Source organism: Microbispora sp. H10670 (assembly GCF_014161385.1).
Classification (GTDB): Bacteria; Actinomycetota; Actinomycetes; order Streptosporangiales; family Streptosporangiaceae; genus Microbispora; species Microbispora triticiradicis.
In genome coordinates this window covers 171,806-228,432 of sequence record NZ_JABBWW010000007.1, presented here as the reverse complement: position 1 = coordinate 228,432, position 56,627 = coordinate 171,806, and the positions used below count along the sequence as shown (strand labels likewise).

The following is a 56,627-nucleotide window of genomic DNA, read 5'->3' as shown; positions in this document are numbered from 1 at the left end:
CCTCCACCCACTGCTCGACCGGCCCCCGCAGGAAGCCCTGCCGGGTCTCGGTGACCTCGCCGCCGATGTTCAGCAGGCGGCGCACCCGCGCCGGGTCGCGCCCGGCCTCTTCGGCGGCCTCGTCGATGATCTCGTTGCCGCGCCGCAGGTCGCCGTCCTTGAGGTAGGCGAGCGAGGGCAGCCATCCGTCGGCCTTCCGCGCGACCAGGCGCAGCATCCGCGGCTTGTAGGCGCCGACCCAGATCGGGATGTCGTGTGCGGGCGCCGGGCCGCGCTTGGCCCCCGCGACGCGGTGGTGTTCGCCGTCGACGCGCAGGATGCGGCGCTCGCGCACGTCCCAGATGCCGCGGATGATCTCGATGCCCTCCTCCAGCGCGGTCACGGACTCGGCGGGTGTCAGGCGGGTGCCGCCCATCGACTCGATCGCGTCCCAGAAGCCGCCCGCGCCGATGCCGAGTGCGAACCGGCCGCCGGAGAGCAGGTCGAGCGACGCCGCGGCGCGGGCCAGCACCGCCGGCGGCCGCAGCGGCAGGTTGAGCACGTTGCCCGAGACCGTGATCCGCTCGGTCCGCGCGGCCACCCAGGACAGCAACGTCCAGGTGTCCAGGAACCCCGGCTGGTACGGGTGGTCCTGGAACGTCACGAGATCCAGCCCGGCGGCCTCGGAGATCCGCGCCAGCCGGACCGGCCCCTGCGGGTCGTGGTTCTGCGGGGTGAGGAACGCGCCGAAGGCCGGCTCGTGGCCGTAGTCCGTCATCGCCGGGACCTCTCTGTGTCACAAATAATCTGTAGGACAGACGATATGTGACGCAACTTATCGAGACGGCGGTGTATTCCAGGTCGGGGTGGACCTCACCGTGCCACATGGTCCAGGCGAGCTTCGGGTACGGGAGTACGCCGCCTGATGACGGCTTCGACCACGACGAGGTTGACGATCCAGCCCAGGGTCTGCCCGACGGGGATCATCGAGGTCGCGAGTTCTCCCACCGCCCCGGCCCCGCGGAAGGGGATCTGGGTCACCAGGAGCAGGGGAACGAGGACGCGCGACGTCACCGCGAGGAACGTCAGCGCGTAGTTGCGCGTCATCCAGTTCCGATGGCTCACGAAGTCGCGCCGGCGGGCCGCCCGGTACGCGAGGCCGCCGGTGACCAGCCACAGGACGGCCGCGGTGGTGAGGCCGATCTGCGTCACGACGCGGCCCGACCACAGCGCGACCGGGATCGTGGCCGCCGCGGACGGCAGCACCCCGGCGAGGAGATAGGCCCGGCCGATCGTCCGGTGGATCCGCCGGCGGGCCCGCACCCGCGGCATGAACTGCGGGGGGCCGAGCACGAGCGCGACGGCGGCGGTCGCGATGTGCCCCACCAGGACGTAGTAGCGCAGGCTGTCGCCCACGTCGAGGCGGCTGTCGTCGATGTCGAGACCCAGGTACGGGTAGACGAGCACCGAGGCGGCGACAACCGCGACGATCAACATCAGCCATGCCGTTCGTCTCCGCATGGCCGCAGCCTCGCAGGCGCGTCCCGCTCCGGCATCCGCCCGCGGATGGCCTCGCGCGTACGCAGATCGGCGTACGGGAACTGGGCGTCAGGCGGCTTTCCATGCCCGAGGAAGCGCGGAAGGGTCCCGGAGAGCCGCCCGACGTTGCCGGCTTACGCGTCGACGCCCTCGCTCTTGGCGATCACACGGGCGAGTTTGTCGGAGAACTCCTCCCGCCACGCCTTCTGGAGCCGGATCTCGTCCATGACGAAGGCGAACAGGCCGCGGAAATCCTCCAGCGTCTCGCGGATCGCGGCAGTGTCGCCGCGCAGTTCCTCCTGTCCCTTGCGGAGCTCGTCCTGACCGGTCCGGAGATCGTCCGTGATGGCACGCAACTCCTCCTGCCCGGCGCGTAGCTCGGCCGTGGTGGCACGGAGCTCCTCCTGCCCCTTCTGTAGCTCATGCTGACCCATGCGCAGGTCGCTCAACTGCTCACCGCACTTGGTCAGCATGGCGTTCTGCAGCCGGACGTGGTTCTTGAAATCGGTGACGTCGCGTTCTATGACGTCGATGCGCTCCTCGACTTGTGGCATGCGCGACAGAATAGAGATGCCAGGGCGATCACGCACGGTGAAGCCGCGATCTCGCAGCGTCGTGTTCTCGTCGCCCGGCCCTGCATCTCGGCGCGGCGCGCCGGAAGTGGAGCAGTGTGCGTGACGCGCGGTCAGTCCTGCGGCCAGTTCTCCGGCGAGGACACGTAGGTCCCGCGATGCGGGACGGTGAAGACGTAGCCCTGGTCCCGGAGGAGTCCGACGGCCAGGCGTACTGTCGCCTTGGCCACGCCGTAGTCCTTCATGAGCGCCTTCTCGCTCGGGATCGCGCGGTTCGGCCTGAACTCCTGTTGCCGGATGCGTTGGGCGACCTCTTCGGCGATCTCCTGGTAGAGGCGCTTCTTTCGCTGGACGCGCGGTGCCTTCTGGTCGCCGACGAACGTGCCTTCGCCCTGCACGGTGTAGACGAGGCCCTGCTCGCGTAGTTCGCGCGCCACGCGGCGGGCGGTCGTCCTCGCTATTCCGTACTCGGCCTCGAGGTCCGCTTCGCTCGGCACCGGATTGCCCGGCGCCAGATCGCCGCTGTCGATGCGGTCGCGGAGGATGTCGGCGATCTGCTTGTAGACAGGTACGGGTCCGTCTCGGTCGAGCACAGGCAAACCATAGACCGGAACAGACATCGCCATACAAAATGCAACATCTCAAAGCCTGGGCAGATACGGGCTGTGGACCGGTGGTAACGGATGGACTTATAGTGACGTCGGCGCTACTCGTCGTGAGGCACGCGGCGCCAGGCGGTGTCGGTGACGATCACGTGGTCGAGGAAGCGGAGGCCGACGGTGTCGGCGGCCTCGTGGAGGCGGGCGGTGACCTCGACGTCTGCAGGGCTGGGATCGAGCGATCCGCTCGGGTGGTTGTGGGCGAGGCCGAAGGCGACCCCGCCGGAGAGGAGGACGGTGGTGACGATGTCCCGGACCGGTGCCGGTGTGTGGTCGCTGCCGCCCTCGCTGAGCACCGCGCGCCGCAGCACCGCGCCGCGGCCGTCGCAGACGATCACGACGAGCCGCTCGCGCGGGTGCCCCTGCAGCAGGGGAGCGGCGGCCGAGGCGATGTCGGCCGAGCAGGTGATCCTGCTCCGCTCCGGCTCCGCCTGGGCCCGCCGTACGAGGTGGAAGGCGGCGGCCACCCGGGCCGCCTTGGCCGGGCCCACTCCCGGTACGGCGAGCAGCCGGTGGGCCTCGGAGCGGGCCAGCTCGCCGAGGTCGCCGCAGTGGGCGATGACCTGGGAGGCGAGTTCCACGGCGCTCACGCCCCTGCTGCCCGAGCCGAGCAGCAGGGCGAGCAGCTCCCTGTCGGCGAGCGCCGCCGCTCCGGACGCCAGCAACCTCTCACGGGGCTGGTCGGCCAGGGGCAGGTCCTTGACACGCATCGGCACCTCCGGACGGGGGATCCGGATCGGTTGTACCAGCGGGCACCGACAGTCAGAGGGGGCTGGGAATGCCGTAGACCAGGCGGAAGCGATCACCGGGCACCACGGCGTCGCTGGTCTCGACCGGCCGGTCTCCCGACCAGTACGTGCGCTCGATCTGGAGCACCTGCACGCCGGCGGGCAGCTCCAGCAGATCGCTCTCGGTCGGCTGGGGCACGCGGACGTGCACGGCCTCGCTGATCTCGGTGATCGGCGTGCCGCTCGCCGCGAGGCGGAAGGCCGCGCTCCTGCGTTCGTAGGTGCCCTCCTCCGCGCCCTGGCCCTGCCCCGGCTCGATCGGCTCGTACGTGGTGAGCAGCTGGAGGGGCCTGCCGTCGCCGCGGAAGATGTGGCGGGTCCGCATCACCGGGCCGGATTCGCCCAGGCGCAGCCGGTGGACGATGTCGGGCGGGGCGTCCGCGAGCTCGCTGCGCCAGCTCCAGCTCGGATGCCGCCCGCCCGCGTGCATGTCGCTGGCGAAGGCGGTGTGGGGTTCGGGGGAACGGCCGCGGTGCAGCGGGAGCAGGATCGGTTTCTCCCGCACCCGGTGCCCGGAGCCCACCCGGCTGATGATGAGGCCCTCCTGGGCGAGCACGCGCAGCGCGTGGCGCGCGGCCGTCTCTCCGACGCTGTACTTCCGGGTTATCTGGTGCCGCGAGGGGATCGGTGCGCCCGGTGGGAGCGTGCCGTCGATGATCTGGCGGCGGATGTCTTCGACTACTCGCAGGTAGACCGGATCAGAGTTTGCCATCAATCCATCCCTGAGGGGGTGACGGGTCCTCCAAATCTTGACGTATCCGCCGGGCGACACAGAGTGACGGATGTGTCCTGTGACCCCAACTTTGCCTGGTGAAAGGTCCGCCAATGGGCGATTGTGCCGCTAAGGGGTCGGGTGTTGATATTCCGCTCCCGCCCCCTTATCACGGCATCCATGTGGGTCCCGCCTGGGACGGGCACGAGTGCATCACATGGCTGGTACCGACTCCCCGCAGCGACCGTGTCCGGGTGCGTCGTCACACCTGCGAGTGCAGGCCCACGATCTACGAGCTGTGCCAGGCGGGCGGGTTGCTGTTCGTCCGCCGCACCGAACGGGAGGGCGAGGTGAAGGTCCACGAGACCGAGCGTCTCGTCTCCGCCAGGATCGAGCCCCTGTGGACCAAGCTGCTGACGGGGGAGGCCCGCTGAGCACGCTCGGAGCCTGAACTCCCTGAACCACGACGTTCCTGGTCGTAGGGGGTATGACACACCGTTCGCGGCCTCCGGGAAAAAAACCGCGCGATGGTGTGTAACGTCCGCGTAAGGAACGCCGATTCTCCGGTAGAGGTCGCCGATGTGTGTACCCCCGAGCACATATCGGCGGCCTCTTTCTCCGTCCCCGGCCCTGTCTCGGCTCTGTCCCCGGCAGGCGTCACGGGACGGGACATATCGGGGTGGCGACGTCCATGACCCGCGCGGATCCGGGTACCGTTCGGTCTATGGCATCGCCAACTGGAACCTCCGACGCCCCCTTCGGCCGCGCACTGACCGCGATGGTGACACCGTTCACCTCTGACGGCGCCGTCGACTACGAGGGCGTCCAGCGGATCGCCGCCTATCTCGTCGACGATCAGCGCAACGACGGCCTGATCGTGAGCGGCACCACCGGTGAGTCCCCCACCACCTCGGACGAGGAGAAAGACCGGATCCTCCGGGCGGTGGTCGAGGCCGTGGGCGACCGGGCCACGATCGTCGCGGGCGCGGGCACCAACGACACCCGGCACAGCGTCGAACTGGCCCGGGCCGCCGAGCGCGCGGGGGCGCACGGACTGCTGGTGGTGACTCCGTACTACAGCAGGCCGCCGCAGGAGGGCCTCGTCCGCCATTTCACCGCCGTCGCCGACGCGACCGGCCTTCCAGTGATGCTCTACGACATTCCCGGGCGTGCGGCCACGCCCATCACGACGGAGAGCCTGTTCCGGCTCGCCGAGCACCCGCGCATCACGGCGGTGAAGGACGCCAAGGGCGACCTGTTCGCCGGCTCGCAGGTGATGGCGGGCACCGACCTCGTCTTCTACTCCGGTGACGACCTGCTGAACCTGCCCTGGCTGTCGGTGGGGGCGGTCGGCTACGTCAGCGTGGTGGGCCACGTCGTGGGCCCCGACCTCGTCGCCATGTGCGACATGTACCGCACCGGTGACGTGGCGGGCGCTCTGGAGACCCATCGGCGGCTTCTGCCGGTGGTGTCGGCGATCATGACGCGGACCCAGGGCGCGATCATGGTGAAGGCGGCGCTGACGCTGCTGGGCCAGGACGGCGGTCACGTCCGGCCTCCGCTGGTGGACGCCACCCGGGAGCAGATCGCGGCGCTGCGGGAGGACCTCATCACAGGAGGTCTCAAGCTTGTGGATTAGATCAACAGATGGAGCCGAATGAGCGACTTGACCAGGAAAAGAGAGAACGGAAGAACCGGGGGTGGCGGCGTGACCGAACGGCGCCGGGCTGAGGGGGTGGCATGAGTCATCCGCATCCCGAACTCGGGCCGCCGCCCCCGCCGCCGGAGAACGGCCTGCGCATCGTCGCGCTGGGCGGACTCGGCGAGATCGGCCGGAACATGGCGGTGTTCGAGTACGACGGCCGCCTGCTCGTGGTGGACTGCGGGGTGCTGTTCCCCGAGCCGGACCAGCCGGGCGTCGACCTCATCCTTCCGGACTTCGACTACATCCGGGGGCGTCTCGACGACATCGAGGCGCTCGTGCTGACGCACGCCCACGAGGACCACATCGGGGCGGTGCCGTACCTGCTGCGGGAGCGGCGCGACATCCCGATCGTCGGCTCGCGGCTGACGCTCGGGCTCATCGAGAGCAAGCTGGCCGAGCACCGCATACAGCCGGTGAAGGTCGAGGTGATCGAGGGCGAGCGGCGCTCGTTCGGGCCGTTCGAGTGCGAGTTCGTCGCGGTCAACCACTCGATCCCCGACGCGCTCGCGGTGGCGGTCAGGACGCCCGCGGGCCTCGTCCTGCACACGGGCGACTTCAAGATGGACCAGCTTCCGCTGGACGGGCGGCTGACCGACCTCGGGGCGTTCGCGCGGCTCGGGGCCGAGGGCGTCGACCTGCTGATGTCCGACTCCACCAACTCGGAGGTGCCGGGCTTCGTCACCAGCGAGCGGGACATCGCGCCGGTCATCGACGACGTCTTCCGCACCGCCGCGAAGCGGATCATCGTGGCCAGCTTCGCCTCGCACATCCACCGCGTGCAGCAGATCATGGACGCCGCCGAGAAGCACGGCCGCAAGGTCGCGCTCATCGGCAGGTCGATGGTCCGCAACATGGGCGTGGCGCGCGAGCTCGGCTACCTGAAGGTGCCGGCGGGCCTGCTCGTGGACTCACGGGAGATCGAGGAGTGGCCGCCGGAGGACGTGGTGCTGATCTGCACCGGCTCCCAGGGCGAGCCGATGGCGGCGCTGTCGCGCATGGCCAACCGCGACCACCCGATCAGGATCGCCGAGGGCGACACGGTCCTGCTGGCCTCGTCGCTGGTGCCCGGCAACGAGACGGCGGTCAGCAAGGTCATCAACGGCCTCAACCGCTGGGGCGCCCGGGTGGTCCACAAGGGCAACGCGCGGGTGCACGTCTCGGGTCACGCGGCGGCGGGTGAGCTGCTGTACGTGCTCAACCTCACCAAGCCGTCGAACTTCATGCCGGTGCACGGGGAGTGGCGGCACCTGCGGGCGCACGCCCGGCTGGCCGAGCTGACCGGCGTTCCCCGCGAGAACATCGTGATCGCCGAGGACGGCGTGGTCGTGGACCTGGTCGACGGCCGGGCGAGGATCGCCGGCGCGGTCCCGTGCGGGTACGTGTTCGTGGACGGCACCTCCGTGGGCGACATCACCGACGTGGCGCTCAAGGACCGGCGCATCCTGGGCGACGAGGGGTTCATCTCCATCGTCGTCGTCGTGGACTCCACCACCGGCAAGCTCACCGGCGGGCCGGAGATCACCGCCCGCGGCTCGGGCATCGACCCCGACGCCTTCGACGCGGTCGTGCCGCAGATCGAGTCCGCGCTGCAGGAGGTCGCCGCGGCGGGCGTCGCCGACGAGATGCAGATCCGGCGCACGATCCGCCGTACGGTGGGGCGCTGGGTGAGCGACACCTACCGCCGCCGGCCGATGATCATCCCGGTCGTCGTCGAGGTGTAATCCCGTTGAACTCGGAGACGGGCGTGGCGTAACGTCCCGCCCGTGTCCGAGGTGAGGATCGTCTACCGCAAGTACGGCGGAGCGCTGCACTGGCACCACTTCGCCCGGCTGCTCGGCGAGGACGAGCACGGCGTCTGGGCGGGCTTTCCCGCCAGGACCGTCGCCCAGCGGGGACACGAGCCCGAGACGGTCTTCGAGATCCCGTCCGTCATGCTGTTCCCGCGCGACTCGTGGTGGACGGCGTCGTTCAACGCCCCGCCGCACAAGGCGGAGATCTACTGCGACATCACCACGGTGCCGGTGCGGCGTGACGGCCGGATCACCATGGCCGACCTCGACCTCGACGTCCTGCGGATGCGCGACGGCCGGGTGCTGCTGGACGACGAGGACGAGTTCGCCGAGCACCAGGTGCGGTACGCGTACCCGCAGGAGATCATCCGCCAGGCGGAGCGGTCGGCCGCCTGGCTGATGGAGGCGGTGACCGAACGGACCGGTCCGTTCGACGGCGCCCACGACCGCTGGCTGTCCCTCGTGACATGAGCGAACCTCTAGTCGCCGAACTCGTTCGGTACGTCGGACGGGGTCACGGCGGAGATGTAGTGCTGCGGCAGGTGGTCCTCGAAGGAGTACACCATCGGCAGCGAGCGGGTCAGCGTGAACTTGTTCCCCAAGAAGGCCAAGTTGGCGAGTACAAGCCCCAGGAGGCCGGGCATCTGCGTCGTGGGCAGCGGCGCATACTTCGGGTCGCCGCTACGCGGATGGTAGGCGCAGCCGCCGCGGTCGAGTAGCCCGAACAGGCTGCTCGAATCGCGCTGCACCGAAGAGCGGTACTCCTTCCCGAAATGCTGGTAACGACCGGAAGAAGCCGGGGGGAGATGGGGCACCGGATCTTTGTCGTAGACGTATCGGATCACCTTCTCGCGCAGGAAGTCGTCCCGCTCCGCGGCGGCGGCGAACTGCGGTGTGCCGACCATGGGCTGGCCGAAGGTGTAGATCGCCTTCAGCCGGCCGGTCAACTCCCGGAACTTGTCCTCGTGCCGGAGCATGACGCCCATCAACGCGGCCATCGCCCCGCCGAGGCTGTGGCCGGTGATGTACAGCGCATCGAGTCCCCCGTCCATCACGCGGTCACCGCCGTCGGCCTGCGAGCCGTCGTGCGGCGACACGCGGACCGGGCCGGGGCGGCAGGCTCGCATCAGCGCCCCCAGCACCTCGTATCGGCTGGCCCGCACGTTCCGGTAGAAGCCGGCGTGGACGGCGGAGCAGGGATCGCCGTACCCGTAGTTCATCTGTTCCGGCTCGACTTCGAGGTTCAGCAGCCAGTCGATGCCGTTCAACGGCGGGGTGCCGCGGTAGGCCAGGATCGCCACCCGCCCGCTCCGGCTCCGCACGAGATGGGCCGTGGAGTCGATGAGCATGCCGTCGACGGACATCGAGATCGTGCGGCAGTGGTTGTCCTCGAGGCCCAGCCTGGCCATGATCATCGCAACCGTCTCGGCATCCGAATAGGCATAGCCGGCGCAGGTGGCCATGACGTGTGCGACGACCGGGTCGGGATGCTCGTGGGTCGTCAGCAGGTGCTCTTCGAGATCTTTGTAGACCGGAAACCTGCCGGCGTCGCCTGCGGAACGACCATAGGGCCGGAGCACCTCGTAGCTGGGTGCCTCGGCGTCGCTCACATGCAGGCCGTCGGCCTTCGGCACGTCCGTCGCGCGTCCAGCCTGCTGCCGCCGCTCCGTGGTCTCCGCCACGCCGTCCACCTTCCGGTCACCCGACACGAGCGATCCCGGTCCGGGGTGGTCGCCGCGGGACCGGAACGTGGGGACGATTTCCGATACGGCCGGAGAGAAAACTCCCGGCTGAGCAAACATCCCGCGCCGTCGAGCAGGCCGCCCTTTCCGCTTCGCGCCGGCCGGCAGCAAGGGCACCACCTCACCGAGGAGTTGGTGCCCTTGCACTGTCGTGGAGGTTGTCGCGTCTTCCGAAGCTACAGATCAGGAAGCCTCGGCCGTCGGGCCACTCCCGTCCCGTCGCGGATGCTGTCCGATCGCCTCGGCGATGGCCTCGAGGCGGGCCGTGGAGGCGAGGCCGCCGTGGTACCAGTGGATCTCGGAGGCGCCGGCCGCGGTGTACGCCTCGGCGAGGAATGTCAGCGCCCCGCCGTCGGCCGGGCGCGGCGGCAGGGCCAGCACGTACGCCCCCACCCGCGGCCCGAGCCGGCCGAGGGCCCGAAGCCCGGCCTCGTCCGCCTCGGGGGAGTTCCAGCAGTTGCCGACGAGCAGGTCGGCGTCCACGCCCTCGGGGACGGTCGCGAACGGGCCGGTCGCCCACGGGTCGGCGCTGGCGTGCAGGGCGACCTCCAGGCCGGGCCGTGCCGCCCTGGCCTCCGCCAGCAGCAGCGCGCGCAGTTCTCCCGCGAGCCCGGTGCGCAGCCCGCGCAGAGGGTCCGCCAGGTCGCCCAGCGCCTCCTCGACCGTGCCGGGCCGGCCGTCCACGCCCGCGCGCGCCCGTGCCCGCACCTCGGCCACGTCCAGCCCCGCCGCCTCGTACCGCAGGACGCAGTTCGCGCAGAAGCACAGGGACAGCAGGGCGACCTGCGCGGGCGACCAGTCGGCGCCGTCGGTCTTCTCGTGGTGGCCGCCGTGCCGGAAGCCGAGCGGGCCGCACGCCTCCAGGATCAGCGCGTCCGGGTCGCCGGCCTCGACGATCTCGCGGACCAGTGTGCGGCAGTAGTCGCGCACGTCGGCCGCCGCCGGGCACAGCGCGTACGGATAGCTCTCCCCGAACGCGTTGGTGACGACCAGGTCGGGGTTGGCCGAGCCGAGCAGCGTGTTGTGGGTCAGCACGGTCCACGCCCGCACCGGCAGGCCCGCCGCGCGCAGGGCGTCCCTGGCCTCCCCGAACGGGTCGGCCGAGTCCATCCACGACGGCGTGCCCGGCACCAGGCGGGCGCCCTTCCACGCCTCCTCGCGTACGGGCACGTAGCAGGCGGAGTGCCGGGCGTCGACCAGCCGGTGGGCCGGGTGGTGGGGGGTCGCGGCGCGGGTGGTGTGGTAGGACGCGGCGAGCGCGACGGCGTCGACGCCGAGGCCCGCCAGGCGGGCGGCGGCCCCGGGGTCGCCGACGATGTCCCAGGGGTAGGCGTAGATGACGTTCACCAGCGTGGCCTCCGGGCCGAGAAGGACGGGTCGACGGACCTCATGTACGTCGTGTCGTCACGGGAGCGGACCCCGCACTTCTCATACTGCTCGTTCATGATTGCGAGGGCGTCGCGGTCGAGTTCCACCCCGAGTCCCGGGCCGTCCGGCACCGGGACCGCGCCGTCCACGAACCGCAGCGCGCCCGGGGCGACCACGTCCTGCCCGTCCTGCCAGGGGGTGTGGGTGTCGCAGGCGTGGGTGACCGCCGGGGTGGCGGCGGCGAGATGCGTCATGGCGGCCAGGCTGATGCCGAGATGCGAGTTGGAGTGCATGGACAGCGCGATGCCGAAGGTCGCGCACAGCGTGGCGATGTGCGCCGAACGCACCAGGCCGCCCCAGTAGTGGTGGTCGGTCAGCAGCACCCCGATGGCACCGGCGCGCAGCGCCGGAGGCAGGTGCTCGGGGGTGACGACGCACATGTTGGTCGCGAGCGGCATCGGCACCTCGGCGGCGACCCGCGCCATGCCCTCGATGCCCTCGGTGGGGTCCTCCAGGTATTCCAGCAGGCCGTCGAGTTCGCGCCCCACCCGGATCGAGGTCTCCACGCTCCATACGGCGTTGGGGTCGAGGCGCAGCGGATGCCCGGGGAACGCCTCCCGCAGCGCCCGGATCGCCTCGACCTCCTGCTCGGGCGGGAACACCCCGCCCTTGAGTTTGATCGAGCCGAAGCCGTACCGGCCGATCAGGAGGCGGGCCTGCTCGACCACCCCCTCCGGGTCCAGAGCGGCGCCGAAGCCGTCCTCCGGCGCGCCGGGATGGCCGCCCCACTTGTAGAAGAGGTACGCGCTGTAGGGCACGGCGTCGCGCACCCGGCCGCCGAGCAGGTCCACGACGGGCCGGCCCGCCGCCTTGCCGCGGATGTCCAGGCAGGCGACCTCGAAGGGGGAGAAGATCCGGTCGACGGTCTTGGCCCGGGAGGACGTGCCGGTCAGGCCGTGCAGGTCGGTGACCACGTCGGCGCCGACGAGGCCGGCCACCGTGGCGTACATGGCGTTGTCGCCGTAGACGTCGTGACCGCGCAGCGCCTCGGCCGCGGCCCGCACCCGTACGAGGTGGTCGAGGTCGCCGTAGGTCTCCCCGAGGCCGGTCAGCCCCTCGTCGGTGACGACCTCGACGACCGTGCGCAGCGCCCAGGGTTCGTGGACGCCGGCGGCGTTGAGCAGCGGCGGGTCGCGGAAGGCGACCGGCGTGACGTGGATCTCCCGGATCCTCATCCGGCCGCTCATCCGACGACGTCCAGCCCGGTCGCGATCAGCTTCTCCAGCCGGGCGACGTGCTCGGGGGCCGCGTCCACGAGCGGCGGCCGCACCCCGCCCGCGTCGAGCCCGCGCAGGGCGACGCCCGCCTTGATCAGCGAGACGGCGTAACCGGGCACGAGGTCGCGCAACTCGACCAGCGGCCGGTAGAAACGGCTCAGCAGGCGGTTCACCAGGTCGTCGTCTCCGGCGTTCACGGCCTTGTGGAAGGCCAGGGCGACCTCGGGGAGGAAGCAGAACACGGCGGAGGAGTACAGGTTCACGCCGATCCCCCGGTAGGCCGGCACGGTCATCTCGGCCGTCGGCAGCCCGTTGAAGAACGTGAAATCCCGGCCGCCGGCCTCCCGTACGGCGAGCACGATGCGCTGCATGAGGTCGACGTCGCCGAGGCCGTCCTTGAACCCGACGACGTTCGCGATCCCGGTCAGCGCCACCGCGGCGGCCGGCGTGAAACGGGCGTTGGCCCGCTGGTAGACGATGATCGGCAGATCGGTGGCCGCCGCGACCTCGCGGACGTAGCGCACCAGGCCCTCGGCGGGGGCGCTCACCAGGTAGGGCGGCAGCAGCAGCAGGCCGTCCGCGCCGGCCGCCGCGGCCCTGCGCGCGCACTCGCGGGCGTAGGGGAGCGGCCCGCCCGCGCCGGACAGGACGGGGACCCGCCCGCCCGCCGACTCGGCGGAGATCCGCACCACCCGCTCGTACTCGTCGATGCCCAGCGCGTTGAACTCGCCGGTGCCGCAGGCCGCGAACACCCCGCCCGCGCCGTCCGCGACTCCGCGCGCGACGTGCCGGGCCAGTACGTCCCCGGCCAGTTCGCCGCCGGAGTCGAACGGTGTCACGGGAAAGAAGAGAACGCCGTCGAGACGCATCCGCCAACCCTCCCGTCCACATACGTGGACAGTGTCCTTGATCCTGTTCTTGACGCTAGTCGGGCTCCATTTGTGAAGTCAACGCAGGACGGAGACAGCATGCGAGAGGAATCGTCGATCATATATGTGAACAACACCCGTTGTTGTGAACACGCTGGCGTTGCTGCGAAACTGCGAAGCGATCAGGGCCAGAACCAGGACAGATTCCGACAGGAGGGCACATGCGTATTCTCATCACCGGCGCGGCGGGCGGCGTCGGCACGCTGCTGCGACCCCGGCTGGCCAAGGAGGGACGCGTGTTGCGTCTGCTCGACGTCGCGCCCCTGAAGGCGGGGCCCGGCGAGGAGGGAGTGGCCGCCAGCATCACCGACGAGGAGGCCGTGGCGGCGGCCATGGACGGCGTGGACGCCGTGCTCCACCTGGGCGGGCACAGCCTCGAACGCCCCTGGGAGCAGATCCTGGACGTCAACGTCAACGGCACCTACGTGGTGCTGGAGGCCGCGCGGCGGGCCGGGGTCCGCCACGTCGTGCTGGCCAGCAGCAACCACGCCGTCGGGTTCGCCCCGCGCGGCGAGGGCGAGGCCCCCGACTACCTGTTCCCGCGCCCGGACACCTTCTACGGCGTCAGCAAGGTCGCCAAGGAGGCGCTCGGCTCCCTCTACCACGACCGTTACGGCCTCGCGGTGACGTGCCTGCGCATCGGCTCCTGCTTCGAGCGGCCGAGGGACGTGCGCATGCTGTCGACGTGGCTGTCGCCCGACGACTGCGCGCGGCTGGTCGAGGCCGCGCTGGCGGCCGACGGCTTCCACGTGGTCTGGGGCGTGTCGGCCAACACACGCCGCTGGTGGTCGCTGGAGGAGGGCAGGGCCATCGGCTATGAGCCGAAGGACGACGCCGAGGTCTTCGCCGATACGCTCGTCGGCGAGTACGGCGAGCCGGACCTCGGCGAACTGCCGCACTCCGTGGTCGGCGGGGCGTTCTGCGGTCCCCGTTACGACGTCGACAATCTCACGGCGGAGGGATGAGATGACCGGCCCCGCAACTGGAACGACGAACGAAGCGACGAACGAGGCGGTGGACGAGGCGGTCGCGCGGGCCGCGGCGGCGGGCGAGGCCTGGCGTGCGACCTCCGCGGCCGAGCGCGCCGCCGTGCTCGAAGCCGTCGCCGACGCCCTGCTCAAGCACGCCGAGGAGCTGTGGCCGGTCGCCGCGGAGGAGACACGCCTGCCCGAGGCGCGGCTGCGCGGGGAGGTCGCCCGTACGGCCGCGCAGTTCCGGCTGTTCGCGGACGTCCTGCGCGACGGCGGGTGGGCCGAGGCGGTCATCGACCACCCCGACCCCGGCGCCACGCCGCCGCGTCCCGACGTGCGCCGGATGAACCATCCGCTCGGCGTCGTCGCCGTCTTCGCGGCCAGCAACTTCCCCTTCGCGTTCTCCGTGGCGGGCGGCGACACGGTGTCGGCCCTCGCGGCCGGCTGCCCGGTCGTGGTCAAGGCGCACGAAGGTCACCCGCGCACCTCCGACCTCACCGCGTCCGTCGTACGGCGGGCATTGCCCGATCCGGACCTGCTCGGGCTCGTGCACGGGTTCGAGGCGGGGGCACCGCTGGTGCGGCATCCGCTCGTCACGGCGGCCGGCTTCACCGGCTCGCTCGCGGGCGGGAAGGCGATCCAGAAGCTGATCGACGAGCGGCCCGACCCCATCCCGTTCTACGGCGAGCTGGGCAGCGTCAACCCGGTCGTCGTGCTGCCCTCGGCCGATCCCGCCGCCGTGGCCTCCGGGTTCGCGGCCTCGCTGACTCTCGGGGTGGGCCAGTTCTGCACCAACCCCGGCCTGGTGTTCGTCCCGGCGGAGGGAGGGTTCGAGGGGGCGATCGCCGAGGCGGTGGCCGGGACCAGCGGCGGGCCCATGCTGACCGCCAAGATCCGTGAGGGCTACCTGCGGGCGTCCGGCAGGCTCGCCGAGCGGCTCACCGTGCTGGCCGGCGGAGGCGAGGTGGACGGCATCACCCCGCGGGTGTTCGCCGCCGGTCTGGAGGCCTTCGCGGACGGGCTGCCCGAGCTGGGGGAGGAGTGCTTCGGCCCTTCGGCGATCGTGGTCCGCTACCGCGACCCCGCCGACCTGCCCGCCGTGCTGCGGCGGCTGCCGGGGTCGCTGACCGCGACCGTGCACGCCGCCGGGCCCGAGGATGCCCGCGACCTGCTGCCGGTGCTGCGCCGGCTGGCCGGGCGGCTCATCTGGAACGGCTGGCCCACGGGGGTCGCCGTCTCCTGGGCGATGCACCACGGCGGCCCCTGGCCCGCCTCCACCACCCCGGCGCACACCTCCGTCGGCGCGGCCGCCATCAGGCGCTGGACGACCCCGGTGGCCTACCAGGACTGGCCGGAGGACCTGCTCCCGCCGGAGTTGCGCGACGGCAACCCCCTCGGCGTGCCCCAGCGGGTGGACGGCCGCCCGCGCCTCTCCTGACGGCCGTACGCCCGCGTAACCTGGACTCCGGATGTGCGGGAAACGGGGGTCTCGCCGTGCTCCACGTGGTTGAGCGGTATTTCAGCGCCTACAACGCCCACGACCTCGGGGAGGTCATGGCCTGTTACGGCCGGGAGCCCAGGGCGGTGGGGCCCGGCGGGCCCGCGGAGGGCCGCTCGGAGGTCGCGTCGTACCACACCCTGGTCTGGCAGGCGTTCCCCGACGTGCGCGTCACGGTGTGGCAGAAGATCGTCACAGACGCGGCCGTGGCCGCGGCCGCCGTGGGCACCGGTACGCACGCCGGCCCGTTCCCGCTCACCACGGGGGAGGTGGTCGAGGCCACCGGGCGGCGGGTCAGCGTGCGTTCCTGCTGGATGTTCGACATCGACGTCGTGTGCGGCCTGATCGGCTGCAGCGAGGTCTTCTACGACCAGCTTGAACTGTGCGTCCAGCTCGGGCTCCGCATGCCCGCCTGAGGCCTGCCGGCCTGAGGCGGGCCAGGGGAGACCGCGCGGACGTCAGCGGATCTTCCCGGCTCCCGCGTGCCGGGAGACCCCCCTGGGCACCGCCGCGGCGGGGTCGATCGCGGTGTGCAGGGCCGGGGTCCAGCCCGCGTCCGCGCCGAGATCGGGGTCGTGCTTCGCGTTGTACGCCCCGACCAGGTCGATCGGCCGTTCGGTGCCGCCGACGCGCAGCAGGTTGCCCCTGGCGGTGAGGGCGGTGCCGCCCCAGTCGTACAGCAGTGCGGCCGGGTCCACAGCCCGGCTGAGCCGGAAGTAGTTGTTCTCCGCGTAGATCTGGGACTCCACGCCCACGCCCAGCGCGTACACGAAGGTCGCGGCGTCGGGCGCCTGGTAGTAGTTGTTGTAGACGTGCACCTTGCCGAACCGCACCCGCGGCAGGCGCTGCAGGTTGTCGTAGAACTCGTTGTGGTGCACGGTGACGCTGAGCCTGCCCCGGTCGTTGGCGGGGTTGTTGGTCGAGCCGATCAGCATCGTCTTGTCGTGGTCGCGGAAGCTGTTCCAGGAGACGGTCACGAGGTCGGACGCGCTGGTGATGTCCGCCTGGCCGTCGTGCACCTGGTACGGCCGGCCGAAGTAGACCGGCTGGTCCGCGTCCGGGTTGTCCCCGTCGGTGAACGTGTTGTGGTCGATCCACACGTGGGTCGAACCGGTCACGGAGATGTTGTCGTAGAGGGAGTTCCAGTTGCCCTCGTCGCCGTCCGTGGGGTCCCACTGGGGGAAGCAGTCGGCCGCGTCCTCGAAGCGGATGTTGCGGATGATGACATTGTCGGCCTTGTCCACGTGCAGGTTGATGTGCCGGATGGTCGCTCCGGGCAGGCCGACGATCGTGGTGTCCGACGGCACCTTGAGCTTGACGTACTTCGTCTGCGCCGCCGCAGAGGCGGCCCGGGCGTCCTCCAGCGGCCCGGACGGCTCGGTGTCGCGGCCCCACACGGCCGGGTCGTACGCCGCGAGGTAACCGGCGAGGGTGTATCCGCCGGTGGCGAAGTCCGCGCAGGTCCTGTCGACGTCGACGACGCCCTTCACGTAGACGACCCGGGGGCCGGGGGAGGCGAGGGCCGCGACCAGGCCCGCGCGGTCGGTGACCACCCGGACGTTGGCGGCGGGCGCCGCCGCGCCGCCGGTGGTGCCGGCGCCGGCCGAGGCCCAGCCGTCCCCCGCCGGCAGCGTCTGCCGCCCGAGCTCCAGTCCGGCGGGATCACTTCCGGCGGGATCATTTCCGGCGGCGCTCGCCGCCGGAACCGGGACGGCCGCCGTGAGCGCCGCGAGCGCCAGGACGGCGGGCACGAGCAGGGATCGTGCGGGCATGACTGTCTCCGTTCCTCGGTCGTGCCGTCATCCTTCTGAACTCGATTCATATTCATGAACACCCGGACCGTACGGCGAGTCGTGCCGGCGGTCAAGGCGTGCTGGTGTGCCAAGAGTGAATGTCTCGAATAGGACACGAGTCCTTGACAGGACGAGTGCGGAATATCACCGTTGATCTGTCGTCCACGTTTGTGAACGGCGTTCAGGAATATGTCTCGGAAAGACCGGGACGACGTCCGCGGAGGAGATGGGCCGGTGACGACGATGCGCCGCAGGGCCGTGCCGTACCTGCTGATCTCGCCGACGGTCGCGCTGATCGCCGCGTTCCTCGTCTATCCGATCGGCAGCGTCGCGTACTACAGCCTGCAGCACCGCAACCTCACCCGGCCATGGGCGGACGGCTTCGCCGGGCTGGACAATTTCCGGCGCATGCTGACCGAGGACGAGGTTTTCTGGCACAGCCTGGGATTCACCGCCAAATGGGTGATCGCCGAGATCGGCCTCCAGCTGATCCTCGGACTGGCCCTCGCGTTGATAGTCAATGAAAGCTTCATCGGGCGGGGGCTCGCCCGGTCGCTGGTGTTCTCCCCGTGGGCCGTCTCCGGAGTGCTGACGACGGGCATCTGGATCCTGCTCTACACGCCGGGCACCGGCGTCCTGCGCTTCCTCGGGCAGCCCGAGGCGGCGGTCCTCGGCAATCCGGACACGGTCTTCCCGGCCGTGGTGGTGGCGGAACTGTGGCGCGGCGTGCCGTTCTTCGCGATCCTCCTGCTCGCCGGGTTGCAGGGCATCCCGGGCGAGCTGTACGAGGCCGCGGCGGTGGACGGCGCCGGGCGTCTCAGGCGCTTCCGCCACGTCACGCTGCCGCACCTGCGCGACGCGATCGTGCTGGCCACGCTGCTGCGCGGGGTCTGGGAGTTCAACAACGTCGACCTGCTCTACACGCTCACCGGCGGCGGTCCCGCGCAGGTCACGACCACGCTGCCGCTGTACGTCGCGCAGCGCGCCGTCGACTCCAAGGACTTCGGGTACGGCTCGGCGCTGACGATGGCGGGCTTCGTGATCCTGCTGTTCTGCTCCGTCCTCTACCTCCGGCTCAGCCGGTTCGGCGAGGACCGATGAGGAGGGCTCCGGCGATGAGCGCCGACGTCATGACCCGCCCGCGTCCGCGAGCGGTGCCCGAGGCCCGCCCCGGGCGGCCGAGACGGGATCCCGGCCGGGTGCTGCGGCTCTACGTCCCTCTCGGGATGTATCTGATCTTCACGCTCGTGCCGTTCTACTGGATGCTGGTCTTCGCCCTGAGGCCGGCGGGATCGGCCGACCCGGTGCCGTGGCCGATCACGTTCGAGCACTTCGAGACCGTCTGGAACGACATCGGCTACGCGGTGTTCTTCCGGAACAGCGTCATCGTCGGGGTGTGGTCGCTGCTGGTCACCACGGTGATCGCGGTCATGGGCGGGTACGCGCTGGCGCGGTACCGGTTCCGCGGCCGGAGCCTGTTCATGGTCGTGCTGCTGTGCACCCAGTTCGTCCCCGGCGCGATGATGCTGATCCCGCTCTTCTCGATCTTCAAGACGCTCGGTCTCATCAACAGCCTCGGCAGCCTGATCGTCGCCGACACCGTCTTCAACCTGCCCCTGTCGATCATCCTCATGAGCGGGTTCGTCTCGGCCGTGCCGTTCACGGTGGAGGAGGCCGCGATGGTCGACGGCTGCGGCCGGCTGCGCGGCTTCCTCGCGATCGTGCTGCCGCAGCTGCGGCCCGGCCTGATCGCGGTCGGGTCGTTCGCGTTCATCCACACGTGGAACAACTTCCTGTTCGCGCTGATGTTCGTCAGCAGGCAGGACAGCTTCACGATCCCCGTCGGGCTCAGCTACACGATCGGGGAGTACAGCGCCGACTTCGGGGCTCTGGCGGCCGGTGGCGTCGTCGCCGCTCTGCCGGTGGTCTGCGTGTTCGCAGTGGTCCAGCGCTATCTCGTGCACGGCATCAGCGCCGGCGCGGTCAAGGGATAGCGATCCCCCCAGCTCCACACAGCCTCTCCTGACCAGGAGGAACCATGAAGATGAAGGTGGCCTGGGCGGCGCTCGCCGTTCTCGCCGTCACCGCCACCGGGTGCGGGTCGGACTCGGGCTCCGGCGAGGGCTCCGGCAAGACGACCATCACGTTCTGGGACAACAACGGCGGCGCCCGCACCCCGGTCTACCAGGAGCTGATCAAGCGGTTCGAGGCGGCCAACCCCAAGATTCACGTCGAGTACGTCGGCGTCCCGATCGCCTCCGTCCAGCAGAAGTACGACACGGCCGTGGCGGGCGGCGACACCCCCGACGTCGGCGGCGTCACCACGTCGTACCTGGCCAACCTGACCGGCCAGCAGGCGCTGGAGCCGGCGGACGAGTGGCTGGCCAGGAGTTCGGTGAACGGCAGGCTGGCCACGCCGATGCTCGACTCGGTCCGCAAGACCGTGCCCGACGGCAAGCTCTACCTGGTGCCGAACACCTCCAACATGGACGTGGTCTGGTACCTGAAGGACAGGCTCCAGAAGGCCCCGCGGACCTGGGACGAGTTCTTCGAGGACGCCGACGGGCTGACCAGGAAGCCCGACCAGTACGGCTACACCATCCGCGGCGGCGCCGGGTCGATCTTCCAGATCCTGGCCGAGATGTACTCCTACTCCGGGATCGGCCAGTTCTTCGACGCCTCGGGCAAGAGCACGGTCAACGACCCGAAGAACGCCGAGTTCCTCACCAGGATGGCCGGGCTGTACAAGAAGGACACCCCCGAGGCCGACGTCACCAACGACTTCCCGAAGATGGTCGCCGCCTTCGGCACCGGGAAGATCGCGATGATGCACCACAACCTGGGCTCCTACAACGACCACGTCAAGGCGCACGGCAAGGACAAGATCGGCGCGTTCGCGCTGCCGACCGGACCCGGGGGCAGGCGGACCGTCGTCGCCAACCCCGTGGACGGCTTCGCGGTGTTCAAGAACAGCGAGCACAAGGACGCCGCCTGGAAGTTCGTGGAGTTCCTCGTCTCCCACGACGGCAACAGCTACTGGAACCAGCAGACGGGCCAGATCCCGGCCAACACCGACGCGCAGGGCGACTCCTGGGTGCAGGGCCTGGACCACCTCAAGACGGCCGTCGACACGCTGAACGACCCGAACACGCAGGTCGTGTCGCCGCCGTACTACCTGCCCCAGTTCTCCTCCATCACCAAGGCCGACACCGAGCCCCTCTTCCAGAAGGTGCTGCTCGGCCAGATGAAGCCCCAGGAGTTCCTCGACACCCTGGCGCAGAAGCTGACCGACGCCCAGGCCGAATGGAAGAAGGCCAACGGCGGCTGAGCGGCGGTCACCCCCGGACCGGGCCGGTGCGTCCCTGACCGCGCACCGGCCCTCTCAACCACTGAGGCCAGCCCACTGAGGAGGCGAGGTTCCATGGCGGTCGTCGAACGCGTCGTCGTCACGGTCTTCACCACGGTCACCAGGTCCGTGGTCGACGGGCACGGCCACCGGCACCCCGGCCCGCCCCGCGAGGTGCGTGAGGCGCTGCTCACGATCACCGACAGCGACGGCGCCACCGGACGCTGCCTCGCCGCGCCGGACACCGTGCGGGAGGCGGTGATCGCGGGTCACATCGGCCCGGCGCTGATCGGCCAGGACAGCCTCGACCGGGAGCGGCTGTGGCACCGCGTCGCCCGCCGCCAGCGCGGCGCCCAGGGCAACCTCTCCGACCGGGCGCTCAGCGCCGCCGACCAGGCGCTGTGGGACCTCGCCGGGCGCAGGCTCGGCCTGCCCGTCTGGAAGCTCCTCGGCGGGGCCCGCGCCGAGGTGCCGGCGTACGCGAGCACCATGTGCGGCGACGACATCCCCGGCGGCCTGGCCACCCCCGAGGACTACGCCGCCTTCGCCAAGGACCTGGTCTCCCGCGGCTACCGCGGGATCAAGCTGCACACCTGGATGCCGCCCATGCCGTACGGCGTGGACCGCGACATCGAGGCGTGCGCGGCGGTCCGCGACGCGGTCGGCCCGGACGTCGCGCTCATGCTCGACAGCAACCACTGGTACTCCCGCTCCGAGGCCCTCACTCTCGGCCGGGCGCTCGACGAGCTGGACTTCGCCTGGTACGAGGAGCCGATGGAGGAGGCGTCGGTGCAGTCGTACCGGTGGCTCGCCGACCAGCTCAGGACGCCGATCCTCGGGCCGGAGACCTCCTGGGGCAAGCACATGGCCCGGGCCGAGTGGGTGGCCGCCGGGGCGTGCGACATCCTCAGAGTGGGCGTGGTCGGCTCCGGCGGGATCATCCCGGCGGTCAAGGCCGTGCACCTCGCCGAGTCGTTCGGCATGGACTGCGAGATCCACGGCAACGGGTCCGGCGCCCTGGCCGTGATCGGCGCCACGCTGTGCGGGCGGTGGTACGAGCGGGGCCTGCTGCACCCGCACTCGGACTACGACACCCCCGCCCCGCACCTGCGGTCGATCGTCGACCCGCTCGTGGACGGGAAGGTGCGGATGCCGGATGCCCCCGGACTGGGGGATGATCTGGATGTGGACTACATCGCCTCCCGTACGGTCGCCTCCTGGGGAACCGGCTCACAATAGGAGGCGGACAGGCGGGTCAGGGAGGTACCCAATGGCGGAACCCGTGCCGCACGTGAAGTCGGCGCTCCGGACGGTCGAGCTGCTCGACTTCTTCGCGCAGTATCCCGGGCTGCACAGCCTCACCGACCTGCAGGGCAAGCTGGGCTACCCCAAGAGCAGCCTGCACGCTCTGCTGCGCACGCTGGTCGACCTCGGCTGGATCGAGACCGACGTCACCGGCACGCTGTACCGGATCGGCATGCGGGCACTGCTGGTCGGGGCGACGTACATCGACGGCGACCCGGTGGTCCAGCTCGCGCACGACGCCCTCGACTGGCTGGCGGAGGTGACGGGGGAGACCGTGCACCTCGCCCGGCTCGACCACTTCGACGTCGTCTACCTCGCAACCCGCGCCTCACGCCACTACCTGCGGCCGTTCTCCCGGGTCGGGCGCCGGCTGCCCGCGAGCACCACCTCACTCGGCAAGGCGATCCTGGCGAGCCGGGACGACGAGGAGGTGCGCGCGCTGCTGCCCGCCGAGCTGCCCGCGCTGACGGCCCACACCATCGTGGACGCCGAGGAGCTGCTGGTCGACCTGCGCCGGGTGCGCAAGCAGGGATACTCGGTCGACCGTGAGGAGAACACCGAGGGGCTGCGGTGCTTCGGCGTGGCGCTGCGGATCAGCGACCCGCCGAGGGACGCCATCAGCTGCTCGGTGCCGATCCCGCGCCTCACCCCGGAGCGGGAGAAGGAGATCGCCTCCTGCCTGCTGGAGGCGCGCGAGCGCATCGAGCGCTCCGCCCTGCGCCAGCGCCGCGCCTACTGACAGGTGGGGGCCCGTCCGGCGCGTCGTGCCGGTAATCGCCCGCCTCCGGGGTAACTTCGGCATCATGGCCACCCGTACGTCCGGACAGGGGTCCGGCAAGCGCTCCACGCCCCGCTCCGGGCCGCGCTCCGGGTCCCGTACGGCAGCACCGAAACGGTCCCCGGCCGGCTCCCGAGGCAGGGCTGCGCCCCGGCCCGCGCCCAGGAAACGCCCGCCCGCCACCGGACACGACCCGATCAGCTGGGTCTTCCTGGTGATCGGCAAGGTCGTCATCGGCCTGTGGATGGTGGTGGCGAACAGCCTGGGCATGGCCGCGCGGGCGCTCGGGCAGAACGCCCGCGACCTCGACCCCGTGCACCGGCGCGACGGGCAGGGCCTGTCGGTGCTGGCGGGCGCCATCGTGCTCGCCGCGCTGACCTGGCGCGACACCAAGACGGGCTTCGCCGCGTTCGTCGACGCCGTGCTGCGCGGCACGGTCGGCTCGCTCACCTGGGCCGTCCCCGTGCTCCTCGCGCTGCTCGCCTGGCGGTTGCTGCGCCACCCCGACCAGAACTCCGAGACCGGCAGGATGGGCATCGGCTGGACCGCGCTGCTGGCCGGGATCCTCGGGATCGTGCACGTCGCCCACGGCACGCCGTACCCCTCGGGCGGGCCGACCGACGGCATGGACAACGTGTCGGCGGCGGGCGGCATGGTCGGCTTCATCGTCTCGGCGCCGCCGTCGAGCATCCTGCCGGCGTTCATCACGATCCCGCTGCTGGTGATGCTGTCGGGCTTCGGCCTGCTGGTGATCACCGCGACCCCGGTGCACCGCGTCCCCGAGCGCCTCGCCGAGATCCGGCACATGCTCTTCGAGCGGCCGGAGGGCGCCGGGGCGCCGCGCAGGTCGCCGGCCGGGCCGAAGAAGCGCACCCGCAGGTCGCAGGGCGACGCCGGCGAGCCCGGCGACACGGTCAAGCCCTACGACACGCCCGTGCTGTCGGAGAAGGAGCACTCGCCGGAGATCGTCCCCGGCCTGACGGACGACGTCGCCGACCCGGCCGAGCCCGGCGAGCCCACCGAGCCGGAGATTCAGCTCCCCAAGCCCGTGCCGCAGCCGCCGCTGCCGACCCCGGCGCCGCGGAAGGTCGAGCAGCTCGTCCTGTCCAGCCAGGAGGGGCCCTACACGCTGCCCGATCTCGCGATGCTGCGGCCGGGCAGCGCGCCCAAGCAGGAGACCAAGGCCAACCGGACGGTCGTCAACGCGCTGACCAGCGTGCTGGAGCAGTTCGCCATCGACGCGCAGGTCATCGGCTTCACCCGCGGCCCGACGGTCACGCGGTACGAGATCGAGCTGGGCCCGGCGGTCAAGGTCGAGAAGGTCACCGCGCTCACCAAGAACATCGCGTACGCCGTGAAGTCGGCCGACGTGCGGATCCTGTCCCCGATCCCGGGCAAGTCGGCGATCGGCGTGGAGATCCCCAACGTCGACAAGGACCTCGTGTCGCTCGGCGATGTGCTGCGCTCGCAGGTGGCCCAGGCCGACCACCACCCGATGATCGTCGGCCTCGGCAAGGACGTCGAGGGCCGCACCATCGTGGCCAACCTGGCCAAGATGCCGCACATCCTCATCGCGGGCGCCACCGGCGCGGGCAAGTCGACCTGCATCAACGGGCTGATCTCCTCGATCCTGATGCGGGCCACCCCCGACGAGGTCCGCATGGTGCTGGTCGACCCCAAGCGGGTCGAGCTCAGCGCGTACGAGGGCATTCCCCACCTCATCACGCCGATCATCACCAATCCGAAGAAGGCCGCCGAGGCCCTCGAATGGGTGGTCGGCGAGATGGACCGCCGGTACGACGACCTGGCCGCCAGCGGCTTCCGGCACGTGGACGACTTCAACAAGGCCGTCCGGGCGGGCAAGCTGGTGCCTCCGCCGGGCAGCGAGCGGGTCTACCAGCCGTACCCGTACCTGCTGGTGATCGTGGACGAGCTGGCCGACCTGATGATGGTCGCCCCGCGCGACGTGGAGGACTCGATCGTCCGCATCACCCAGCTCGCCCGCGCCGCCGGCATCCACCTGGTCATCGCCACCCAGCGGCCGTCCGTGGACGTGGTCACCGGCCTGATCAAGGCGAACGTGCCGTCGCGGCTGGCGTTCGCGACCTCGTCCCTCGCCGACTCCCGGGTCATCCTCGACCAGCCGGGCGCCGAGAAGCTGGTCGGGCAGGGCGACGCGCTGTTCCTGCCGATGGGCGCGAGCAAGCCGATGCGGCTGCAGAACGCGTTCATCTCCGAGAAGGAGATCGCGGAGGTCGTCGGCCACTGCAAGGTCCAGATGCAGGCCGAGTACCGGGAGGACGTGGCCGCTCCGGCCGCCGCCAAGCGGGAGATCGACGAGGAGATCGGCGACGACCTCGACCTGCTGGTCCAGGCCGCCGAGCTGATCGTGTCGACCCAGTTCGGCTCCACGTCGATGCTCCAGCGCAAGCTCCGGGTCGGCTTCGCCAAGGCCGGACGGCTGATGGACCTGCTGGAGAGCCGCAACGTGGTCGGCCCGAGCGAGGGATCGAAGGCCCGCGAGGTGCTGGTCAAGCCCGACGACCTGCCCGGCCTGCTCGCCGACCTGCGCGGGGAGACCGGCTGAAAGCCTGCTCCCCGCGCGGGAGGCTGAGCCGCGCTCCTCTCGCCAGGCCCTGAAACCGGTGCGAAGGTGACAGAGCGGTTGCTCTGTGTCCACTCTTGGGTACCGTTCGTAGTCAGTAGCTGATTGAATGTGGCTAACTACGCATTGTGGGGCGGTCTGGAAGACAGGGGGCTTAACGATGAGCGTAGGTGCTGCGTTGGCCGAGGCCCGTGAGCGCGCCGGACTGTCCGTCCGTCAGCTCAGCGAGCGCACGCGGATCCGCGAGACCGTCATCGAGCGCTTCGAGGGGGACGACTTCTCGGTGGGCGACTTCTACGCGCGCGGCCACCTCCGTACCATCGCGTCCGATCTCGGCCTGGACCCGGACGAGCTCGTGCGGCAGTACGAGCAGGAGCACCCGGGCGGCGACTCCCCGGTCAGGACGTCGGCGCTGTTCGGAGGGGCCGCCGTGCTGCGCGAGCGGGGTCGCCGGGGCTCCGGCTGGACGATGGCCGTCGCGGTCGCCCTGGCCATCGTCGTGATCGTCGTCGTCGCGCGGATGCTCGGAGGCTCCGGAGACAGGACGGGCCCGACGGCCGTCCGGCTCCCGGCGCCCGCCCAGCACGGGCAGGCGCGTCACGAGGGGGACCGGGAGGGCCGGAGCCTGGAGGAGGCCTTCGCGCCCGGCCTCGTGGTGGTCAAGGTCACCACGCGCAAGCCGTCCTGGATCGCCGTGAAGGACGCCAGGGGCAAGGCCATCTTCGAGGGCACGCTGCCGGAGGGGAGGACCACGACGTACTCGGCCAGGGACCGGGTGAAGATGGTCATCGGCGACGCCGGGGCGGTGCGGCTCGTGGTCAACGGCAGGGACCTCGGCGCGCCGGGCAGGGACGGCCAGATGGTGCGGCGGACCTTCGCCGCGGGCGGCCCGAGTCCCCGTTAATCGCCGACTGCCGATACCGTAGTTCGCATCATGTCTTCTCGCCGAACCGTATCGCTGATCACGCTGGGCTGCGCCCGCAACGAGGTCGACTCAGAGGAGCTCGCCGCGCGGCTCGAGGCCGCCGGGTGGCAGACCGGTGACGACGACCCGGACGTCGTCGTCGTCAACACCTGCGGCTTCATCGACTCGGCGAAGAAGGACTCCATCGACACCCTGCTCGCCGCGGCCGACTCGGGCGCGAAGGTGGTCGCGGCGGGCTGCATGGCCGAACGGTACGGCGCGCAGCTCGCCGACGCCCTGCCCGAGGCGTCCGTCATCTCCTTCGACGACTACGCGGAGATCGGGGAGCGTCTCGACGACGTCCTCGCGGGCAGGCCGCTGGTCCCGCACACCCCCCGGGACCGCCGCACGCTGCTGCCGATCAGCCCGGTGGAGCGCTCGGCGGCCCAGGCGCACATCCCCGGCCACGCCCAGGAGGACCCGCTGCCGCGGGGCGTCGCCCCCGCGAGCGGCCCGCGCACGCTGCGCAAGCGGCTCGGCTCCGGGCCGGTCGCCTCGCTGAAGCTCGCCTCGGGCTGCGACCGGCGCTGCACCTTCTGCGCCATCCCGGCCTTCCGCGGCTCGTATGTCTCGCGCGGTCCGGAGGACCTGCTCGCCGAGGCCGCGTGGCTGGCCGGCCAGGGCGTCAAGGAGCTGGTGCTGGTCAGCGAGAACTCCACGTCGTACGGCAAGGACCTGGGCGACCTGCGGGCGCTGGAGAAGCTGCTGCCGCGGCTGGCCGAGACCGACGGCGTCGAGCGGGTGCGGGTCAGCTACCTGCAGCCCGCCGAGCTGCGGCCGGGGCTGCTCGACGTGATCGCCTCGTCCGAGGGGATCGCGCCCTACTTCGACCTGTCCTTCCAGCACGCCAGCGGGCCGGTGCTGCGGCGGATGCGGCGTTTCGGCGACCCCCGGCGCTTCCTGGACCTCCTCGACCAGATCCGCGAGCGCGCGCCGGAGGCGGGCGTCAGGTCGAACTTCATCGTGGGCTTCCCGGGGGAGACCCAGGAGCAGTTCGAGGAGTTGGTGGGCTTCCTGGAGGAGGCCAGGCTCGACGTCATCGGCGTCTTCGGCTACTCCGACGAGGAGGGCACCGAGGCGTACGGCTTCGACGGCAAACTCGACCAGGACGTGATCGACGAACGCGTGGCGACGCTGACCGAGCTCGCCGAGGAGCTGACCGCCCAGCGGGCCGAAGAGCGCATCGGCACCGAACTGGAGGTGCTCATCGAGGAGGACCTCGGCGACGGCGGATACGAGGGCCGCGCGGCGCACCAGGGCCCCGAGGTCGACGGAGCGGTCACGGTCCAGGGCATCGGCCTGGTCCCCGGGCAGATCGTGCAGGCGGTCGCGGTCGACTCCGAGGGGGTCGACCTGATCGCCCGGATCAAGGCAGGCACATGACGGAGCGCGGCGAGCCGCCGGTGGAGGTGGCGGGCCCGGTAGAGGCCACCGTGGAGGCGCCGGTGGAGGCGACCGCGGAGATCGGCCCGTCGCCGGCCGCCGCAGTCCCCGTCGCGCCTCCCGTGCCCGTGACACCGGAGCCTCTGACACCCGTGCCCGCCGCCGGTGAGGAGGGGGCGGCCCGCCGCGTCAGCACCTGGAACATCGCGAACGCCCTGACCATCGCCCGCCTGGCGATCGTGCCCGTCTTCGTCGTCTTCCTGTTCGCCGAGGGCGAGGCCTGGCGGCTGGCGGCGCTGGGGGTGTTCCTGCTCGCGTCCGTCACCGACCAACTCGACGGCTGGCTGGCCAGGAAGTACGCGCTGATCACGGACTTCGGGAAGATCGCCGACCCGATCGCGGACAAGGCGCTGATCGGCGCGGCGCTGCTGTGCCTGTCGTACCTCGGCGAGCTCGCCTGGTGGGTCACCCTGGTGATCATCGCTCGTGAGGCGGGAGTGACGCTGCTGCGTTTCCTCGTGATCAGGCACGGGGTTATCCCGGCCAGTTACGGGGGCAAGGTGAAGACCGTGCTGCAGATCGTGGCCATCGCGCTCTACATCGTGCCCATCGTGCCCGACCTGGCCAGGTGGGCGGCGATGGGTCTCGCCCTGGTGGTCACGGTGGGGACCGGCGCCGACTACGTGGTGCGGGCGGTGCGGCTGCGGCAGGTGGCGAAGAGGGCGCGGACCGTATGACGGGCATGGCGGCGCACGTGCTGTCCCTGCTGGTCCGCCGGGGCGCGACGGCCGCCGTGGCCGAGTCGCTGACGGGCGGTCTGATCGGGGCCGCGATGACCGAGCCCATGGGGGCCTCGGCGGCCTTCCGCGGCGGGGTGGTCGCCTACGCCACCGACCTCAAGGCGAGCATCCTCGGCGTGCCGCCCGGCCTGCTGCAGCGGGAGGGGGCGGTGCACCCGGACGTGGCGGCGGCCATGGCGACCGGGGTGCGTAAGCTGACGGATTCGGACTACGGTCTGGCAGTGACGGGGGTCGCCGGTCCCGAGCCGCAGGACGGCAGACCGGTCGGCACGGTCCACATCGCCCTGGCCGGCCCGGGGGAGCGGCTCTGGCACCGTGACCTGCTCTTGACCGGGACCAGGGACGAGATCAGAAAGGCGACCCTCCGGGAGGCTTTGGACCTGTTGGAAGGTGTGCTACAGGCAAATTCGGGGGAACATCTCGGGTGATTACCGCGTTACGTCCCCAGCGAACATGCTCGCCACGGTCTGCCGCGGTGTTGCCCTCTACAGGTACGGTGGAGCTGTGAGTGAGGTCCGTGAGCCATCGGCGAGGAGCAAGACAGGCGCACGCCCGGCAAAGGGGCCGAGCGAACCAATGATGACGGCGAGGCGTATGTACGAAGGGCAGATGAAGAAGGGGCGCCATGAGCCCACCGTGCGAGGCGTCGTGAAGGCGCCCCCTTTGGGGAGGGAGCGACAGATGATCCTGCTGCGTCAGCTGCTCGGTGACGTACTGCGGCGGCTGAGGGTGCGGCAGAATCGCACCCTTCGCGAGGTCTCCACCGTGGCCCGTGTCTCACTCGGCTATCTGTCCGAGGTGGAACGCGGCCAGAAGGAAGCCTCTTCTGAGCTGCTCGCCTCGATCTGCGGCGCACTGGGCGTCCCGCTGTCCCAGGTGCTGCGTGAGGTGTCCGACCAGTTCGCGCTCGCCGAACTGCAGGCCGCCCCCATGCTCGCGGAACTGCCCGAGCACGAGCGGCTGCCGATTCCCGAGACCGTGCCCGCCGGCCCCGAGTTCGACGGCTTCCCCGAGGTCAAGGACATGGTCGCCGCCTAGAGACGGCGCTTCCGCCGCCCCGGGTCTGCGCCCGTGGCGAGTTCGTGCCGCCGTGCCTGACGCCGGACGCCCGGCCCCCGGGTGTGCGACCGGTGTCGCCCTCGCACGCAGGATCGCCGCGGCCCAGCTGTCCGGGCATGTGCCGGGCCTGTCGCACGACTGTTCTCCGTGCTCGTTTCCCCGCGCTCGTTCCCTCGCGCTTGCCGCCCCGCTCTTGTTCCCCAGTGCCTGGTCCCCTGTGGTTGTTCCCCTCGCGCCGCTATGGGCGCTGGCAGGCGGGACACCAGTAGACGAGCCGTTCGGACGGCTGCGGACCCATCTCCCCCCTGCTGATCGGACTGCCGCACCGCCGGCACGGATGGCGTGCCCTGCCGTACACGAGCAGTGACCGGCCGGGACGCGGATCACCGCTCGTCACCGGAAACGGCGCGTCCTTGCTCGCGTCCATCAGCCGGTGCGCGGTCGAGACCAGCGACTCCAGCTCCTCCGGCGGGATCGACCCGATGACGCGCCATGGCGACAGGCGCGCGGCCCACAGCGTCTCCGCCCGCCAGATCGTGCCGATTCCGGCCAGCACGCGCTGGTCGAGCAGCGCCTCTCCGATGGTCCGCCCGGGCTCCCGCAGCAGATTGCCCACGGCCCGCCCGGGGTCCCAGTCGGGCCCGAGCAGATCCGGGCCGAGATGCCCGACGACCCGGTCCTCCCGGCCGGTGGGGACGAGGTCGACCATCCCCAGCCGGGTTCCGACCGCCTGCCACTCGGCGTTGGCGAGGACCAGCCGCACCACGTCGCCCCGGGGCACCGGCCGCCCTGCCGGGCCGACCCGCCAGCTGCCCTCCATGCGCAGGTGCGTGTGGACGGTGAGCCCGCCCTCCACCCGGGTCAGGAGATGCTTGCCGCGCGAGATCGTGGTGAGCACGGCCCGGCCCCGCAGATCGGCGGTGGCGTGGCGGGGCACCCGGAAGTCGCTGCGGGTCAGCGTCCGGCCGTCGAGGGCCTCCCGCAGGCGTTTCGCGGCCCGGTAGACCGAGTCACCCTCCGGCACGCCATCCTCCCGCGAGGGTCGGGGACGGGCGGTTCACACCGGTGTGTGCGAGTCCCAGGCCGCCGGGTCGGCGGCCAGTTCGGTCACCCGGGGAGGCAGCTCGCCCTTGGCGATCTGCTCCAGGTTGACCTCCTCCAGGATGGCCCGCTCGCTCGCCCGCAGCGCGATCCACACCTGCTGCAACGCCTGGGCGGCGCCCTGGTAGCCGACGTGCTCGGGCCGCTCGCCCCTGACGTTGGCCAGAGGGCCGTCCACCGCTCGGATCACGTCGGCGAGGGAGATCTCGGCGGCCGGGCGGGCCAGCACGTAGCCTCCCTCCGGGCCGCGCTGACCGCGTACGAGGCCGGCGCGGCGCATCTGGAGCAGGATGTTCTCCAGGTATTTGGGGGGCATCTCCTGCCCCTTGGCCAGCTCGCCCACCGTTGTGGGTCCCTCGCCCGCCGCGGCGAGCTCGGCGGCGGCACGGAGGGCGTAGTCGACACGGGCAGAAAGTCGCATGTAGCCGATTATCCCGCCTGGTTGGCCTCGGTACGACGCGCGGTCCCCTCTCACCTCCCGGCCTCACCCCACCCGCAGGCGTACGACGACCGGGAGGTGGTCGGAGAACGGCACCCTGGGGACGTCGGCGGCCACCGCCGTGAGCCCCTTCGAGATCAGCACGTGGTCGATGCGCCGGACGGGAGCGTCGGCGGGCGAGGTCGGCGGGTCGCCGAGCGCCAGCAGCGGATCGGTCAGGCCCGCGGCCTCCAGCACCCGCATCTGCGGGTCGGACGGTGTGGTGTTGAGGTCGCCCGCCACGATCACCGGTCGCGGCTCGGCCACGCCGACGCCGGGCGGGAGGGCGGCCGCGGCGAGCCGCCGGGCGATCGCCGCGACCTCGGGCGCCTGCCCTCGCGGCTCCTGCAGGTGGGTGTTGACGATCCCCACCTCGTGGTCGCCGACCTCCAGCACGATCGACTGGGCCTGGGCGCCGGTCGGATAGCCGTGCCGGTTCAGCCGGGTGGAGCCGATCTCGGTGACGGGCAGGTTCGTGAGCAGCGCGTCGCCCCAGAGACGGTCGGCGGCGGGGGCGAAGTGGTAGCGCATCCCCAGGCCCCGGGCTATCCGCGCCAGGTCGTCGTGCCCGCCGTTGAGCAGCCAGCCCCGGTCCACCTCGCTGAGCAGCACCACGTCGGGACGCCGCGCCGTGGCCCAGGCGGCGATCCGGTCGAGGTCGAGCCGGCCGCCGAGCCCGAACCCCATCCGGATGTTGTACGCCACGAGCGTGAACTCGTTCCCCTCGATCGGCCGTTCGGCGGGGAGCCGCTGCCAGGTGACGAGCCCGGTCAGCAGCGCGATCGACAGCGCCGCCGAGCCCCATCGGCGGGGCGCCCGCCGTACGGGGGCGGACCGGTGCCGCCGGCCCCGCCGGAAGGCGACGACGGCGACCAGGGCGGCCACCGCCACGGGGACCACCGCGTTGGGGAACCCGAGGTCGGCGTCGAAGGCCGCGTAGTAGAGGAAGGCCGCCACCAGGAACACCAGCATTCCGCCGAGCACGGCGACGCCCCCGCGCCGGGCCGCGGTCTCCGGGCGGGCGCCCGTGTCATGTCCGGCGCCCGTGTCTGGTCCGGCGGTGGCGGCGGCGCAGGCGCCGAGGGCGATGGTCGCGACGATGGCGGCGAGGCCCGTCACACCCGCCTCCAGCGCCGCCACCGCGGCGACCAGGAAGGGCCCCGCCGCCCAGCCCCACGACGACGTCCAGGCGCACACGACGGCGGCGCACCACGCCCCCGCCTGCAGCGTGACCATCAGGGCGGGGTAGGCCCCGCTGTGCTGCCCGGCCTCCTGCGGCAGCATGCCCGAGCCGCCGCCGTACATGCCCGCGAGCAGGAGCATCGGGCCGAACGCGAACCACACGGCCGCCGGGGCCGGGCCGGGCGACGGGGGCGACAGGCGTACGGACCACAGGAAGGCGGCGCAGAGTGCTGTTACGGCGAGCCAGGGCAGCGGCCCGTCCCGCCAGACGAGGTCCACCCGGTCGAGGGCCAGGTGGAGGATCGAGGCGCCCGACAGGCCCCCGACGAGCCCGGCCGGCACCCACGCGCCCCTGGTCGTGCGCGCGCAGCCGTAGAGGAAGACCAGCCCCGCCGTGACCCCGGCGGAGGCGAGCAGAAGCTGGGGCGTGCCCCCGTCGGAGACCTGCAGGCAGAGCCGGGCCGCGGTGAGCGCCGCCGCGCCCGCCACCAGGACGATCCGGGGTGGGACGAGCCGGGCCGCGGGGATCGCGGCGAACGGCAGGACGAACCACAGCGCCGCGTACAGCCCCATGCGTCCGGGAGAGGTCTCGCCCGCCCTGCCGAACAGGGTGATGAGGGACGGCAGGAACACCCGCACCACGTCGAACAGGAGCGCGACGCCCGTCACGAGCATGACCAGTGGCCACGGGGGAGCGGGCAGCCCGCGCCGCGGCGGGGCGTGCGGCTCCCGGGCCGTCTCGGTCATGGCGCTCCCTCGTCCCGGCCGGCTGGGCGGTCATATGAGCCGTCCTCATAAGCCATCCTCGTGCGGGCTGGGAGCGTTACCGGGAGCGGCGACCGGCGCGTTCTCCGCGCTCCCCGGCTCGCTAAGCTTTGCTGAAAACTTTGTTGCTCGTTCACGGGCGCCGGTCGTTCGCGGGCGCGCGTGGTGGGAGCGCCGACGGGGGCCCGGCGAAGTCGGAGGGGTGTGCGGGTGCGCGCCGACGGTGAGCGGGAGACTCAGACGATGGGAAGCGGGAGTATGGAGCGACGTCCTGGCGTGCCCCGGCTGCTCCGGGAGATCAACGACCGGGCCGCCCTGGAACTGCTGCTCGCCTCGGGTCCCCTGACGCGTGGCCAGATCGGCCAGCTCACCGGACTGTCCAAGGTCACGGCCTCGCAGACGCTCGCGCGCCTGGAGGAGCGCGGCCTGGTGGAGGTCGTGGGGGAGCAGGCGGGCAACCGCGGCCCCAACGCCGCGCTGTACGGCGTGATCCCCTCCTGCGCGTACGTCGCGGGGCTCGACGTGGGGCCCGACCGGGTGTCGGCGGCGATCGCCGACATCAACGGGCACATCGTCGCCGAGGTGACGGCGTCTCCCGACGGCGCGGACGACCCGGTGTCGCTGGTGCACTCCGCCGTCGTGAAGGCCTGCCGCGGCGGCAAGGTCGCGCTGTCGCGGCTGCGGGGGGTCGTGATCGGCACGCCCGGCGTCGTGGACCCCCGCACCGGGGACGTGCGTTTCTCCTTCGACCTCCCGCAGTGGCACGAGGGCATCCACGAGGCGCTGGCGAGAGACCTGCGCCGGGACGTCACGATCGAGAACGACGTGAACCTCGCGGCGATCGCCGAACGCGCGCGGGGCGCCGCCCGCGAGGCGGACGACTTCGTGCTCGTCTGGGTCGGCCGGGGCATCGGCCTGGCCGTCGTGCTGGGCGGACGCCTGCACCGCGGCAGATCGGGCAGCGCGGGAGAGATCGGCTATCTCCCGGTGCCCGGTGTGCCCCTCGCCGACGACGTGCGGGCGATCCCCGGACGGCTGCCGTCGCTGCGGGGCGGACTGCAGTCACTGGTCAGCTCGGAGGCGGTCGGCGAACTCGCCCGCGAGCACGGCTTCGCCGGAGCCACCGCGGCCGACTGCGTGACCGCCGCGGTGGCCGCGGGGGCGGCGGGCGAGCCCCTGCTCGACGAGGTCGCCGCGCGACTGGCGCTCGGCGTCGCCTCGGTGTGCGTGGTGCTCGACCCCGGCCTCGTGGTCCTGGCCGGGGAGGTCTGCCGGGCCGGTGGGGAGGGCCTGGCCACCCGGGTGGAGGAGGCCGTGGCGCGCATCTGCCCCATACCGCCTCAGGTGATCCCCAGTCAGGTGGACGGCAACCCCGTGCTGCGCGGCGCCGTCCTCGCCGCGCTCGACCAGGCCCGCGAGGAGATCTTCACGGCATAGGGAGTGCGTCCGGCCGAGCCCGGTCCGGACCCGTTACATGCCCTCCATGGAGTGGCCCGGCATGGCGCTCGTCGAAGGGCTCGGCATGTCGTCCATCGAGTGGCCCGGCACGTTCCCGTTCGCGTCGGTCACGGTGAACATACCGGCCATCCCCATGTCGGAGTGGCTCTGCACGTGGCAGTGGTACATCCACATTCCGGGGCCGACGCGTTCGCCGGCGATCACCTGGAAGCCGAAGGACTCGGCGGGTCCGGTGGTCTTGGTGTCGATGACGCGGCTGTGGTCCTGCGGGCCTCTCAGCATGCCGGTGCGGTTGTCGGCCCAGCGGTGTCCGTGGATGTGGAAGGTGTGGAACAGGTTGCCGTGGGCGATGACGATGAACTCCACGCGTTCGCCCAGCTTGGCGGTGAAGTCGGGCGCCTGGGTGAGGTTGTTGGTCTTCATGTCGTTGAAGACGACGGTGAGGGTCTTGTCGGGGAGGATGTCGCCGGTTCGGCGTACCACGAGCGGTCCGTAGAGGCCGCGCAGGATGCCGCCGGTGCCGTGTTCGGTTCCCACGACGTGGTCGTGGTAGTGCCAGTAGCCCGCGCTGCCGGGCTCGATGGTGCCGTCGGTGCGGGTGCCCGGGGTGTGGGTGCGCCAGGTGTAGACGTACCGGCCTCCCGGCTGCACCACGCTGTCGTTCATCCGCGTGCCGTCGCTGGAGGTTTCGTAGTCCACTCCGTGGGCGTGCAGGCTGGCGGTCACGTCGGTGTTGTTGACCAGCTCGATTTCGAGGGTCTCGCCCTCGATCATCTCGATGAGGGGGCCGGGGATCGTGGGCTTGCCGGCCTCCAGGCCGTAGCCCAGCTGACCGTCGGGCAGCTTCTCCGCATAGAGCGTGATGCGGCGGACGCCGCCCGGCGTGCCCGCGGTCCTGGCCGTGGTCCCGGCCGTGGTCCCGGCCGTGGTCCCGGCCGTGGTCTTGTCCGCAGGCGCCGCGGTGACCTGGCTCGCCACGGCGAAGGGGGCGATCGCGGCGGCTGTCGCCGCGGTGGTGGCGAAGGCGCGCCGGGAGAACAGGCGTCGCGTCGCGTCGGTGTTTTTCTCGGTCATGGGTTCCCAATCGGTGACGGCACTCGCCCGGGTGCGGCGAGCTGGGGGTGGTCCGAGCTGGAGGATGGTCTGTGCCGGCGCTGCCAGGTCAGCCGCAGCTGATCGCGCTGTAGCCGGTCTCGTAGGTCGAGGTGACCTTCTTGCCGCCGATCGTCGCTGTCCCGGTCACGGTGACCTTGCCCGCGCCGATCTGCTTGGCCCGCGTGTTGAAGGACTGGTACGCCTGCTTGCCCGGAGCCACGTTGGCCGCGGTCGTGGAGCCGTACGGGGTGGTCAGCGTCACGGTCGCCGGCACGTCGCCGTGGTTGACGGCCGTGACCGCGACGTACGCCGACGTGCCCACGCAGCGGGACGCGGCGGTGACGGTCAGCGGCACCTTCTCGCTCGCGCCGGTCACCGTGAACGTCCCGGACATCCCCGCGTCGGAATAGCCCTGCACGTGGCAGTGGTACATCCACTTCCCGGGGCCGACGCGCTCGCCGGCGATCACCTGGAAGCCGAACGACTCGGCCGGTCCGGTGGTCTTGGTGTCGATGATGCGGCTCTGGTCCTCCAGGTCTTCCAGCATGCCGGTGCGGTTGTCGGCCCAGCGGTGTCCGTGGATGTGGAAGGTGTGGAAGAAGTTGCCGTGGGCGATGACGATGAACTCCACGCGTTCGCCGAGTTCGGCGGTGAAGTCGGGCGCCTGGGTGAGGTTGTTGGTCTTCAAGTCGTTGAAGACCACGGTGAAGGTCTTGTCGGGGAGCACGTCGCCCGTGCGCCGTACCACCAGTGGCCCGTAGAGGCCGCGCAGGATGCCGCCCGTGCCGTGTTCGGTTCCCACGACGTGGTCGTGGTAGTGCCAGTAGCCCGCGCTGCCGGGTGCGAAGGTGCCGTCGGGGCGGTCGCCCTGGGCGTGGGTGCGCCAGGTGTAGACGTACCGGCCTCCCGGCTCCACCACGCTGTCGTTCATCCGTGTGCCGTCGCTGTTCCATTCGTAGTCCACTCCGTGGACATGCAGGCTGGCGGTCACACCCGTGTTGTTGACCAGCTCGATTTCGAGGGTCTCGCCCTCGATCATCTCGATGAGGGGGCCGGGGATCGTGGGCTTGCCGGCCTCCAGGCCGTAGCCCAGCTGACCGTCGGGCAGCTTCTCCGCATACAGGGTGATGCGGCGGACGTCGCCCGGCGTACCCGCCGTCTTGCCCGCGGCCTTGTCCGCGGGAGCGGCGGTGACCTGACTCGCCACGGCGAACGGCGCGACCGCGGCGGCTGTCGCCGCGGTGGTGGCGAAGGCGCGCCGGGAGAACAGGCGTCGCGTCGCGTCGGTGCTTTTCTCGGTCATGGTTCCCAATCGGTGACGGCGCTCGCCCGGGTGCGGCGAGCCGGGGGGTGGTCCGAGCTGAGGGGGTCGAGGTGCCGGCGGCTAGCCGGCGCATATGACGTGGGGGCTGGGGGTGGGGCTCGGAGGCCGGCCTATGGGGCGCAGGGCGTCCCGGTCCGGAGGTGTTCGCGCAGGTAGAAGGGCAGTTCCATGGGTGCCTAGCAGGTCTTTCGCCGATTCTTCGATAAGAATGGTAACGAACTAGTGAACTTTGTCATCAATGTGGACTAAGTGCTGCCAGACTGTTACGTTTTCCGCCGTAGCGCCTGAGGATTCGGCCATCGGTCTCCGCAGGGATGGAGGACGTCACGGCACCGGCATCGGCGAGGCCGGTGAGCACCGCGGCTGATCAGACAGTTCTTCCGAAGGTTGCTGTCGCACCCCCCAACCAAAGGAGTGGACGATGGGCCGAAGAGACCTCTTCGCACACCCCGATCACCCGCCTGGCGCCGCGCCGTGATCATAATGTCAAACGTCCCCCTGACCGTGGGAGCGGCGACGCCGCCCGTCATGGCCGCGCCGGCCTGCCATCACTTCGAGGTCGACACCGACCTGGCCGAGTTCCGCAACGCCCGTGTGCGTGAGCTCTCCCGCCCGGCACGCCCTCCGAGCGACGCCGGCCGCAGCGCGATGTCCGCCGGCCGACGCATCGGATCATGAGAGGTACAACGGTATGCGCATCAGATCTTCTTCGGGCTTCCTCAGTGGTTTGCGGAGGGCGCTCAGAACCCCTGCCACGCTCGGACGCATCGTCCTGGTGATGCTGGCGGTGGCACTGCCGACGGTGTGGCTGTCGGGAGTCGGGGCCGCGGCACAGAGCCAGAGCCAGAGCCAGCAGGCCGGCCAGGCGGCGGAGCAGACGCTCGTCTGGACCGCCGACAACAGCTACACCGAGTACAAGTCCGTGCCGATCACGGCGACGGCCGGCCCCGCGACGATCGTCTTCGAGACGAACGAGTCGACCGGCAACACCTTCGGGATGACGCACACGCTGACGTTCGACGTCTCCAGCCCCGGCTACAACCACGACGTCAACGTCAACATCCTCGCCAGCCCCTTCGACACGAGCGGGGGCAGGCACGAGGTTCAGGTGAACCTCACCCCCGGAACGTACCGCTACTACTGCATGATCCCCGGTCACGCGGGCATGGTCGGCGAGCTCGTGGTCACCAGCGCGGGCCCCACCGACACGACGCCGCCGCAGGTGTCGGCGTCGGTGTCGGGCGAGAAGGACGCCGATGGCAACTACGTGAGCTCCGCCGCGGTGACCGTCTCGGCCACCGACGACGAGTCCGGGGTGGACACGGTGGAGTACGCCCTGGACGGCGGCGCGTTCCAGGCCTACACGGCTCCGGTGCCGGTGAGCCAGGTCGGCCAGCACACCCTGCGCTACCGGGCCGCCGACAAGGCCGGCAACACCTCCGAGGTGCGGTCGGTGACGTTCACGGTGGTGGCCCCGCAGCCGAAGGACACCACCCCGCCGGCGGTGTCGGCGGCCGTGACCGGCACGAAGGACGCCGATGGCCACTACGTGGACTCCGCCACGGTGACCATCACCGCGACCGACGCGGAGTCCGGGGTGGACTCGATTGAGTACGCCCTGGACGGCGCTGCGTTCCAGGCCTACACGGCTCCGGTGCCGGTGAGCCAGGTCGGCGAGCACACCGTGCGCTACCGGGCGACCGACAAGGCCGGCAACACCTCCGCGGTCGCCACGACCACGTTCACGGTCGTCATGGCGCCGCCGCCCGCCAGGACGCCGCTGACCGTCACCGCCTCGGCCCGCTGCGTGGGCACGTCGGTGTACGTCGCGGTCACGGCCGTCAACGACGGTGACGTGCCGGCGACCGTGACGCTGACGACGCAGTACGGCTCCACGACCGTGGCCGACGTGGCCCCGGGCAAGCGGGCGTACCAGTCCTTCAACGCGCGGGCCAAGCAGGTCGCCGCGGGCGAGGTCACCGTCACGGGGACGTCGATCATCGACGGCGAGAAGGTCACCACGCCCTACGAGGCCGCCTACAACGCGATCAGCTGCGGCTGACCGGGCCGGCGTACCGGGGACGCCACCGTGGTGAAAAGGGGCCGGCCGGTCGATCGACCGGCCGGCCCCACTCCTACAGCCCCACCGCCAAGGGACCACCGCTCAGCAGCTCCACCGCGGCCTGGGCGTTGGCGCGGGCCGCGCCGTACGTCGCGAGGTAGGCGCCCGTCCCGGGCCGCCAGATCGGCAGGCCCATCTCCATGACGACCGCGTCCGGGCGGGCGGCGAGCAGCGCGGAGATCAGGTCCCGGCTGCGCGGGTGCCGGTGCGCGTCCTTCACGACCACGAGCAGTGAACGGCCCTGTGCCCGGCCGAGCAGCGCGGCGGCGTCGGCGTCCTCGGGCCTGACCCGGACGATCTCCGCCTGCGGCAGCCACGGCCCGACCCCCCACGGCACCTCGCCCACCGCGATCGTCGGCGGGGTGTCCAGTTCGACCACGAACGGGTCGACCAGCGGCGCCGCCGAGCCCGTCAGCGACACGGCGCGGCGGGCCGCGTCCAGCCCCACGACCTGGCTCTCGTCCCCGGCGGACGCATCCGGCCGGGCGAACCAGTCACGCAGCCGGTCCACCCGACCGGCCGCCTCCTCCAGGCGCCCGGCGGGGAGCCGGCCCTCGGCGACGGCCTCCGCGATGTGCGCCACCATCCGCCGTACGTCCTCCGGCGTGGGCAGCGGCCCGAGGCACAGCAGGTCGGCGCCCGCGGCCAGGGACAGCACGGCGCCCTCGGCGAGCCCCACGCTCTCGCTGATCGCGTGCATGTCGAGGGCGTCGCTGATCACCACGCCGTCGTAGCCCAGCTCGCGGCGCAGCAGCCGGGTCAGCGCCTCCCGGCTGAGCGTGGCCGGCAGGTCGCCGGTCAGCTCGGGCACCGCCACGTGCGCCGTCATGATCGACTTCGTGCCCGCCCGGATCGCCGCGAGGAACGGGACCAGCTCACGCTCCCTCAGCAGGTCGAGGGAGGCGTCGACCAGCGGGATCTCCAGGTGGGAGTCCTGGTGTGTGGCGCCGTGGCCGGGGAAGTGCTTGACGCAGGCGGCGATCCCGGCCGACTGCAGGCCGCGTACGGCGGCCACCGTGTGCCGCGCCACGAGGTCCGGCGACGGGCCGAACGACCGGGTGCCGATGATCGGGTTGTCGTCGGCGGTGTTGACGTCGGCCACGGGCCCCATGTCGAGGTTCACCCCGCACCGGGCGAGGTCGGCGGCCATGGCGTGGTAGACGCGCTCGGTCAGGTCCACGTCGTCCACCCGGCCGAGCGCCGCGTTGCCCGGATAGGCGCTCCCGGTGTGGTAGGCCAGCCGGGTGACGTCCCCGCCCTCCTCGTCCAGGGAGACCACGGGCCGCGCGGCCTCGTTCAGCCGGGCCGTGAGCGCGCCGACCTGCTCGCCGGAGGCCACGTTGAAGCCGAACAGGCACACGCCGCCGAGGCCGTCCTCCAGGCCGCGCAGGACCCAGTCCGGCGCGGTCGTGCCCCGGAACGAGATGAGCAGCGCGCCCGCCGCGAGCCGGTGCAGGCCCGGGTCGCCGGTACGCGTGGACAGGTCTGCGGCCCCCGGCTGGGAGTCGCGGGTGGCGGACATGGTGTCTCGGCTCCTTCGTGGAGAGTTTCGTGAGAGTGAGAGCGGAGGGCGCGCGGGCAGGGCCCGTACGGCCACCGGGTGCGGCGGCCGTACGAAGCGGGGGTGCCCGTAGCGGTGTGGTTAACCCTTGACCGCGCCCGCGACGAGGCCGGAGACCATCCGCCGCTGGACCAGCAGGAAGAAGACGAGGACCGGGATGGTCATCAGGGTCGAGGCGGCCATGATCCCGCCCCAGTCGGTCGACCGCTGGCCGACGAAGAACTGCAGTGCGACCGGCATCGTGTACTTGCCCTGGTCACCGATCAGGGTCAGGGCGTAGACGAACTCGTTCCAGGTGGTGATGAAGGCGAAGATGCTGGTGGCGACGAGGCCGGGCGCGACCAGCGGGAACAGCACCCGCCAGAAGGTGGTGAACCGGCCGGCGCCGTCGATCCAGGCCGCCTCCTCCAGTTCCTTCGGCACGGCGGCGACGAACGTGCGCAGCATCCAGACGGAGAACGGCAGCGTCAGGCCGACGTTGATGACGATCAGGCCGAGCAGCTGGTCGTACAGGCCGAGCCGCTTGACCATGGTGAACAGCGGGATCAGCAGCGCCTCGGCCGGCACCATCTGCACGATCAGCAGCAGGATCAGGAACGACGTGCGGAACCGGAACCGGAACCTCGCCACGGCGGTCGCCGCGAGCAGCGCGAAGACCGCGCCGAGCACGACGGCGCTGAGCGCCACGAGGGTGCTGTTGACCAGGTACCGCCAGATCGAGTGCCCCGCGACGCCCCTGGTGAAGACGCGTTCGACGTGGTCGAGCGACGGCGGGCTCGGGAACGGGATGAAGCTCGTGGTGAAGATCTGGTCGTTCGGCTTGAAGGCCGTGGCGACCATCCAGTAGACGGGGAAGACCGCGAAGAGGAACACCGCGACCCCGGCCGCGTTCAGCGCGGCCCGTCCGAGCCTCCTGCGGGTCAGCGGGCTCATCGGATGTCGTCCTCCGTCTTCACGATCTGCCGGACGTACACGAAGGTGATCAGCAGCAGGATCACGGTCAGCACGACCGCGATGGCGGCGCCGAGGCCCATCTTCGGCGGGCTGCTGAACGCCTCTGCGTAGCTCCACAGCGACAGGTTGAACGCGTCGCGGTTCACCGTGCCGCCGGCCAGCAGGTAGAGCTGGGTGAAGACCTTGAAGTCCCAGATGACCGACAGCACGACCAGCACCGAGAACACCGGTTTGAGCAGTGGAAGCGTGATCCTCCGGAACGTGTGGACCGCGCCCGAGCCGTCCATCGTCGCCGCCTCGTACAGCTCGCCGGGGATGCTCTTGAGCCCGGCCAGCACCGACACCGCGATGAACGGGAACGACGCCCACACCACGGCCATGACCAGCACGAAGTAGAGCGTGAGCGTGTCGTTGAACCACGGGTGCCCGCTCCAGTCGGCCTGGCCGAACAGCAGGTTCGACAGCCTGTCCGGCAGCAGGTTCAGGGTCCAGTTGACCACCCCGGCGTCGGAGTCGAACAGCCACTTCCAGACGATGGCCTGCGCGGTGGGCGGGGTGGCCCACGCGGCCATGATGCCGACGACGACGAAGGTCGACATCTTCGGGCCCAGCCGGTGCAGCAGCAGGCCGACGAGGGTGCCGAGGGCGAGGGTCAGCGCGACGGTCACGACGGCGAAGAGCACGGTGTTGCGGAGCGACGACCAGAACAGGTCGGAGCCGAAGATCTGCGTGTAGTTGTCCACGCCGACGAACTCGGCGGGCGCGGGGTTGACCGCCTTGATCTGCCGGAGCCCCACCTTGTGGAAGGACATCACGACCATCTGGCACAGCGGGTAGAGCAGGAGCGCGGCGATGACCAGGAGGCCGGGCAGGATCAGGACGTACGGGACGGCTCTGGGGGAGAGGGCCGGGCGGCCGGGCCGTCTGCGCGGGCGCCGCGCCGGGGCGGAGGTGTCGGCTCCGCCCCGGGCGAGGGTTGACGTGTGGGTCATGAGTCCTACTGGTTGAGGATCGTCTCAAGCTCGGAGTTGGCGTCCGTCAGAGCCTGGTCGACGCTCTTCTTGCCCTCGATCACCGAGCGTGCCGCGTTCTGCAGCACGGCCTTGGTGTCGTTGGCCTCGGCCCAGTTGGGGCTGGCCGGGAAGCCCTTGGCGACCTTGAAGGTGTCCGTGAAGGGCTTCTGGGCGGGGTCGCCGCCCATCTCGGCGAGCGCGTCGGGGTAGAGCGGGAGCAGGCCGCCCTCCTTGGCGTACCGGACGCCGAACTCCTTGCCGGCCGCGAGCTTGAGATACTCGGCGGCGAGCTCGGGGTTCTTGGCGTCCTTCCAGATGGCGATGTCGTTGCCGCCCTGGAAGGCGGGCGCCGGGCCGGAGCCGTCCTTGGCCGGGAGCGAGAAGAAGCCCATCTTCGACTCGTCGACCTTGCCCTTGCTCTGCTCCTTGATGGCGGCGATGTCCCAGCCGCCGGTGACGTACATGCCGACCTTGCCGGCGGCGAAACGCTGGGCGATGTCCACCGAGTTCTGCGTCAGGCGGCCCTTGCCGGACACGCCGTCCTTGGCGACCAGGTCCGTGTAGAACTGGAAGCCCTCCTTGAAGCCCGGCTGGGTGAGCTGGCCCACCCACTTGCCGCCCTCGAACTTGGCGAAGTCGCCCCCGGCGGACCAGACGAACGGCGACAGCGACATGTTCGCGTCCGAGCCGCCGTTGAAGGCGAAGCCGTCGACGTCCTTGCCCTGCTTGTCGACGATCTTCTTGCCCGCGGCGATCAGCTCGTCCCAGGTCTTCGGGACCTCGATGCCGAGCTTGTCGAACCAGTCCTTGCGGTAGAGCACGGCCCGGGTGCCGCCGCCCCAAGGAACGGCGTAGATCTTGTCGTCGATCGTCTCGTAGCTCCACAGGTTCTGCGGGATCTCCTGGAGCTCGGTGTCGCCCTTGACGATGCCGGTGATGTCGGCCAGGGCGTCCTGCGCCACCCAGGCGGCGACCTGGTCGTTGCCGAACTCGGTGATGTCCGGGCCCTCGCCGCCGGCGAGCGCGGCGGTCCACTTCTTCTGGGCGTCGGGCCAGGGGATCCACTGGACCTTCGCCTCGGCGCCCGTCTGCTCCTTGAACTTGGCGCCCAGGTCGTCCATGTATTTGGTGAAGACGTCGGTGGGGGCACCGAGTCGCCACACGGTAAGAGTCTGGCCCGCGAACTTGGGACCGCCGGCTGCCGCGGAGGCCGCCGGCGCGGCCGCGTCCTTGGAGTCGTCGCTTCCGCAAGCGGCGAGTCCCAGGGCCAGGACGGCGGTCGCGGTGGTCGCGACCGCGATCTTCACAATCTTCACGATGGTTCTCTCCCTTCCCGGCTTCGCGTCGGGGGTGCGCCTCGTGGGGGTGTCGGCGGGCCGCTCACCTGCTGGAAGGCGCTCTCCTTTCGGTCGGCGCTCATGGCGTCCCGAGGCTGATCGGTTGCCTCCGGGCTGGCTGGCGCTAAACTAACAAGAAACTTTCTTATAAAAAAGCCCGCGTTAGCGGATCGTGACGAGAGGGGAACCAGCCGGTGGCACAACGACCGGGTACGCCTCGGCTGCTACGGCAGATCAACGACCGCGCGGCACTGGAACTCCTCATCACCAGAGGCCCTCTGACCAGGGCCGAGTTGGGTGAGCTTACCGGGCTGTCGAAGGTGACCTCGGGACAGCTCCTCTCGCGCCTGGAGACGCGCGGGCTGGTCACGGCCGCCGGTGAGCGCCCCGGGGGCCGCGGCCCGAACGCCGCGTTGTACGGCGTCAACCCCTCCAGCGCGTACGTCGCGGGCCTGGAGGTGCTGCCGGACAGCGTCACCGCCGCCGTCGCAGACATCACCGGAACGGTCATCGCCCAGGTCACGGTGGACCCGAGCGAGGCGGGCGATCCCGTACGGGTGGTCCACGAGGCCGTCCAGCGAGCCTGCGGGACGGCCGGGATCGAGCTCGCCCGGCTGCGCTGCTTCGTCATCGGCACCCGCGGCGTGGTCGACCCCGCCACCGGCGACGTGCGGTACTCCGTCGACCTGCCCTCCTGGCACGTCGGCATCCTCGCCGGGCTGCGCACGCTGCTGGGCGAGTGCGTGATCATCGAGAACGACGTGAACCTCGCGGCGCTGGCCGAGCAGGCGTACGGCACGGCGCGGGGCGCCGACGACTTCGCGATCCTGTGGACCGGCGTCGGCCAGGGCCTCGGCGTCATGCTGGGCGGCAGGCTGCACCGCGGGATCACCGGCGGCGCGGGCGAGATCGGCTGGCTCCCGGTCCCCGGCGAACCGCTCCCGAGCCAGGTCACCGCGCCCCAGACCGGGTCCTTCCAGCGCCTCGTCGGAGGAGAGGCGCTGTGGAACCTGGCCCGCGCGGCCGTCGCCGCGGGGAACGAGGGGTTCGTCGACAGCCTGGCCGGGCGGCTCGCGGTCGGCGTCGCGGCGGTCTCGGTGGTGCTCGACCCGGGGCTGGTCGTGCTCAGCGGAGACGTCGGCAGGGCCGGGGGACACCTGCTCGCCCGGCGGGTGGAGGAGGCGGTGGCCCGCGTGTGCCCGAGCCGCCCCACGGTGGCGGCGACCGGCGTGGATGGTAATCCCGTACTTATGGGGGCTATCGTCGCAGCACTGGACCGAGCGCGTGAAGAGGTCTTCTCGGACACCGTGTGACGGTAGGTTGATCCCTATGTCCGTTTCCTCTCGTGATCGCTCCGCGCTGCCCGACCCCGCCGCCGGTCTGGTCCTGATCTCGGATCTCCGGGTGACCTCGATCGGCGTGGAGGAGTGCGGCGAGAAACTGAGCGACGTCCGGGGACGGCTGCGGGTCGACGAACGGCTCGCCGATCCGGCCGGGGCCTACGCCCACCTGCGGGAGGGCCTGCTGGCCCGCCTGGAGGAGGCCCAGGACCGCCTGCCGGCGGGGTGCAACCTGGTGGTCGTCGAGGGCTACCGCCCGCCCGCGCTGCAGCGGCGCTACTTCGAGGAGTACAAGGCCGAACTGCGCGCCGCCTTCCCGGACATGCCGGCCGGCGACCTGCACGTCGCCGCGAGCCGGTACGTCTCCCCGATAGAGGTCGCCCCGCACACGGCGGGCGCGGCCGTCGACCTGACGCTCTGCGACGACCACGGGGTGGAGCTCGACATGGGGACGGCCGTCAACGCCACCCCCGAGCAGAGCCGCGGCGCCTGCTACACGGCCGCCGAGGTGGGCGCCGGGGCACGGCGCAACCGCGACGTCCTGAGCGCGGCCCTGGAGGCCTGCGGCCTGGTGAACTACCCGACCGAGTGGTGGCACTGGTCGTACGGCGACCGCTACTGGGCCATGACCCGCCGCGCCCCCGCCGCCCTCTACGGCCCCGTGGAGTTGTAGGGCGATGCGTCGTGAGTGAGGCCACCCACCAGGGCCGGATGACCTTCGGCCACGGCACGGCGATGTACGTGGGAGCCGTCCTCGGCACCGGGGTCATCGCGCTGCCCGCCCTGGCGGCGGAGGCGGCGGGACCGGCCTCGCTGCTCGCCTGGCTGGCGCTCGTCCTGCTGTCGGCGCCGCTGGCCGGGACCTTCGCCGCGCTCGGCGCGCGCCATCCCGACGCGGGCGGGGTGTCCACCTACGCCCGGCTGGCCTTCGGCGAACACGCGGCGGCGGTGGTCGGCTGGTGGTTCTACCTGGCGGTGCCCCTGGGCGCCGTCCCCGCCGCGCTGTTCGGCGCGGCGTACGTCTCCGCCGCGGCCGGGGGCGGGGCGGTGACCACCACCGTGACCGCGGCGGTGCTGATGGCCGTGGTCACCGCGGCCAACGCCGTCGGACTCCAGGTCAGCAGCAGGTTGCAGCTCGTCCTGGCGGGGCTGCTCGTCCTGCTGCTGGTGGTGTCGGTCGGGCTGTCGCTGCCGCACGCCGACATGGGCAATCTCCGGCCGTTCGCCCCGCACGGCTGGACGGCCGTCGGCTCGGCGGGGGCGCTGCTCGTCTGGAGTTTCGCGGGCTGGGAGGCGATCACCCATCTCGCCGGCGAGTTCCGCCGCCCGCGACGCGACCTGCCGAGGGCGACCGGGGCGGCGGTCGTCATCGTCGGGGTGCTGTACCTGCTGGTGGCCTTCGCCACCGTCACCGTCCTCGGGCCCGGCGTGGCCCGGACCGAAGCGCCGCTGGGCGAACTCATGGCACTCGGCCTGGGCGGCAACGCCCGCTGGCTGGCCGCCGGGGCCGCGGTGCTGCTGACGCTCGGCGCCATGAACGCCTACTACGCCGGGGCGGCCAAACTGGGCGCCGCCCTTGGCCGGGACGGAGCGCTGCCCCGGGCGCTCGCCGGAGGCAGCATGGCGGGCGAGGTGCCCCGCCGCAGCCTGGCCGTCCACTCGGCGTTGTCGTTCGTCGCGCTGGCCGTCGTGGTCGCCACGGGGGTGGGCGCCCAGCCCGTCGTGCTGCTCACCACCGGCTCCTTCGTGGCGGTGTACGCGCTCGGCGTCGCCGCCGCGCTCAAGCTGCTGCCCAGACGCGGCATGGGCCGGGCCGCGGCGATGACGGCCATGGTCGCGGTGGCCGCGCTGCTTCTCATGTCCGGCCCCTACCTTCTGTGGCCGCTGGCGGTCGCCGGCGCCGCCCTGCTGTACCTGCGGCTCAACCGGAGGCGCCGGGCGGCTCGGGTGGAGGAGGACCGGCCTGCGAGCGTGGCGGAGCCGGGCTAGGACGGCGGTCAGCCGCGGATGCGCAGACCACGCGGGGTGGGGTGGAACCCGGCGGCCTCCAGGGCCTCCGCCAGGGGCGAGCCGGTGATCGAGGCGCCGTCGGCCCGTTCGACGGTGAGCTTGCCCAGCGCGCCCCGCCGTACGGAGACGGCGAGGGCCTGCACGGCCGGGCGCAGGTCCTCCCCAGAGCCGTAGGAGAGCAGGGTCTTGCCGCCACGCTCGACGTAAAGGACGAGGGAGCCCTCCACCAGCACCACCAGCGCGCCCGCCTTGCGGCCCGGCTTGTGGGTCACGTCGTCCGCGCGGTCGGGCCAGGGCAGCGCGGCGCCGTACGGGTTGGCCGGGTCGGCCGCGGCCAGCACGACCACCGGCCGGGGCGGCGGCGGGGCCGGGACCGACCACAGGTCCTCCTCCGGCGAAAGCCCCGGCGAGGGGGATGACGGGGAGGACGACGGGGAGGACATGGCCCGCATCCGGTCCACCGCGCCAGGAAGGGCGAACTGGGCGCCGCCCAGCCCTTCGACGAAGTAGCCGCGGCGGCACCGGCCGCTCTCCTCGAAGGCGCGCAGCACCTGGTAGACGGCGGAGAATCCGCCGGGCAGGCGTTCGGCCGTGACGCCGCCCCTGGTCAGCACCCCGTGCCGTTCGAGCAGCACCTCCGCCTGGGCGTGCGCCCGCTGGGTGCCGTCGCCCGCCGGCGCGGGGAGCGGCCACCATCGGCCGCTCACGGTCGGCGGGCCGCTCCTGGTGGGCAGGACGGCCCGGCGGCGCCTGGTCGCGGCCGGACGGTGGGCGGGCCTTCCGGTGCCCAGCGCCGAGCGGAGCGGAGCCAGCGTGTCCCCGGTGACGCGGCCCGCCCAGACGAGGTCCCACAGCGCGGCGGACAGGGTCAGGTCGTCCGGCGGCCCGTTCGCGGTGAGGCCCTCGCCGGGCGCCGGGGTGTCCGCGGCCGACCGGCCGAGGATGCGGGCCCGGCGGGACGCCGCGGCGTCCGGACCGGTGCCGGCCGCGCCGCCCGCCCCGCATGCGGCCGCCCCTATCCGGTTGGACAGCTCGCGGAAGAACAGCGCCCCGCCGCCGCCGAGGATCTCCAGGATCCCCTCGTGCAGTGGGGTCATGGTGATCTCCGCCGGCGCGGGCAGCAGCAGCGGTGCGGTGTCGGCGAAGTAGAGCGAGACCCAGCCGTCCCCGCCGGGCAGCGAGCCCTGGCCCGCCCAGACGACCTCACCGGACGAGGTCAGCTCGTCGAGCAGGGCCGGGGAGTATCCGGGCACCCGAGCGGGCAGCACCAGCGACTCCAGGGCCGAGGCGGGGACCGCCGCTCCCTGCAGCCGTTCGATCGCGCTGATCAGCGTGTCCATCGCCCGCGCGGACCCCTGGACCTCCGGCCGCCCCTGCCGTGGTGGGCCGGGAGGTCCGCCGGGGCCCGGGTGGCCGGTGCCGCCGTCGTACCCGACGGGACGGCCGCCGCTCGTCGTGATGCTCTGCGGTGCGATCCCGTGCCAGGCGGGCAGGAAGGCGGCCAGAACCTCGGGCGGAACCGGCTCCACCTCCTTGCGGAGCCGGGCGAGCGACCGGCGCCGCAGGAGCCGCAGCACGTCCGCGTCGCACCACTCCTCGCCCCGGCCGCCGGGCCGGAACTCGCCCGAGACGATCCTTCCCGACCCGGCGAGGCGGCGCAGCGCCTCGTCCGCCACCGCGACGCCGACCCCGAAGCGGGCGGCGGCGGTCCCGGACGAGAACGGGCCGCGGGTGCGGGCGTGCCGGGCCACCAGGTCGCCCAGCGGGTCGGCGGCGGGCCTGCCGGGACCGCCGGAGCCGTGCGCACCGCCGGTCGGCGGCGGCTCAAGGAACTGGTGCGGCACGCCCACGGGCAGCGGCACGCCCAGGGCGTCACGCAGCCGCCAGGCGTCCTCGACGGCGGCCCACTGCTCATGACCCGCCACGCGCACCCGGATGGCCCTGCGCACCCGCTCCAGGTCCGCCAGCCACGCCGGGTCGCCCTCGCGGATCGAGACGTCCTGGGCGAGCAACGGGCCGTGCGAACGCAGCAGGTCCGCGAGGTCCTCGGCGTCCCGCAGCGGCCTGTCGAGCCGGGCCAGTTCCCGCTCGGTCTCCGCGAGGACGTCGGGGTCGAGCAGCTCCCGAAGATCGGCCTGCCCCAGCAGCTCGGCCAGGAGCGCGGTGTCGAGGGCCAGCGCCTGGGCCCGCCGCTCCGCCAGCGGCGCGTCGCCCTCGTACATGAAGGCGCCGATGTAGTTGAACAGCAGCGACGCGGCGAACGGGGACGCCTGGGAGGTCTCCACCTCGACCACCCGCACCCGGCGGGCGGCGACGTCACGCAGGAGCCCCACCAGGCCGGGAACGTCGAAGACGTCCTGCAGGCACTCGCGCATCGTCTCCAGGACCACCGGGAAACCGGCGTACTTGCTCGCCACGCCCAGCAGGTGGGCGGCCCGCTGGCGCTGCTGCCACAGCGGCGTGCGCCTGCCCGGAGAGCGCCGGGGGAGCAGGAGGGCGCGCCCGGCGCACTCCCGGAAGCGGGAGGCGAACAGCGCGGAGCCGCCCAGCTCCTCCACCACGATCTGCTCGATCTCGTCGGCGTCGAAGACCGCCACGTCGGTCGGCCCGTCCTCGAAGGTGTCCGGGACGCGCAGCACGATGCCGTCGTCGGAGTGGACGGCCTGGACGTCCGCGCCGTACCGCTCCCGCAGGCGGCGCCCGATCGCGAGCGCCCACGGCGCGTGCACCCGCGCGCCGTAGGGGGAGTGGAGCACCACCCGCCAGTCGCCCAGCTCGTCGCGGAAGCGCTCCACCACCAGCGTGCGGTCGTCGGGCACGTATCCCGTCGCCTCCCGCTGTTCCGTCAGGTAGGAGAGGAGGTTCCCGGCGGCGTACTCGTCGAGGCCGGCCGCGCGGACGCGTTCGAGCGCCGCTCGGGCGTCGCCCTTGCCGCCCGCCCCTGCCGCCGACAGCTCCCGGAGGAACGCGCCGATGGCCCGGCCCAGCTCCGCGGGGCGGCCCGGCGCGTCGCCGTGCCAGAACGGCAGTTTGCCCGGCCGGCCGGGAGCGGGGGAGACCAGCACGCGGTCGGCCGTGATGTCCTCGATCCGCCAGGAGGTCGCGCCCAGCACGAACACGTCGCCGACGCGGGACTCGTAGACCATCTCCTCGTCCAGCTCGCCCACCCGCGAGGCCTTGTCGCCGACCAGGAACACGCCGAACAGCCCCCGGTCGGGAATCGTGCCCCCGTTGGTCACCGCCAGGCGCTGCGCCCCCGGACGGCCGTGAAGGGTCCCGGTCACCCGGTCCCACACGACGCGCGGCCGCAGCTCAGCGAACTCCTCGCTCGGATAACGCCCGGCCAGCATGTCGAGCGTCGCCTCCAGCGCGGTGCGCGGCAGCGTGGCGTACGGCGCGGCCCGGCGCACCAGCGCCTCCAGCGAGTCGACGGTCCACTCGTCGAGCGCGGTCATCGCGACGATCTGCTGCGCCAGCACGTCGAGGGGGTTGCGCGGGTAGCGGAGCTCCTCGATCCGCCCGGCGCGCATGCGCTCCGCCACGACCGCCGTCTGGACCAGGTCGCCCCGGTACTTGGGGAAGATCACACCCCTGGACACCGCGCCGACCTGGTGCCCGGCGCGGCCGATGCGCTGCAGCCCGCTGGCCACGCTGGGCGGCGCCTCCACGCAGGCCACCAGATCGACCGAGCCCATGTCGATGCCGAGCTCCAGGCTGGAGGTGGCGACCACCGCGGGCAGCCGGCCCGACTTCAGCGCCTCCTCGATCTGGGCGCGCTCCTCCTTGGAGACGGAGCCGTGGTGGGCCCGCACCACCTCGGGGATCGCGCCGCCCGACACGCCCGCCTGCGCCATGAACTCCGACGGCATGACCCCCGGACCTGGCAGTCCGGGTGCCGGCATCCCGGGTCCCGTGAGCCCGGGTCCAGTGAGCCCCGGTCCCGGCAGCGCAGGTCCCGTGACGCCCGGTCCCGCAGGTCCGATTCCCGTGGGTCCCGGTCCCGAAGGCCCGGCTTGCCCGGCCGGAGGAGCGGCCTGGCCGTGGTCTGGTCCGTCGCGGCGGCCGGACCACTGCGCGTGCAACCGCTCGAAGGCCTCCGACCAGTGGGCCGGATCCGCCCCGTCCGTGCCCCCGTCTGTGGCCTGACCTGTGTCTCCACCTGTGCCTCCACCGGCGGCGGAGGAGGCCTGCCGTTCCCAGGCGAGCTCGTTGAGCCGGGTGCACAGCCGCTCGGACAACCGTCGTGAGTTGGCGAAGACGATCGTGGACCGATGGGCCTGGATCAGGTCGAGCAGGTGCTCCTCGACATGCGGCCAGATGCTCCGCCGGTGCTCCGCCGGCTCGCCCTCGGCGCCGGGAGGGGGCGGCGCGAGCTCGGTCATGTCCTCGACCGGCACCACGACGTCGACCTCGATGACCTTCTCGGCGGGCGGCTGCACGACGGTGGCCGGACGCGTCCCGCCGAGGAAGGCCGCCACCTCCTCGACCGGGCGCACGGTCGCCGACAGGCCGATGCGCTGGGCCGGCGCGGGCAGCAGGGCGTCGAGCCGCTCCAGCGTGAGCGCCAGGTGGGCCCCGCGCTTGGTCGACGCGACGGCGTGGACCTCGTCCACGATCACGGTCTGCACACCGCGCAGCGCCTCGCGCGCCTGCGAGGTGAGGAGCAGGAACAGCGATTCGGGCGTCGTGATCAGGATGTCCGAGGGCCGGGCCGCGAAACGGCGCCGCTCCTCGGCCGCGGTGTCGCCGGAGCGGATCGCCACCGATATGTCGGGGGCCGGCAGCCCCATCCGCAGCGCCGTCTGCCGGATGCCGGTGAGAGGGGCGCGCAGGTTCCGCTCCACGTCGACCGCCAGGGCCTTCAGCGGTGAGACGTACACGACACGACAGGGACGCGCCGGTTCCCCGGCCTTCGCCCGGCCGCCCGCGCCCCCGGAGCGCCGGTCGGGCGATCCGCCGTGCCGGTCCCGCGCGCCCGCCGTCTCGCCCCGGCCGGTCGCGTGCTCGACGGCCAGCCGGTCGATCGCCCACAGGAAGGCCGCGAGAGTCTTGCCCGACCCCGTGGGGGCGACCACGAGTGTGTTCTCACCACGGGCGATCGACGACCACGCGCCCTCCTGCGCCGAGGTCGGCGTCGCGAACGCCCCGGTGAACCACTCCCTGGTCACCGGGCTGAAGCCGTCGAGCGCACCCACCCGCCCATCATGCATCGCCCCACCGACAGAAAACGCCACGCCGCCTGGTCGCGGTGGCCGCCCGCCCGCGGCACGGGTGGAACGGGACGTGCCACGATCAGGCGACCGGGGGCATGACGAGCGCAAAACAGGACAATCTTCTTGAGTATGGAAATCGACTACGCGGCCGTCGAGGTGGCGCGCACCCGCATCCGGGAGCGCTACCTCGGCGAACGCCGTGCCGCAAGCAGCGCGAGGGGCCTGCACCACTTCGCGTTGATCTCATCCGACGTCGAGCGGACCATCCGCTTCTATCACGAACTCCTCGAGTTCCCGCTGACCGAGATCTTCGAGAACCGCGACTACCGAGGGTCGAACCACTTCTTCTTCGACATCGGCAACGGGAACCTGCTGGCCTTCTTCGACCTCCCCGGACTCGACCTGGAGCCGTACAAGGAGGTTCTCGGCGGCCTCCACCACATCGCGATCTCCGTGGAGCGGGAGACGTGGGAGCGCCTGCGCGGCAAGCTCGACGCGGCCGGCGTGCCGTACCAGGAGGAGAGCGGCAGCTCGATCTACTTCCGGGACCCGGACGGCGCTCGCCTGGAACTCCTCGCCGACCCCCTCGGCGAGATGTACGGCGCCCGCGTGATGTGACGGGACGGGCGCGGCGTCACGGTCGCCGAGGGCGGTGAGGCCATTCCGCCTGGGGGGCCATACTGAACGCATGCGCCTCACCGACTTCTGGAACAGGATGCGCCGCCACTTCGGCGAGGCGTACGCGGAGTCGTGGGCCAAGGACTACGTCCTCGCCGGTCTCGGCGGGCGCACCGTCGAGCAGGCCCTCGCCGAAGGCGTGGCGGCGAAGCAGGTCTGGCAGGCCGTCTGCCAGGCGGTCGACGTCGACCCCAAGTTACGCTGACGCACTGCCGCGCGGCATCGGCGTCGCACCGCTGAACAGGCCGCGGGCCCGCACCAACATCGGCCGCCACCCCCACCTCCTCCTCCTCTTCGCGATCACGCCACTCTCCCAGCGGTTCCAGTCGCCCATGGCAAGTACTTGAACGCCGGTTGAGCGGTTGCTATCGTGTTGATCGGATGAATGGGGAGGAAGCGCATGAGCGGAGATCACTTCACTCCCGACGAGGCTCTCCGGGAGATCGGGCGGGTGGACCGGCAGGTCAGGCGGTCCGCTCGCGGCCCCGGGCGGGCGTACCTGCTCGTGGGGCTGGCCACGATGGTCTACTGGCCGGTGATGTTCCTCGGCGGCGGCGTGTGGCCGTTGATCGGCGGGCTCGGGTGGATCGCGCTGACGGTGGCACTCTGCGTGTACTGGGCCAGGCTGCGGGTCCACGACCGGCTGCTGAAGCGGGTCAGGAAGCCCGTCGAGACGGCGTACGTGGTGACGATGGCGCTGCCGTTCGTCTACGGCGTCTGGCTGATGCCGCCCACCCTCACGGTGGGATCGACAGTGGTGCTGTTCGCGCTGTCGGTGCTCGCCGGACTGCCCCTGGTGTACGGCGGGCTCCTCCTGATGAGGGACTCGCCCGCGGGGGCCCCGCTGACGAGGGACCGATGACCGCGCACCCGCGTCACGAGCTCGACGAGATCATCCACGCCCCGGTGCGGCTGTCGATCGTGGCGGCGCTGGCCGCCGCCGAGAAGGCCGATTTCCGCTTCCTCCGCGACACGATCGAGGTCAGCGACTCACTGCTCAGCAAGCACGTCCTCACGCTCGAAGAGGCCGGCTACGTCCGCGTGGAGAAGACCTTCGTCGGCAAGCGGGGGCGCACCTGGCTCTCGCTGACCGAACGGGGACGGGCGGCGTTCGAGAACTACATGGACGTGCTCCGGCGAATCATGGAGGCAACCCCCCGTGCTTGAGATCGACGGACTGCGCAAACGCTACGGAGACAAGACCGCCCTCGACGGGGTCGGCTTCACCGTACGGCCCGGCGAGATGTTCGGCTTCGTCGGCGCCAACGGCGCGGGCAAGACGACGACGATGCGCATCGTGATGGGCGTGCTCGGCGCCGACTCCGGGGAGGTGCGGCTCGACGGGCGTCCGCTGGGTTACGACGACCGGCGCGCGTTCGGCTACATGCCGGAGGAACGCGGCCTCTACCAGAAGATGAAGGTCGCCGAGCAGATCGAGTACTTCGGCCGGCTCCACGGCCTCGCCCCGGCCGCCACCCGCACCGCCACGGACGCCCTGCTCGAACGGCTCGGCCTGGTCGAGCGGCGCGACGACGCGGTCGAGGCGCTGTCGCTCGGCAACCAGCAGCGCGTGCAACTCGCGGTCGCGCTCGTCCACGAGCCGACGGTGCTGATCCTCGACGAGCCCTTCTCCGGCCTCGACCCGCTGGCGGTCGACGCGCTGGCGGAGGTGCTCAAGGACCGCGCCGCCGAGGGCGTGCCGGTCATCTTCTCCAGCCACCAGCTGGAGCTGGTCGAACGGCTCTGCGACTCGGTCGGCATCATCTCCGCGGGCCGGATGGTCGCGTACGGCCCGGTCGCCGAGCTCCGGGAGCGGGAGGGCCGCGGGGTGCTGCGCGTCGTGGTCCGGGACGCCGCGCCCGGGTGGGCCGACGGCCTGCCCGGCAGGATCGCCCGCGAGGGCGACCGCGACGTCCTGCTCTGCGAGGAGGCAGACGACCAGGCCGTCCTCCGTACGGCGATGGGCGCGGGGACGGTCGAGCACTTCGGGCGGCGGCAGCCGACCCTCACCGAGATCTTCAGGGAGGCGGTGGCATGAACGGGCTGTTGCTGGTGGCCCAGCGGGAGGTCCGCACGCGGATCCGGACGAAGTCCTTCCTGATCAGCCTGGCGATCAGTGCGATCCTGGTGGCCGCGCTGGCGTTCCTGCCGAAGGCGCTCGGCGGCGACGGCACCTTCGACGTCGGTGTGGTGGGCCCGGCCCCCGCGCCCGTCACCCAGCTCTCCTACTCGCGGTATCCGGACGAGGCGGCCGCGCGGAAGGCGGTGATCGGCGGAGACGTCGACGCGGCCCTGATCGGCGGTGACAGGGTCATCGCGAACGGCGAGCTCGACCAGCGGCTGGGGCTGATCCTCGAAAGCGTCCACCGGGACGAGCAGATCAGGGCCGCCGGGGTCACGGTCACGCCGCTGCGGGTGGAGTCGGTCGGCGCCGACGCGCGGTACCAGGGTGTGCGCACCGGCATCGCCACGCTGCTCGTGATGGTGCTGTTCTTCCTGTTCATCTACTCCTCGATGTACGTCGCGATGGGCGTGGTGGAGGAGAAGGGCAGCCGGATCGTGGAGATCCTGCTGACCTCGGTGCGCCCGTGGCAGCTGCTGGGCGGCAAGATCGTCGGGCTGGGCGTCCTGGGGCTGGTCAACCTCGTCGTCGTCGTCGCCGCCGGGCTGGCCGCGTCGGCCGCGACCGGCTTCGCGGCCGATCTGCCGCCGGGAATGGGCGGGATCGTCGTCAGCGCGCTGGTCTGGTTCGTGCTGGGCTACGCGTTCTTCGCCGTGCTCGCGGCCACCTTCGGCTCGCTGGTGTCGAGGCAGGAGGAGCTGAACACGGTGCTGACGCCGATGACCACGCTCATGATGCTGACCTACGTGACGGCCTACTTCGCCGCCGTCCAGCCCACCGGCACGGTCGCGCGCGTCCTGTCGCTCGTGCCGCCGTTCTCCTCCATGGTCATGCCCGTACGGACGGCGGCCACCGGCGTTCCCCTGGGAGAGATTCTCATCGCCGTGGTGCTCATGATCGTGGCGGTCGTGGGCGTGCTGCTGTTCGCCTCCCGGGTGTACCAGCGCGCGGTGCTCCGTACGGGCGCCCGGGTCAGGCTGGGCGAAGTCCTGCGCTGACCGCGTACGGGACCGGGCTCGGCGGGTCCCGGCGAGGTCCCGGCGGGTCAGAGCGGCCGGGTGAGCGTCGAGTGGATCGTCTCGGCCGCGCGGCCGGGATCGTCGGCGCTCTCCTGTCCGCCCGGGGCCCACAGGAACACCCAGCCCTCCCCGGAGGGGATCGCGAAGACGATCGTCTGCCTGCCGGTCTCCGGGTGCCAGACGGAGAGGACGGGGGTGTCCCCGCCGATCAGCCGGGCGGCGAGGCCGTAGCCGGGGAGCCGGGCGGCGAGTGCCTCCAGGTAGGCCAGGCGCTGCCTGCCAAAGTCGCCGGT

General features: G+C 71.7%; 52 protein-coding genes (2 of these 52 running past the window's edge). 30 read left to right on the top strand and 22 right to left on the bottom strand.

Annotated features, from left to right (window positions below; translation table 11 throughout):
• The 6 genes from HHX33_RS13175 to HHX33_RS13150 all read right to left on the bottom strand — a co-directional run.
• A protein-coding gene (locus HHX33_RS13175; RefSeq protein ID WP_182874827.1) for an LLM class flavin-dependent oxidoreductase crosses the window boundary here: on the bottom strand, positions 1–757 show its start. 1,520 nt of this gene lie to the left of the window's left edge; only the first 757 of its 2,277 coding nucleotides appear in the window; its start codon is at positions 755–757; the stop codon falls past the left edge of the window.
• Positions 758–852: 95 nt separating this feature from the next.
• Positions 853–1,500: a DUF2306 domain-containing protein gene (locus tag HHX33_RS13170; protein WP_182874826.1), complete on the bottom strand. Its 648-nt coding sequence runs from the start codon at positions 1,498–1,500 to the stop codon at positions 853–855.
• 152 nt (positions 1,501–1,652) lie between these two features.
• Positions 1,653–2,072: a hypothetical protein gene (locus HHX33_RS13165; RefSeq protein ID WP_182874825.1), complete on the bottom strand. Its 420-nt coding sequence runs from the start codon at positions 2,070–2,072 to the stop codon at positions 1,653–1,655.
• Between the two features lie 131 nt (positions 2,073–2,203).
• A complete protein-coding gene (locus HHX33_RS13160; protein ID WP_310741352.1) occupies positions 2,204–2,683 on the bottom strand; it encodes a GntR family transcriptional regulator in 480 nt (159 codons plus the stop codon).
• A gap of 113 nt (positions 2,684–2,796) precedes the next feature.
• Complete coding sequence (locus tag HHX33_RS13155; RefSeq protein ID WP_182874823.1) at positions 2,797–3,459, bottom strand: JAB domain-containing protein; 663 nt, start codon at positions 3,457–3,459, stop codon at positions 2,797–2,799.
• Positions 3,460–3,511: 52 nt separating this feature from the next.
• The gene (locus tag HHX33_RS13150) at positions 3,512–4,249 is read right to left on the bottom strand and encodes a GntR family transcriptional regulator (protein WP_150936867.1); all 738 of its coding nucleotides are present in this window, start codon (positions 4,247–4,249) and stop codon (positions 3,512–3,514) included.
• 254 nt (positions 4,250–4,503) lie between these two features.
• Here HHX33_RS13150 and HHX33_RS35900 point away from each other — a divergent pair, with 254 nt between their 5' ends.
• From HHX33_RS35900 to HHX33_RS13130, 4 genes are all read left to right on the top strand, one after another.
• Positions 4,504–4,683 (top strand): hypothetical protein, encoded by a 180-nt coding sequence (locus HHX33_RS35900; RefSeq protein WP_244302048.1) that lies wholly within the window; start codon positions 4,504–4,506, stop codon positions 4,681–4,683.
• Between the two features lie 290 nt (positions 4,684–4,973).
• Positions 4,974–5,888 (top strand): 4-hydroxy-tetrahydrodipicolinate synthase, encoded by a 915-nt coding sequence (gene dapA, locus HHX33_RS13140; RefSeq protein ID WP_182874822.1) that lies wholly within the window; start codon positions 4,974–4,976, stop codon positions 5,886–5,888.
• Between the two features lie 101 nt (positions 5,889–5,989).
• Positions 5,990–7,675 carry a ribonuclease J gene (locus tag HHX33_RS13135; protein ID WP_182874821.1) on the top strand — a complete coding sequence of 562 codons (1,686 nt, stop codon included), beginning with the start codon at positions 5,990–5,992 and terminating at the stop codon, positions 7,673–7,675.
• 42 nt (positions 7,676–7,717) lie between these two features.
• Positions 7,718–8,215 (top strand): DUF402 domain-containing protein, encoded by a 498-nt coding sequence (locus HHX33_RS13130; protein WP_182874820.1) that lies wholly within the window; start codon positions 7,718–7,720, stop codon positions 8,213–8,215.
• An 8-nt stretch (positions 8,216–8,223) separates the two neighbouring features.
• Here the strand turns inward: HHX33_RS13130 and HHX33_RS13125 are convergent, their stop codons facing one another.
• From HHX33_RS13125 to HHX33_RS13110, 4 genes are all read right to left on the bottom strand, one after another.
• A complete protein-coding gene (locus HHX33_RS13125) occupies positions 8,224–9,426 on the bottom strand; it encodes a lipase family protein (RefSeq protein WP_182874819.1) in 1,203 nt (400 codons plus the stop codon).
• Between the two features lie 243 nt (positions 9,427–9,669).
• Positions 9,670–10,833, bottom strand: coding sequence for a hypothetical protein (locus HHX33_RS13120; RefSeq protein WP_182874818.1), 1,164 nt, complete (start codon positions 10,831–10,833; stop codon positions 9,670–9,672).
• Positions 10,830–12,089, bottom strand: coding sequence for a glucarate dehydratase family protein (locus HHX33_RS13115; protein WP_111699767.1), 1,260 nt, complete (start codon positions 12,087–12,089; stop codon positions 10,830–10,832). Before HHX33_RS13115 ends, HHX33_RS13120 begins: the two co-directional genes overlap by 4 nt.
• A gap of 8 nt (positions 12,090–12,097) precedes the next feature.
• A complete protein-coding gene (locus HHX33_RS13110) occupies positions 12,098–13,000 on the bottom strand; it encodes a 5-dehydro-4-deoxyglucarate dehydratase (protein ID WP_182874817.1) in 903 nt (300 codons plus the stop codon).
• Between the two features lie 221 nt (positions 13,001–13,221).
• Here HHX33_RS13110 and HHX33_RS13105 point away from each other — a divergent pair, with 221 nt between their 5' ends.
• The 3 genes from HHX33_RS13105 to HHX33_RS13095 are packed head-to-tail and all read left to right on the top strand — an operon-like array spanning position 13,222 to position 15,945.
• Complete coding sequence (locus HHX33_RS13105) at positions 13,222–14,025, top strand: NAD-dependent epimerase/dehydratase family protein (RefSeq protein ID WP_111699720.1); 804 nt, start codon at positions 13,222–13,224, stop codon at positions 14,023–14,025.
• Position 14,026: 1 nt separating this feature from the next.
• Positions 14,027–15,469, top strand: coding sequence for an aldehyde dehydrogenase (NADP(+)) (locus HHX33_RS13100; RefSeq protein WP_182874816.1), 1,443 nt, complete (start codon positions 14,027–14,029; stop codon positions 15,467–15,469).
• Between the two features lie 56 nt (positions 15,470–15,525).
• A complete protein-coding gene (locus HHX33_RS13095) occupies positions 15,526–15,945 on the top strand; it encodes a nuclear transport factor 2 family protein (protein ID WP_182874815.1) in 420 nt (139 codons plus the stop codon).
• A gap of 42 nt (positions 15,946–15,987) precedes the next feature.
• Here HHX33_RS13095 and HHX33_RS13090 read toward each other — a convergent pair whose 3' ends face one another.
• Complete coding sequence (locus HHX33_RS13090) at positions 15,988–17,301, bottom strand: pectate lyase family protein (RefSeq protein WP_182874814.1); 1,314 nt, start codon at positions 17,299–17,301, stop codon at positions 15,988–15,990.
• A 264-nt stretch (positions 17,302–17,565) separates the two neighbouring features.
• Here HHX33_RS13090 and HHX33_RS13085 point away from each other — a divergent pair, with 264 nt between their 5' ends.
• From HHX33_RS13085 to HHX33_RS13035, 11 genes are all read left to right on the top strand, one after another.
• Positions 17,566–18,423 (top strand): carbohydrate ABC transporter permease, encoded by an 858-nt coding sequence (locus HHX33_RS13085; RefSeq protein WP_182874914.1) that lies wholly within the window; start codon positions 17,566–17,568, stop codon positions 18,421–18,423.
• 14 nt (positions 18,424–18,437) lie between these two features.
• On the top strand, positions 18,438–19,316 hold the full coding sequence (locus HHX33_RS13080) for a carbohydrate ABC transporter permease (RefSeq protein ID WP_182874813.1): 879 nt from the start codon (positions 18,438–18,440) through the stop codon (positions 19,314–19,316).
• A 44-nt stretch (positions 19,317–19,360) separates the two neighbouring features.
• On the top strand, positions 19,361–20,650 hold the full coding sequence (locus HHX33_RS13075) for an ABC transporter substrate-binding protein (protein WP_182874812.1): 1,290 nt from the start codon (positions 19,361–19,363) through the stop codon (positions 20,648–20,650).
• A 93-nt stretch (positions 20,651–20,743) separates the two neighbouring features.
• Complete coding sequence (locus HHX33_RS13070) at positions 20,744–21,907, top strand: enolase C-terminal domain-like protein (protein WP_182874811.1); 1,164 nt, start codon at positions 20,744–20,746, stop codon at positions 21,905–21,907.
• 31 nt (positions 21,908–21,938) lie between these two features.
• Positions 21,939–22,712, top strand: coding sequence for an IclR family transcriptional regulator (locus tag HHX33_RS13065; RefSeq protein ID WP_182874810.1), 774 nt, complete (start codon positions 21,939–21,941; stop codon positions 22,710–22,712).
• A gap of 64 nt (positions 22,713–22,776) precedes the next feature.
• Positions 22,777–25,338 (top strand): DNA translocase FtsK, encoded by a 2,562-nt coding sequence (locus HHX33_RS13060; RefSeq protein WP_182874809.1) that lies wholly within the window; start codon positions 22,777–22,779, stop codon positions 25,336–25,338.
• A gap of 178 nt (positions 25,339–25,516) precedes the next feature.
• Positions 25,517–26,260, top strand: coding sequence for a helix-turn-helix domain-containing protein (locus HHX33_RS13055; RefSeq protein WP_182874808.1), 744 nt, complete (start codon positions 25,517–25,519; stop codon positions 26,258–26,260).
• A 30-nt stretch (positions 26,261–26,290) separates the two neighbouring features.
• Positions 26,291–27,703: a 30S ribosomal protein S12 methylthiotransferase RimO gene (gene rimO / locus HHX33_RS13050; RefSeq protein ID WP_182874807.1), complete on the top strand. Its 1,413-nt coding sequence runs from the start codon at positions 26,291–26,293 to the stop codon at positions 27,701–27,703.
• Positions 27,700–28,440 (top strand): CDP-diacylglycerol--glycerol-3-phosphate 3-phosphatidyltransferase, encoded by a 741-nt coding sequence (pgsA, locus tag HHX33_RS13045; protein ID WP_182874806.1) that lies wholly within the window; start codon positions 27,700–27,702, stop codon positions 28,438–28,440. The genes rimO and pgsA overlap by 4 nt, the downstream gene beginning before the upstream one ends.
• Positions 28,437–28,931 (top strand): CinA family protein, encoded by a 495-nt coding sequence (locus HHX33_RS13040; RefSeq protein ID WP_111699709.1) that lies wholly within the window; start codon positions 28,437–28,439, stop codon positions 28,929–28,931. The genes pgsA and HHX33_RS13040 overlap by 4 nt, the downstream gene beginning before the upstream one ends.
• A gap of 253 nt (positions 28,932–29,184) precedes the next feature.
• Positions 29,185–29,541 carry a helix-turn-helix domain-containing protein gene (locus HHX33_RS13035; RefSeq protein ID WP_111699708.1) on the top strand — a complete coding sequence of 119 codons (357 nt, stop codon included), beginning with the start codon at positions 29,185–29,187 and terminating at the stop codon, positions 29,539–29,541.
• A gap of 259 nt (positions 29,542–29,800) precedes the next feature.
• Here the strand turns inward: HHX33_RS13035 and HHX33_RS13030 are convergent, their stop codons facing one another.
• From HHX33_RS13030 to HHX33_RS13020, 3 genes are all read right to left on the bottom strand, one after another.
• Entirely contained in the window at positions 29,801–30,586 is a 786-nt protein-coding gene (locus HHX33_RS13030; protein ID WP_182874805.1) for an Fpg/Nei family DNA glycosylase, read from the bottom strand.
• A 33-nt stretch (positions 30,587–30,619) separates the two neighbouring features.
• Positions 30,620–31,084 carry an RrF2 family transcriptional regulator gene (locus tag HHX33_RS13025; protein WP_111699706.1) on the bottom strand — a complete coding sequence of 155 codons (465 nt, stop codon included), beginning with the start codon at positions 31,082–31,084 and terminating at the stop codon, positions 30,620–30,622.
• 63 nt (positions 31,085–31,147) lie between these two features.
• Positions 31,148–33,070 (bottom strand): endonuclease/exonuclease/phosphatase family protein, encoded by a 1,923-nt coding sequence (locus HHX33_RS13020; protein WP_182874804.1) that lies wholly within the window; start codon positions 33,068–33,070, stop codon positions 31,148–31,150.
• Positions 33,071–33,346: 276 nt separating this feature from the next.
• Here HHX33_RS13020 and HHX33_RS13015 point away from each other — a divergent pair, with 276 nt between their 5' ends.
• Positions 33,347–34,525 carry an ROK family transcriptional regulator gene (locus HHX33_RS13015; RefSeq protein WP_111699704.1) on the top strand — a complete coding sequence of 393 codons (1,179 nt, stop codon included), beginning with the start codon at positions 33,347–33,349 and terminating at the stop codon, positions 34,523–34,525.
• 33 nt (positions 34,526–34,558) lie between these two features.
• On the opposite strand, the gene HHX33_RS13010 is transcribed toward HHX33_RS13015, so the two are convergent.
• Positions 34,559–35,620: a multicopper oxidase domain-containing protein gene (locus HHX33_RS13010; RefSeq protein WP_182874803.1), complete on the bottom strand. Its 1,062-nt coding sequence runs from the start codon at positions 35,618–35,620 to the stop codon at positions 34,559–34,561.
• An 88-nt stretch (positions 35,621–35,708) separates the two neighbouring features.
• Positions 35,709–36,944, bottom strand: coding sequence for a multicopper oxidase domain-containing protein (locus HHX33_RS13005; RefSeq protein WP_182874802.1), 1,236 nt, complete (start codon positions 36,942–36,944; stop codon positions 35,709–35,711).
• Positions 36,945–37,448: 504 nt separating this feature from the next.
• Between HHX33_RS13005 and HHX33_RS13000 the strand changes: the two genes are divergently transcribed.
• Both HHX33_RS13000 and HHX33_RS12995 read left to right on the top strand, forming a co-directional pair.
• Positions 37,449–37,643, top strand: a complete 195-nt coding sequence (locus HHX33_RS13000; protein WP_182874801.1) for a hypothetical protein — start codon at positions 37,449–37,451, stop codon at positions 37,641–37,643.
• Positions 37,644–37,743: 100 nt separating this feature from the next.
• Positions 37,744–39,027 carry an OmpL47-type beta-barrel domain-containing protein gene (locus tag HHX33_RS12995; RefSeq protein ID WP_182874800.1) on the top strand — a complete coding sequence of 428 codons (1,284 nt, stop codon included), beginning with the start codon at positions 37,744–37,746 and terminating at the stop codon, positions 39,025–39,027.
• Between the two features lie 73 nt (positions 39,028–39,100).
• Here HHX33_RS12995 and HHX33_RS12990 read toward each other — a convergent pair whose 3' ends face one another.
• From HHX33_RS12990 to HHX33_RS12975, 4 genes are all read right to left on the bottom strand, one after another.
• On the bottom strand, positions 39,101–40,609 hold the full coding sequence (locus HHX33_RS12990) for a glycoside hydrolase family 3 protein (RefSeq protein ID WP_182874799.1): 1,509 nt from the start codon (positions 40,607–40,609) through the stop codon (positions 39,101–39,103).
• Between the two features lie 120 nt (positions 40,610–40,729).
• The gene (locus HHX33_RS12985; RefSeq protein WP_182874798.1) at positions 40,730–41,581 is read right to left on the bottom strand and encodes a carbohydrate ABC transporter permease; all 852 of its coding nucleotides are present in this window, start codon (positions 41,579–41,581) and stop codon (positions 40,730–40,732) included.
• On the bottom strand, positions 41,578–42,594 hold the full coding sequence (locus tag HHX33_RS12980) for a carbohydrate ABC transporter permease (RefSeq protein WP_182874797.1): 1,017 nt from the start codon (positions 42,592–42,594) through the stop codon (positions 41,578–41,580). The genes HHX33_RS12985 and HHX33_RS12980 overlap by 4 nt, the downstream gene beginning before the upstream one ends.
• 5 nt (positions 42,595–42,599) lie before the next feature.
• Positions 42,600–43,931: a sugar ABC transporter substrate-binding protein gene (locus HHX33_RS12975; protein ID WP_182874796.1), complete on the bottom strand. Its 1,332-nt coding sequence runs from the start codon at positions 43,929–43,931 to the stop codon at positions 42,600–42,602.
• Positions 43,932–44,146: 215 nt separating this feature from the next.
• On the opposite strand from HHX33_RS12975, the gene HHX33_RS12970 reads away from it, so the two are divergent.
• From HHX33_RS12970 to HHX33_RS12960, 3 genes are read left to right on the top strand one after another with little or no spacing between them, the layout of a single operon-like run.
• Entirely contained in the window at positions 44,147–45,265 is a 1,119-nt protein-coding gene (locus HHX33_RS12970; protein WP_182874795.1) for an ROK family transcriptional regulator, read from the top strand.
• Positions 45,266–45,281: 16 nt separating this feature from the next.
• Positions 45,282–45,965 (top strand): M15 family metallopeptidase, encoded by a 684-nt coding sequence (locus HHX33_RS12965; protein WP_182874794.1) that lies wholly within the window; start codon positions 45,282–45,284, stop codon positions 45,963–45,965.
• An 11-nt stretch (positions 45,966–45,976) separates the two neighbouring features.
• A complete protein-coding gene (locus HHX33_RS12960) occupies positions 45,977–47,281 on the top strand; it encodes an APC family permease (protein ID WP_220501760.1) in 1,305 nt (434 codons plus the stop codon).
• Between the two features lie 8 nt (positions 47,282–47,289).
• Here the strand turns inward: HHX33_RS12960 and HHX33_RS12955 are convergent, their stop codons facing one another.
• On the bottom strand, positions 47,290–52,512 hold the full coding sequence (locus HHX33_RS12955; protein WP_182874793.1) for a DEAD/DEAH box helicase: 5,223 nt from the start codon (positions 52,510–52,512) through the stop codon (positions 47,290–47,292).
• 132 nt (positions 52,513–52,644) lie between these two features.
• Between HHX33_RS12955 and HHX33_RS12950 the strand changes: the two genes are divergently transcribed.
• From HHX33_RS12950 to HHX33_RS12925, 6 genes are all read left to right on the top strand, one after another.
• Positions 52,645–53,133 carry a VOC family protein gene (locus tag HHX33_RS12950; RefSeq protein WP_182874792.1) on the top strand — a complete coding sequence of 163 codons (489 nt, stop codon included), beginning with the start codon at positions 52,645–52,647 and terminating at the stop codon, positions 53,131–53,133.
• Positions 53,134–53,203: 70 nt separating this feature from the next.
• The gene (locus tag HHX33_RS12945; protein ID WP_117409364.1) at positions 53,204–53,398 is read left to right on the top strand and encodes a DUF3046 domain-containing protein; all 195 of its coding nucleotides are present in this window, start codon (positions 53,204–53,206) and stop codon (positions 53,396–53,398) included.
• Positions 53,399–53,593: 195 nt separating this feature from the next.
• Positions 53,594–54,055, top strand: coding sequence for a hypothetical protein (locus HHX33_RS12940; protein WP_182874791.1), 462 nt, complete (start codon positions 53,594–53,596; stop codon positions 54,053–54,055).
• The gene (locus HHX33_RS12935; RefSeq protein WP_117409362.1) at positions 54,052–54,360 is read left to right on the top strand and encodes a winged helix-turn-helix domain-containing protein; all 309 of its coding nucleotides are present in this window, start codon (positions 54,052–54,054) and stop codon (positions 54,358–54,360) included. Before HHX33_RS12940 ends, HHX33_RS12935 begins: the two co-directional genes overlap by 4 nt.
• Complete coding sequence (locus HHX33_RS12930; protein WP_182874790.1) at positions 54,353–55,231, top strand: ABC transporter ATP-binding protein; 879 nt, start codon at positions 54,353–54,355, stop codon at positions 55,229–55,231. Before HHX33_RS12935 ends, HHX33_RS12930 begins: the two co-directional genes overlap by 8 nt.
• A complete protein-coding gene (locus tag HHX33_RS12925) occupies positions 55,228–56,313 on the top strand; it encodes an ABC transporter permease (RefSeq protein ID WP_182874789.1) in 1,086 nt (361 codons plus the stop codon). Before HHX33_RS12930 ends, HHX33_RS12925 begins: the two co-directional genes overlap by 4 nt.
• Positions 56,314–56,360: 47 nt before the next feature.
• On the opposite strand, the gene HHX33_RS12920 is transcribed toward HHX33_RS12925, so the two are convergent.
• Positions 56,361–56,627: the 3' portion of a hypothetical protein gene (locus HHX33_RS12920; RefSeq protein ID WP_117409359.1), read on the bottom strand. Its footprint extends 9 nt past the window's final position; only the last 267 of its 276 coding nucleotides appear in the window; the start codon falls outside the window, past its right edge; the stop codon is at positions 56,361–56,363.

Coding starts and splice junctions, on each gene's coding strand:
- HHX33_RS13040 (WP_111699709.1), top strand. CDS start 28,437: ATGACGGGCATGGCGGCGCACGTGCTGTCCCTGCTGGTCCGCCGGGGC.
- HHX33_RS13100 (WP_182874816.1), top strand. CDS start 14,027: ATGACCGGCCCCGCAACTGGAACGACGAACGAAGCGACGAACGAGGCG.
- HHX33_RS13000 (WP_182874801.1), top strand. CDS start 37,449: ATGTCAAACGTCCCCCTGACCGTGGGAGCGGCGACGCCGCCCGTCATG.
- HHX33_RS13035 (WP_111699708.1), top strand. CDS start 29,185: ATGATCCTGCTGCGTCAGCTGCTCGGTGACGTACTGCGGCGGCTGAGG.
- HHX33_RS12925 (WP_182874789.1), top strand. CDS start 55,228: ATGAACGGGCTGTTGCTGGTGGCCCAGCGGGAGGTCCGCACGCGGATC.
- HHX33_RS12995 (WP_182874800.1), top strand. CDS start 37,744: ATGCTGGCGGTGGCACTGCCGACGGTGTGGCTGTCGGGAGTCGGGGCC.
- HHX33_RS13170 (WP_182874826.1), bottom strand. CDS start 1,500: ATGCGGAGACGAACGGCATGGCTGATGTTGATCGTCGCGGTTGTCGCC.
- HHX33_RS13115 (WP_111699767.1), bottom strand. CDS start 12,089: ATGAGGATCCGGGAGATCCACGTCACGCCGGTCGCCTTCCGCGACCCG.
- HHX33_RS13070 (WP_182874811.1), top strand. CDS start 20,744: ATGGCGGTCGTCGAACGCGTCGTCGTCACGGTCTTCACCACGGTCACC.
- HHX33_RS13060 (WP_182874809.1), top strand. CDS start 22,777: ATGGCCACCCGTACGTCCGGACAGGGGTCCGGCAAGCGCTCCACGCCC.
- HHX33_RS12990 (WP_182874799.1), bottom strand. CDS start 40,609: ATGTCCGCCACCCGCGACTCCCAGCCGGGGGCCGCAGACCTGTCCACG.
- rimO (WP_182874807.1), top strand. CDS start 26,291: ATGTCTTCTCGCCGAACCGTATCGCTGATCACGCTGGGCTGCGCCCGC.
- HHX33_RS13105 (WP_111699720.1), top strand. CDS start 13,222: ATGCGTATTCTCATCACCGGCGCGGCGGGCGGCGTCGGCACGCTGCTG.
- HHX33_RS13110 (WP_182874817.1), bottom strand. CDS start 13,000: ATGCGTCTCGACGGCGTTCTCTTCTTTCCCGTGACACCGTTCGACTCC.
- HHX33_RS13150 (WP_150936867.1), bottom strand. CDS start 4,249: ATGGCAAACTCTGATCCGGTCTACCTGCGAGTAGTCGAAGACATCCGC.
- HHX33_RS13025 (WP_111699706.1), bottom strand. CDS start 31,084: ATGCGACTTTCTGCCCGTGTCGACTACGCCCTCCGTGCCGCCGCCGAG.
- HHX33_RS12965 (WP_182874794.1), top strand. CDS start 45,282: ATGTCCGTTTCCTCTCGTGATCGCTCCGCGCTGCCCGACCCCGCCGCC.
- HHX33_RS13020 (WP_182874804.1), bottom strand. CDS start 33,070: ATGACCGAGACGGCCCGGGAGCCGCACGCCCCGCCGCGGCGCGGGCTG.
- HHX33_RS13015 (WP_111699704.1), top strand. CDS start 33,347: ATGGAGCGACGTCCTGGCGTGCCCCGGCTGCTCCGGGAGATCAACGAC.
- HHX33_RS13135 (WP_182874821.1), top strand. CDS start 5,990: ATGAGTCATCCGCATCCCGAACTCGGGCCGCCGCCCCCGCCGCCGGAG.
- HHX33_RS13085 (WP_182874914.1), top strand. CDS start 17,566: ATGCGCCGCAGGGCCGTGCCGTACCTGCTGATCTCGCCGACGGTCGCG.
- HHX33_RS12950 (WP_182874792.1), top strand. CDS start 52,645: ATGGAAATCGACTACGCGGCCGTCGAGGTGGCGCGCACCCGCATCCGG.
- pgsA (WP_182874806.1), top strand. CDS start 27,700: ATGACGGAGCGCGGCGAGCCGCCGGTGGAGGTGGCGGGCCCGGTAGAG.
- dapA (WP_182874822.1), top strand. CDS start 4,974: ATGGCATCGCCAACTGGAACCTCCGACGCCCCCTTCGGCCGCGCACTG.
- HHX33_RS13165 (WP_182874825.1), bottom strand. CDS start 2,072: ATGCCACAAGTCGAGGAGCGCATCGACGTCATAGAACGCGACGTCACC.
- HHX33_RS13055 (WP_182874808.1), top strand. CDS start 25,517: ATGAGCGTAGGTGCTGCGTTGGCCGAGGCCCGTGAGCGCGCCGGACTG.
- HHX33_RS12935 (WP_117409362.1), top strand. CDS start 54,052: ATGACCGCGCACCCGCGTCACGAGCTCGACGAGATCATCCACGCCCCG.
- HHX33_RS13080 (WP_182874813.1), top strand. CDS start 18,438: ATGAGCGCCGACGTCATGACCCGCCCGCGTCCGCGAGCGGTGCCCGAG.
- HHX33_RS12980 (WP_182874797.1), bottom strand. CDS start 42,594: ATGACCCACACGTCAACCCTCGCCCGGGGCGGAGCCGACACCTCCGCC.
- HHX33_RS12985 (WP_182874798.1), bottom strand. CDS start 41,581: ATGAGCCCGCTGACCCGCAGGAGGCTCGGACGGGCCGCGCTGAACGCG.
- HHX33_RS13065 (WP_182874810.1), top strand. CDS start 21,939: ATGGCGGAACCCGTGCCGCACGTGAAGTCGGCGCTCCGGACGGTCGAG.
- HHX33_RS12955 (WP_182874793.1), bottom strand. CDS start 52,512: ATGCATGATGGGCGGGTGGGTGCGCTCGACGGCTTCAGCCCGGTGACC.
- HHX33_RS13010 (WP_182874803.1), bottom strand. CDS start 35,620: ATGACCGAGAAAAACACCGACGCGACGCGACGCCTGTTCTCCCGGCGC.
- HHX33_RS12945 (WP_117409364.1), top strand. CDS start 53,204: ATGCGCCTCACCGACTTCTGGAACAGGATGCGCCGCCACTTCGGCGAG.
- HHX33_RS13075 (WP_182874812.1), top strand. CDS start 19,361: ATGAAGATGAAGGTGGCCTGGGCGGCGCTCGCCGTTCTCGCCGTCACC.
- HHX33_RS13090 (WP_182874814.1), bottom strand. CDS start 17,301: ATGCCCGCACGATCCCTGCTCGTGCCCGCCGTCCTGGCGCTCGCGGCG.
- HHX33_RS13005 (WP_182874802.1), bottom strand. CDS start 36,944: ATGACCGAGAAAAGCACCGACGCGACGCGACGCCTGTTCTCCCGGCGC.
- HHX33_RS13155 (WP_182874823.1), bottom strand. CDS start 3,459: ATGCGTGTCAAGGACCTGCCCCTGGCCGACCAGCCCCGTGAGAGGTTG.
- HHX33_RS12940 (WP_182874791.1), top strand. CDS start 53,594: ATGAGCGGAGATCACTTCACTCCCGACGAGGCTCTCCGGGAGATCGGG.